Source organism: Paractinoplanes pyxinae, from assembly GCF_026626335.1.
In the GTDB taxonomy this organism is placed as follows: Bacteria; Actinomycetota; Actinomycetes; order Mycobacteriales; family Micromonosporaceae; genus Actinoplanes; species Actinoplanes pyxinae.
Window position 1 is genome coordinate 115,069 of record NZ_JAPNTZ010000013.1, and the last position, 55,182, is coordinate 170,250.

General features: G+C 69.4%; 62 protein-coding genes, 1 tRNA gene and 1 other RNA gene (1 of these 64 only partly in view). 28 read left to right on the plus strand and 36 right to left on the minus strand.

Annotated features, from left to right (window positions below):
• Positions 1-101 precede the first annotated feature (101 nt).
• The gene (locus OWR29_RS33000; RefSeq protein ID WP_267567298.1) at positions 102-1,910 is read left to right on the plus strand and encodes a SpoIIE family protein phosphatase; all 1,809 of its coding nucleotides are present in this window, start codon (positions 102-104) and stop codon (positions 1,908-1,910) included.
• On the opposite strand, the gene OWR29_RS33005 is transcribed toward OWR29_RS33000, so the two are convergent.
• The 3 genes from OWR29_RS33005 to OWR29_RS33015 are packed head-to-tail and all read right to left on the minus strand — an operon-like array spanning position 1,821 to position 4,890.
• Positions 1,821-3,305, minus strand: coding sequence for a hypothetical protein (locus OWR29_RS33005; RefSeq protein ID WP_267567299.1), 1,485 nt, complete (start codon positions 3,303-3,305; stop codon positions 1,821-1,823). The two genes, OWR29_RS33000 and OWR29_RS33005, sit on opposite strands and share 90 nt — an antisense overlap.
• The gene (locus tag OWR29_RS33010) at positions 3,302-4,327 is read right to left on the minus strand and encodes a hypothetical protein (protein WP_267567300.1); all 1,026 of its coding nucleotides are present in this window, start codon (positions 4,325-4,327) and stop codon (positions 3,302-3,304) included. The genes OWR29_RS33005 and OWR29_RS33010 overlap by 4 nt, the downstream gene beginning before the upstream one ends.
• Positions 4,324-4,890, minus strand: coding sequence for a hypothetical protein (locus tag OWR29_RS33015; protein ID WP_267567301.1), 567 nt, complete (start codon positions 4,888-4,890; stop codon positions 4,324-4,326). Before OWR29_RS33015 ends, OWR29_RS33010 begins: the two co-directional genes overlap by 4 nt.
• 153 nt (positions 4,891-5,043) lie before the next feature.
• Between OWR29_RS33015 and OWR29_RS33020 the strand changes: the two genes are divergently transcribed.
• The gene (locus OWR29_RS33020) at positions 5,044-5,328 is read left to right on the plus strand and encodes a DUF427 domain-containing protein (RefSeq protein ID WP_267567302.1); all 285 of its coding nucleotides are present in this window, start codon (positions 5,044-5,046) and stop codon (positions 5,326-5,328) included.
• Between the two features lie 38 nt (positions 5,329-5,366).
• On the opposite strand, the gene OWR29_RS33025 is transcribed toward OWR29_RS33020, so the two are convergent.
• The gene (locus OWR29_RS33025; protein ID WP_267567303.1) at positions 5,367-5,756 is read right to left on the minus strand and encodes a hypothetical protein; all 390 of its coding nucleotides are present in this window, start codon (positions 5,754-5,756) and stop codon (positions 5,367-5,369) included.
• Positions 5,746-6,171 (minus strand): YbaB/EbfC family nucleoid-associated protein, encoded by a 426-nt coding sequence (locus tag OWR29_RS33030; protein ID WP_267567304.1) that lies wholly within the window; start codon positions 6,169-6,171, stop codon positions 5,746-5,748. Before OWR29_RS33030 ends, OWR29_RS33025 begins: the two co-directional genes overlap by 11 nt.
• Positions 6,172-6,312: 141 nt before the next feature.
• On the opposite strand from OWR29_RS33030, the gene OWR29_RS33035 reads away from it, so the two are divergent.
• Entirely contained in the window at positions 6,313-7,995 is a 1,683-nt protein-coding gene (locus OWR29_RS33035; RefSeq protein ID WP_267567305.1) for a putative bifunctional diguanylate cyclase/phosphodiesterase, read from the plus strand.
• Positions 7,996-8,014: 19 nt separating this feature from the next.
• Here the strand turns inward: OWR29_RS33035 and OWR29_RS33040 are convergent, their stop codons facing one another.
• Both OWR29_RS33040 and OWR29_RS33045 read right to left on the minus strand, forming a co-directional pair.
• Positions 8,015-9,040 carry a hypothetical protein gene (locus tag OWR29_RS33040; protein WP_267567306.1) on the minus strand — a complete coding sequence of 342 codons (1,026 nt, stop codon included), beginning with the start codon at positions 9,038-9,040 and terminating at the stop codon, positions 8,015-8,017.
• Positions 9,041-9,148: 108 nt separating this feature from the next.
• Positions 9,149-10,492, minus strand: a complete 1,344-nt coding sequence (locus OWR29_RS33045; protein WP_267567465.1) for an MFS transporter — start codon at positions 10,490-10,492, stop codon at positions 9,149-9,151.
• Between the two features lie 19 nt (positions 10,493-10,511).
• On the opposite strand from OWR29_RS33045, the gene OWR29_RS33050 reads away from it, so the two are divergent.
• The 12 genes from OWR29_RS33050 to OWR29_RS33105 all read left to right on the plus strand — a co-directional run bounded on the left by OWR29_RS33050 (position 10,512) and on the right by OWR29_RS33105 (position 21,478).
• Positions 10,512-11,477 carry a GlxA family transcriptional regulator gene (locus tag OWR29_RS33050; RefSeq protein WP_267567307.1) on the plus strand — a complete coding sequence of 322 codons (966 nt, stop codon included), beginning with the start codon at positions 10,512-10,514 and terminating at the stop codon, positions 11,475-11,477.
• Between the two features lie 30 nt (positions 11,478-11,507).
• Complete coding sequence (locus OWR29_RS33055) at positions 11,508-13,175, plus strand: GspE/PulE family protein (RefSeq protein ID WP_267567308.1); 1,668 nt, start codon at positions 11,508-11,510, stop codon at positions 13,173-13,175.
• 130 nt (positions 13,176-13,305) lie between these two features.
• Positions 13,306-14,442, plus strand: a complete 1,137-nt coding sequence (locus tag OWR29_RS33060; RefSeq protein ID WP_267567466.1) for a type IV pilus twitching motility protein PilT — start codon at positions 13,306-13,308, stop codon at positions 14,440-14,442.
• 4 nt (positions 14,443-14,446) lie between these two features.
• Positions 14,447-15,679 carry a type II secretion system F family protein gene (locus OWR29_RS33065; RefSeq protein WP_267567309.1) on the plus strand — a complete coding sequence of 411 codons (1,233 nt, stop codon included), beginning with the start codon at positions 14,447-14,449 and terminating at the stop codon, positions 15,677-15,679.
• Positions 15,680-15,758: 79 nt separating this feature from the next.
• The gene (locus tag OWR29_RS33070; RefSeq protein WP_267567310.1) at positions 15,759-16,286 is read left to right on the plus strand and encodes a type II secretion system protein; all 528 of its coding nucleotides are present in this window, start codon (positions 15,759-15,761) and stop codon (positions 16,284-16,286) included.
• A 56-nt stretch (positions 16,287-16,342) separates the two neighbouring features.
• Positions 16,343-17,131, plus strand: a complete 789-nt coding sequence (locus OWR29_RS33075; RefSeq protein ID WP_267567311.1) for a prepilin peptidase — start codon at positions 16,343-16,345, stop codon at positions 17,129-17,131.
• 19 nt (positions 17,132-17,150) lie between these two features.
• Positions 17,151-18,176, plus strand: a complete 1,026-nt coding sequence (pilM, locus tag OWR29_RS33080) for a type IV pilus assembly protein PilM (RefSeq protein ID WP_267567312.1) — start codon at positions 17,151-17,153, stop codon at positions 18,174-18,176.
• Positions 18,176-18,901: a hypothetical protein gene (locus OWR29_RS33085; RefSeq protein WP_267567313.1), complete on the plus strand. Its 726-nt coding sequence runs from the start codon at positions 18,176-18,178 to the stop codon at positions 18,899-18,901. The genes pilM and OWR29_RS33085 overlap by 1 nt, the downstream gene beginning before the upstream one ends.
• Positions 18,902-18,954: 53 nt before the next feature.
• Entirely contained in the window at positions 18,955-19,494 is a 540-nt protein-coding gene (locus OWR29_RS33090; RefSeq protein WP_267567314.1) for a type IV pilus inner membrane component PilO, read from the plus strand.
• 51 nt (positions 19,495-19,545) lie between these two features.
• Positions 19,546-20,199: a GntR family transcriptional regulator gene (locus OWR29_RS33095; RefSeq protein WP_267567315.1), complete on the plus strand. Its 654-nt coding sequence runs from the start codon at positions 19,546-19,548 to the stop codon at positions 20,197-20,199.
• 363 nt (positions 20,200-20,562) lie between these two features.
• Complete coding sequence (locus OWR29_RS33100) at positions 20,563-20,937, plus strand: response regulator (RefSeq protein WP_267567316.1); 375 nt, start codon at positions 20,563-20,565, stop codon at positions 20,935-20,937.
• A gap of 85 nt (positions 20,938-21,022) precedes the next feature.
• Positions 21,023-21,478 (plus strand): response regulator, encoded by a 456-nt coding sequence (locus OWR29_RS33105; protein WP_267567317.1) that lies wholly within the window; start codon positions 21,023-21,025, stop codon positions 21,476-21,478.
• Positions 21,479-21,493: 15 nt separating this feature from the next.
• On the opposite strand, the gene OWR29_RS33110 is transcribed toward OWR29_RS33105, so the two are convergent.
• Entirely contained in the window at positions 21,494-22,069 is a 576-nt protein-coding gene (locus tag OWR29_RS33110; RefSeq protein WP_267567318.1) for a 3'-5' exonuclease, read from the minus strand.
• 20 nt (positions 22,070-22,089) lie between these two features.
• Positions 22,090-22,974, minus strand: a complete 885-nt coding sequence (locus OWR29_RS33115) for a fructose bisphosphate aldolase (RefSeq protein WP_267567319.1) — start codon at positions 22,972-22,974, stop codon at positions 22,090-22,092.
• Positions 22,975-23,128: 154 nt separating this feature from the next.
• On the opposite strand from OWR29_RS33115, the gene OWR29_RS33120 reads away from it, so the two are divergent.
• Positions 23,129-23,590 carry a hypothetical protein gene (locus OWR29_RS33120; protein ID WP_267567320.1) on the plus strand — a complete coding sequence of 154 codons (462 nt, stop codon included), beginning with the start codon at positions 23,129-23,131 and terminating at the stop codon, positions 23,588-23,590.
• Here the strand turns inward: OWR29_RS33120 and OWR29_RS33125 are convergent.
• Positions 23,587-24,273 (minus strand): aggregation-promoting factor C-terminal-like domain-containing protein, encoded by a 687-nt coding sequence (locus OWR29_RS33125; protein WP_267567321.1) that lies wholly within the window; start codon positions 24,271-24,273, stop codon positions 23,587-23,589. The two genes, OWR29_RS33120 and OWR29_RS33125, sit on opposite strands and share 4 nt — an antisense overlap.
• 111 nt (positions 24,274-24,384) lie before the next feature.
• Here OWR29_RS33125 and OWR29_RS33130 point away from each other — a divergent pair, with 111 nt between their 5' ends.
• Entirely contained in the window at positions 24,385-24,861 is a 477-nt protein-coding gene (locus OWR29_RS33130; protein ID WP_267567322.1) for a VOC family protein, read from the plus strand.
• On the opposite strand, the gene OWR29_RS33135 is transcribed toward OWR29_RS33130, so the two are convergent.
• The gene (locus OWR29_RS33135) at positions 24,819-25,343 is read right to left on the minus strand and encodes a 2TM domain-containing protein (RefSeq protein ID WP_267567323.1); all 525 of its coding nucleotides are present in this window, start codon (positions 25,341-25,343) and stop codon (positions 24,819-24,821) included. The two genes, OWR29_RS33130 and OWR29_RS33135, sit on opposite strands and share 43 nt — an antisense overlap.
• Before the next feature lie 65 nt (positions 25,344-25,408).
• Between OWR29_RS33135 and OWR29_RS33140 the strand changes: the two genes are divergently transcribed.
• The gene (locus OWR29_RS33140; RefSeq protein ID WP_267567324.1) at positions 25,409-25,993 is read left to right on the plus strand and encodes a TetR/AcrR family transcriptional regulator; all 585 of its coding nucleotides are present in this window, start codon (positions 25,409-25,411) and stop codon (positions 25,991-25,993) included.
• Here OWR29_RS33140 and OWR29_RS33145 read toward each other — a convergent pair.
• Both OWR29_RS33145 and OWR29_RS33150 read right to left on the minus strand, forming a co-directional pair.
• Complete coding sequence (locus OWR29_RS33145) at positions 25,968-26,705, minus strand: class I SAM-dependent DNA methyltransferase (RefSeq protein ID WP_267567325.1); 738 nt, start codon at positions 26,703-26,705, stop codon at positions 25,968-25,970. The two genes, OWR29_RS33140 and OWR29_RS33145, sit on opposite strands and share 26 nt — an antisense overlap.
• 4 nt (positions 26,706-26,709) lie before the next feature.
• The gene (locus tag OWR29_RS33150) at positions 26,710-27,507 is read right to left on the minus strand and encodes an S-methyl-5'-thioadenosine phosphorylase (RefSeq protein WP_267567326.1); all 798 of its coding nucleotides are present in this window, start codon (positions 27,505-27,507) and stop codon (positions 26,710-26,712) included.
• A 68-nt stretch (positions 27,508-27,575) separates the two neighbouring features.
• Here OWR29_RS33150 and OWR29_RS33155 point away from each other — a divergent pair, with 68 nt between their 5' ends.
• From OWR29_RS33155 to OWR29_RS33165, 3 genes are all read left to right on the plus strand, one after another.
• Positions 27,576-28,169, plus strand: coding sequence for a YqgE/AlgH family protein (locus tag OWR29_RS33155; RefSeq protein WP_267567327.1), 594 nt, complete (start codon positions 27,576-27,578; stop codon positions 28,167-28,169).
• Between the two features lie 70 nt (positions 28,170-28,239).
• Positions 28,240-28,312, plus strand: a tRNA-Ala gene (locus OWR29_RS33160).
• Between the two features lie 440 nt (positions 28,313-28,752).
• Complete coding sequence (locus OWR29_RS33165) at positions 28,753-29,445, plus strand: hypothetical protein (protein ID WP_267567328.1); 693 nt, start codon at positions 28,753-28,755, stop codon at positions 29,443-29,445.
• Here the strand turns inward: OWR29_RS33165 and OWR29_RS33170 are convergent.
• The 3 genes from OWR29_RS33170 to OWR29_RS33180 form a co-directional block, all read right to left on the minus strand.
• Positions 29,442-29,762, minus strand: coding sequence for a hypothetical protein (locus tag OWR29_RS33170; RefSeq protein WP_267567329.1), 321 nt, complete (start codon positions 29,760-29,762; stop codon positions 29,442-29,444). The genes OWR29_RS33165 and OWR29_RS33170 overlap by 4 nt on opposite strands.
• Before the next feature lie 153 nt (positions 29,763-29,915).
• Positions 29,916-30,407: a LytR C-terminal domain-containing protein gene (locus OWR29_RS33175; protein WP_267567330.1), complete on the minus strand. Its 492-nt coding sequence runs from the start codon at positions 30,405-30,407 to the stop codon at positions 29,916-29,918.
• A gap of 94 nt (positions 30,408-30,501) precedes the next feature.
• On the minus strand, positions 30,502-31,026 hold the full coding sequence (locus OWR29_RS33180) for a SigE family RNA polymerase sigma factor (protein ID WP_267567331.1): 525 nt from the start codon (positions 31,024-31,026) through the stop codon (positions 30,502-30,504).
• 134 nt (positions 31,027-31,160) lie between these two features.
• Here OWR29_RS33180 and OWR29_RS33185 point away from each other — a divergent pair, with 134 nt between their 5' ends.
• A complete protein-coding gene (locus OWR29_RS33185; RefSeq protein ID WP_267567332.1) occupies positions 31,161-31,622 on the plus strand; it encodes a DUF8821 family protein in 462 nt (153 codons plus the stop codon).
• Here OWR29_RS33185 and OWR29_RS33190 read toward each other — a convergent pair whose 3' ends face one another.
• Positions 31,623-32,204: a TetR/AcrR family transcriptional regulator gene (locus OWR29_RS33190; RefSeq protein WP_267567333.1), complete on the minus strand. Its 582-nt coding sequence runs from the start codon at positions 32,202-32,204 to the stop codon at positions 31,623-31,625.
• A gap of 82 nt (positions 32,205-32,286) precedes the next feature.
• Here OWR29_RS33190 and OWR29_RS33195 point away from each other — a divergent pair, with 82 nt between their 5' ends.
• Positions 32,287-33,180, plus strand: a complete 894-nt coding sequence (locus OWR29_RS33195; protein WP_267567334.1) for an alpha/beta fold hydrolase — start codon at positions 32,287-32,289, stop codon at positions 33,178-33,180.
• A 27-nt stretch (positions 33,181-33,207) separates the two neighbouring features.
• Here the strand turns inward: OWR29_RS33195 and OWR29_RS33200 are convergent, their stop codons facing one another.
• From OWR29_RS33200 to OWR29_RS33245, 10 genes are all read right to left on the minus strand, one after another.
• Positions 33,208-33,771 carry a dihydrofolate reductase family protein gene (locus OWR29_RS33200; RefSeq protein ID WP_267567335.1) on the minus strand — a complete coding sequence of 188 codons (564 nt, stop codon included), beginning with the start codon at positions 33,769-33,771 and terminating at the stop codon, positions 33,208-33,210.
• A gap of 113 nt (positions 33,772-33,884) precedes the next feature.
• On the minus strand, positions 33,885-34,310 hold the full coding sequence (locus OWR29_RS33205; protein WP_267567336.1) for an NUDIX domain-containing protein: 426 nt from the start codon (positions 34,308-34,310) through the stop codon (positions 33,885-33,887).
• Positions 34,311-34,443: 133 nt separating this feature from the next.
• Positions 34,444-34,819: a transfer-messenger RNA gene (ssrA, locus tag OWR29_RS33210) on the minus strand.
• A 36-nt stretch (positions 34,820-34,855) separates the two neighbouring features.
• The gene (locus tag OWR29_RS33215) at positions 34,856-35,506 is read right to left on the minus strand and encodes a cellulose binding domain-containing protein (protein ID WP_267567337.1); all 651 of its coding nucleotides are present in this window, start codon (positions 35,504-35,506) and stop codon (positions 34,856-34,858) included.
• A 65-nt stretch (positions 35,507-35,571) separates the two neighbouring features.
• Positions 35,572-36,048 (minus strand): SsrA-binding protein SmpB, encoded by a 477-nt coding sequence (gene smpB, locus OWR29_RS33220; RefSeq protein WP_267567338.1) that lies wholly within the window; start codon positions 36,046-36,048, stop codon positions 35,572-35,574.
• 53 nt (positions 36,049-36,101) lie between these two features.
• Complete coding sequence (locus tag OWR29_RS33225) at positions 36,102-37,343, minus strand: M23 family metallopeptidase (protein WP_267567339.1); 1,242 nt, start codon at positions 37,341-37,343, stop codon at positions 36,102-36,104.
• A 106-nt stretch (positions 37,344-37,449) separates the two neighbouring features.
• Positions 37,450-38,325 (minus strand): permease-like cell division protein FtsX, encoded by an 876-nt coding sequence (gene ftsX, locus OWR29_RS33230; protein ID WP_267567340.1) that lies wholly within the window; start codon positions 38,323-38,325, stop codon positions 37,450-37,452.
• Between the two features lie 59 nt (positions 38,326-38,384).
• Entirely contained in the window at positions 38,385-39,065 is a 681-nt protein-coding gene (gene ftsE / locus OWR29_RS33235; RefSeq protein ID WP_203378949.1) for a cell division ATP-binding protein FtsE, read from the minus strand.
• A gap of 154 nt (positions 39,066-39,219) precedes the next feature.
• Positions 39,220-40,332 carry a peptide chain release factor 2 gene (prfB, locus tag OWR29_RS33240; protein ID WP_267567341.1) on the minus strand — a complete coding sequence of 371 codons (1,113 nt, stop codon included), beginning with the start codon at positions 40,330-40,332 and terminating at the stop codon, positions 39,220-39,222.
• Between the two features lie 54 nt (positions 40,333-40,386).
• Positions 40,387-40,902 (minus strand): PadR family transcriptional regulator, encoded by a 516-nt coding sequence (locus OWR29_RS33245; RefSeq protein ID WP_267567342.1) that lies wholly within the window; start codon positions 40,900-40,902, stop codon positions 40,387-40,389.
• Between the two features lie 333 nt (positions 40,903-41,235).
• Between OWR29_RS33245 and OWR29_RS33250 the strand changes: the two genes are divergently transcribed.
• Positions 41,236-42,183 carry a hypothetical protein gene (locus tag OWR29_RS33250; protein WP_267567343.1) on the plus strand — a complete coding sequence of 316 codons (948 nt, stop codon included), beginning with the start codon at positions 41,236-41,238 and terminating at the stop codon, positions 42,181-42,183.
• Here the strand turns inward: OWR29_RS33250 and OWR29_RS33255 are convergent.
• The gene (locus tag OWR29_RS33255) at positions 42,180-42,641 is read right to left on the minus strand and encodes a DUF6912 family protein (RefSeq protein WP_267567467.1); all 462 of its coding nucleotides are present in this window, start codon (positions 42,639-42,641) and stop codon (positions 42,180-42,182) included. The genes OWR29_RS33250 and OWR29_RS33255 overlap by 4 nt on opposite strands.
• A 145-nt stretch (positions 42,642-42,786) precedes the next feature.
• Positions 42,787-43,248 (minus strand): rhodanese-like domain-containing protein, encoded by a 462-nt coding sequence (locus OWR29_RS33260; RefSeq protein WP_267567344.1) that lies wholly within the window; start codon positions 43,246-43,248, stop codon positions 42,787-42,789.
• Positions 43,249-43,342: 94 nt separating this feature from the next.
• Here OWR29_RS33260 and OWR29_RS33265 point away from each other — a divergent pair, with 94 nt between their 5' ends.
• From OWR29_RS33265 to OWR29_RS33275, 3 genes are all read left to right on the plus strand, one after another.
• Entirely contained in the window at positions 43,343-43,798 is a 456-nt protein-coding gene (locus OWR29_RS33265; RefSeq protein WP_267567345.1) for an Lrp/AsnC family transcriptional regulator, read from the plus strand.
• Between the two features lie 36 nt (positions 43,799-43,834).
• Positions 43,835-44,065, plus strand: a complete 231-nt coding sequence (locus tag OWR29_RS33270; RefSeq protein ID WP_267567346.1) for a helix-turn-helix transcriptional regulator — start codon at positions 43,835-43,837, stop codon at positions 44,063-44,065.
• A 155-nt stretch (positions 44,066-44,220) separates the two neighbouring features.
• Entirely contained in the window at positions 44,221-44,799 is a 579-nt protein-coding gene (locus OWR29_RS33275) for an Rv3235 family protein (RefSeq protein WP_267567347.1), read from the plus strand.
• 112 nt (positions 44,800-44,911) lie between these two features.
• Here OWR29_RS33275 and secA read toward each other — a convergent pair whose 3' ends face one another.
• A complete protein-coding gene (gene secA / locus OWR29_RS33280; RefSeq protein WP_267567348.1) occupies positions 44,912-47,833 on the minus strand; it encodes a preprotein translocase subunit SecA in 2,922 nt (973 codons plus the stop codon).
• Positions 47,834-48,001: 168 nt separating this feature from the next.
• Between secA and OWR29_RS33285 the strand changes: the two genes are divergently transcribed.
• Entirely contained in the window at positions 48,002-49,111 is a 1,110-nt protein-coding gene (locus tag OWR29_RS33285) for a GNAT family N-acetyltransferase (protein WP_438872697.1), read from the plus strand.
• 23 nt (positions 49,112-49,134) lie between these two features.
• On the opposite strand, the gene hpf is transcribed toward OWR29_RS33285, so the two are convergent.
• The 6 genes from hpf to OWR29_RS33315 form a co-directional block, all read right to left on the minus strand.
• Positions 49,135-49,755: a ribosome hibernation-promoting factor, HPF/YfiA family gene (gene hpf, locus OWR29_RS33290; RefSeq protein ID WP_267567350.1), complete on the minus strand. Its 621-nt coding sequence runs from the start codon at positions 49,753-49,755 to the stop codon at positions 49,135-49,137.
• Between the two features lie 243 nt (positions 49,756-49,998).
• Positions 49,999-50,808 carry a ComF family protein gene (locus tag OWR29_RS33295; RefSeq protein WP_267567351.1) on the minus strand — a complete coding sequence of 270 codons (810 nt, stop codon included), beginning with the start codon at positions 50,806-50,808 and terminating at the stop codon, positions 49,999-50,001.
• A gap of 13 nt (positions 50,809-50,821) precedes the next feature.
• Positions 50,822-52,636, minus strand: coding sequence for an LpqB family beta-propeller domain-containing protein (locus tag OWR29_RS33300; RefSeq protein WP_267567352.1), 1,815 nt, complete (start codon positions 52,634-52,636; stop codon positions 50,822-50,824).
• Entirely contained in the window at positions 52,636-54,276 is a 1,641-nt protein-coding gene (gene mtrB / locus OWR29_RS33305; protein ID WP_267567469.1) for an MtrAB system histidine kinase MtrB, read from the minus strand. Before mtrB ends, OWR29_RS33300 begins: the two co-directional genes overlap by 1 nt.
• Positions 54,277-54,350: 74 nt before the next feature.
• Positions 54,351-55,040 carry an MtrAB system response regulator MtrA gene (gene mtrA / locus OWR29_RS33310; RefSeq protein ID WP_014688036.1) on the minus strand — a complete coding sequence of 230 codons (690 nt, stop codon included), beginning with the start codon at positions 55,038-55,040 and terminating at the stop codon, positions 54,351-54,353.
• Between the two features lie 111 nt (positions 55,041-55,151).
• A protein-coding gene (locus tag OWR29_RS33315; protein WP_267567353.1) for a DUF397 domain-containing protein crosses the window boundary here: on the minus strand, positions 55,152-55,182 show its 3' portion. 173 nt of this gene lie beyond the right edge of the window; only the last 31 of its 204 coding nucleotides appear in the window; its start codon lies off the right edge, out of view; its stop codon occupies positions 55,152-55,154.

Here is a 55,182-nt window from a genome sequence, read left to right on the forward strand (position 1 = left end):
TGGCGAGGATTCCCGGCCGATGCGTCACACGGCGTCCGGGGGTCGATGCCGCAGCTGAAGCCCGGTAGCCTGGCAACCTCTGACCGGCCGGGGAGCGGACTTTGCTGCGGGGTGACTTGGCTTCGGAGGCGCCCGGGGGCGTTCTCGCCGATGCCGCACGCCTGCGGTCGGTGACCCGCCTCGGCCTGAAGGCCGGGGGTGACCCCGCGTTCGACCGCATCGTCGGCATCGTCGAGCGGCTCGTGGACGTGCCGGTCGCCGTGGTCACGGTGCTCTCCGAACAGCAGCAACACCTGCCGGGCCAGATCGGGCTGCCGCAGCCGATCGCCGCCGAGCGCCTGATGCCGCTCAGCCACTCGTTCAGCCGGCACGTCGTCGAATCGGGCGAGCCGATCGTCGTGACCGATGTGCGCAACGACCCGCGGCTGCGCGACAGCCCGGCCATCCGCGACCTCGGCGTCATCGCGTTCGCCGGGGTGCCGCTCACCGACTCCGACGGGCTGGTGCTCGGCACGCTGGCTGTGATGGACCGCGAGCCCCGGGTCTGGACGCGCAGCGAGATCGTCCTGCTCACCGAGCTGGGCGAGGTCTGCAGCTCCGAACTGCGCCTGCGGATCGCCCGCGAGGTGGCCGACGAGGAACGCCGCGCCGCCGAGTCGGCCCACGGCCAGCTCACGATGCTGGGCGAGCTGACCGACGCGCTGACCGCCACGATGGACATCGACGAGGCCCTGCACCGGCTGGGCGGGATGGTCGCCGGACGCCTGGCCGACTGGTGTTTCATCACGCTGGCCGGCCAGTCCGGCGAGCTCCGGCACGTGTCGGCCGCACATTCCGACCCGGCACACGCCGGCATCACCTCGCGCCTGGCCGAGCTGGCGCACGAGGCCCGGCTGGACGCCCGCTCGCTGATCCGGTCGGTGCCGAGCACGGGCCGCCCGGTCCGCCGGGACGAGGCCGGCGCCGAGCTGCTGCGTGAGCGGTTCACCGCCGCCGGGATGACCAGCCTGGCCGATCGGCTCGGCTTCGACTCGTTCATGATCGTGCCGATCTCGTCGCCAGTCACCTTCCGCGTGCTCGGCGCGGTGCTGCTGGTCAACGGGCCCGGCCGGGCCCCGTTCAGCGACGCCGAGCAGAGCACCGCGGCCGAGGTGGGCCGTCGCGCCGGCATGGCCGTCGACAACACCCGGGTCTACGGCCGGCAGCGCCACGTGGCCGAGGTGCTGCAGCACAGCATGCTGCCCGAACTGCCCGAGGTGGAGGGCGTCACCCTGTACGGCCGCTACCTGCCGGCCCAGGCGGGCGCCTCGGTCGGCGGCGACTGGTACGACGCCTTCGCCCAGCCCGACGGCGACCTCATGCTGGCCGTGGGCGACGTCTCCGGCCACGACATCGAGGCCGCCGCCACCATGGGCCAGGTGCGCAACCTGGTCCGCGGTGACGCGTACGGCCGTGACGACGCCCCCGGCCCGCTGCTGGCCCAGCTCGACCGGGCGCTGCACGGCCTGCGGGTGCCCGCCGCGGCCACCGCCGTACTGGCCCGGCTGCACCGCGACCAGGACGACTATCTGGTCTCGTTCGCCAACGCCGGCCACCCGCCACCGGTGCTGCTGTGCCCCGACGGCCAGGTCGAGGTCTGGTGGGAAGACCCGGAACCGCTGCTGGGCCTGCTCCCCCGCGCGCAGCGCACCACCCACCACCGCCGCGTCCCGCCCGGCAGCACGCTCTTGCTCTACACCGACGGCCTGGTCGAGCACCCGGCCCGCCTGATCGACGACGGCATCGCCCGCATCCGGTCGGTCCTGCGCGGCAACGCCGCCCTACCCCCGGAAGAGTTGTGCAGCCGCCTGGTCGACGCCGCCCCGCGCCGCGCCGACGACATCGCCCTCCTGCTCGTCGGCCTCGGCTGAACTTCCCGGCGGGCCGCCGTGGGTCCACGGGGTGTCGGCCGGGTCGGGGAAGGCCGCGCCGGGGCGGTAGGCCTCGCTGAGCGTCGTCAGCAGCAGTTGCTCGCCGACCTCGGGGACGCTGCCGGGCTCGGCCACCAGTTTGCGGCCCATCCCGCCGGAGAGTTCGAGCACCACGTCCGTACCGGCGGGACCGGGGGTCACGGAGATGACCTTCGCCTTCTGCGACGGGCGGGCGGGCGAAGTGAGATTGGCGCCGGGTTCCACGCGTACGGTCTCGGTCGTGGCCACCATGATCCGGGGGCGCAGCACCGGCCGCTTCCCGCTGTCGTCGATCCGGTCCGCCTTGGCCAGCGTCACCACCGCACCGAAGGCCGCCCCGGTCAGCCGGTGCTCGGCCATCACCAGCGGGTCGTCGAAGGCTCGTTGTACCGCGTAGCGGGCCGCCGCGTTCTCGAGGCGCTGCAGCCGGGCCGCCGCGGCCACGGCGCCGTCCCGGCGGGGCTGCGGCGAGCCGTCCTCGATCAGGTGCTCGACATAGGCCGAGTAGGCGTCGCGGTCACTGTCCCAGCGCGCCCCCACCCGGGCCCCGGCCGGCCGGCCGCGGAGCAGCTCGATCGACTTCCACATCCGCTCCCAGGTCGGCGTCAGCAGGTCGCTCAGCACGCCGGTCAGCGCGGGATCGGCCGCGGTGATCAGCGGAGCCAAGACCTCGTTGTCGAACGATGGGTCGGTGGCCGGCCCGGCGACCGGACCGTTCTCGGCCTCGCGGGCCGCCGCCGCGCCCTCGGTGATCCAGGCGAAGAGCGACCCCAGGTGCGCGTCCTCGGCCGCGCTCTGCCCGGTGGCCCAGTGCCCGCCCAGGGCCTGTACGGCGTTGACCAGCAGCGACGAGCCGGGCACCTCGGCCGTGGAGGCCAGGAACGTGAGCCACTGACCGAGGCGGGGCACCGACGCCGGTACGGGAAAATCGCCGTCGGTGCGGCGGAACCGGGTCGACCGGCCGAGCAGCCGCAGGAAGTCGACGCCACCGGGGTTGGGCACCCACACCTGGGGCGCGTCGACGAACCGGTGCCGCACGTCGCGACCGCGGTCGACCGGCACGGCCTCGGTCACGCCGGCGAACGAGTCCAGGTAGGGCACGACCGCCTCGGCCAGCGCGGCGAAGAACGCGAACCGCTCGTCCCGGTTGCGCGGCTGGCTCACCACGAGCAGGCGCGGCTGATCCGGGGCCGAGCCGGCCATCGCGGCCAGCGGCGCGTTCGCCTCGCCGGCCATCGCGAGCGGGATCAGCACCAGCGGCCGGTCGTGCACATGAAGGTGACGCACGGTCGTGATCGGCTGAGCCCGGCCGGCCGCGAGGGCCTGGGCCCGGGCGAGCGCGACGAGCGTACTCACAAAGCCTCATCCCGCAGGCGCTGAGCCGCCCGCAAAAGAGCGGCCGCCTCGGCCTGGTCCGGCTTCGGCTCGCGGACGCCCGAGGCCAGCGCCAGCACCTCGTCCACGGTCTCGATGCCGCCCAGCGCCTCACGCACCGGCCGCCCCAGCACCTCGGTGCGCCCGGCTGCCTCGTCCCGGCAGAAGACCGACATCTCGCACGCCGACAGGCATTCCGGAGCGTAACGCGCGGTCAACGCGTCGAGCGAGGTCACCAGGGCGTCGACGGGCTGCGCGAGGTCGAACGACAGCGAGGCGGGCAGCGACTCGATCAGCGACGACACGGACTCCAGCCGCGACAGCTGCCGCTTCAAGGTCGACAACTGCTTGCGTACGTCGAGAACCACCGCCACCGGCTGGAGCGAGAAGTTCTCGGGGCACACCAGGACCACGTCGTGGCTGACCCGTTCGTCACCCAGCAGCCGCCGCAGCGCGAGCACGTACACGGCGGCCTGCACCGCCGCCGCCGACACGGCCGTCCCGTCGGCCTGCCCGTCGATGATCGCGAACGACTTGATCTCGACGACCTGCAGCTGCGAGCCGTTCTGATAGGCGATCAGGTCGGGCTCCAGGAACACCGTCTGGCCGGCGACGTCGAGCGTCAGCAACGGATGGTCGAGCAGCCCTTCGGCGCCACTGCGCAACAACGCCCGCGTACGCGTGTGCCGAGCCGAGAGCGTGTCGTCCTCATCCGCGCCCAGGTCCTCGTAGCCGCCGACGTACGCGCCCAGCGTCGAGCGCAGCAGCGCGCAGTCGTCCGCCTTGAGCATGGCCTCGAACGCGTTGCCGCGGGCCAGCGCGAACCGGGACTGCCCGAAGGCGCCCGGAAAGCCGATCCGCTCGGCCAGCCGCACCTTGTCGACGCCCGCCGCGTCCAGGACGGCCCGGCGGGTGCAGCCCGGGTTGGCGGTGAGGGCGGCCACCGTACGGGCGTTGTGCCTTTTGCCCGGGGCGGAGCCGCGCAGCCGGTCGACCTGGCTCACTCGCCGCCCCGCTGATGAGGGACGGCCGGAAGCCCGTACAGCTGCTGTTCCTGCGAAAGATGCTGGGCCCGTTCGACCGCCACCGCACGCATCGGCTCCTCAGCCTCGACGGCGGCGACAAGCTCGGGCGCCTCCAGAGCGGCCCGCGTCGCCGCCACCAGATCAAGAGCTTCCGGCCCGTGCGGTACGTCTTCGGCCAGCGCGCGCAGCAGCCGGTGCGCCGCCCGGCCGGACCCGGGACGCATCGCCACGAACTCGGCCACCCGGATCACGGCGGTCAGCTCGGCGGCCCGCTGCCCGGCCGGCGTCACGACGCGGCGCTCGAGCGGCCACTCGGCCAGCGCGACCAGGCCGCGGGCCGGGGTGAGATCGAGGTTGAGCGCCGCGCACAGCCCGGAGGCGGGATCACGACGCAGGCTCGCGAGCGCCGGCATCGACAGGTCGCCGTCGAACAGCGCGCTGTGCACGTCGACCAGCAGGCGGGGTGAGGCAGGGGCGCCGAGCAGCAGCAGCGCGTGGCGTGCCTGCTCAGCCGTGGTGGGCATCGTGCTCAGACCGTTCACCGGCCGCTCTCCGTGGGGGGTCTCCGCAAGAACAAGACTCTAGATCTTCTTACACCGGCGCGGCAATGTGCGGACGAGTCACAACTTTCACTCCCCATAGCGATTAACACTCGCATATCGGACGGCCCGCGTTCCGCGCGCTACGTTCGGACTATGCCGAAGGCCATCTGGAACGACGAAGTGATCGCCGAGAGCGACGACACCGTGGTTGTCGAGGGAATTCAGTACTTCCCGCGCGAGTCGCTGCGCGAGGACGTGCTGGCCCCCAGCGACACCCACACCGTCTGCCCCTGGAAGGGCAGGGCCTCGTACTACACGCTGACCGCGGACGGGCACACGACGCCCGACGCCGTCTGGTTCTATCCCGAACCGAAGCCGGACGCCAAGGTGGTGCGCGACCGCGTCGCCTTCTGGAAGGACGTCCGCGTCGAAGCGTGACCCCGTCGAGTGACACCGGGCCCGCTCACGCTCACTTCTCAAGCGATGCGCGGGTGGGCCTGCTCGATCGACGTGACCTCGAGGTAATCCAGCATGTCACGCTGCTCCGCGGCGTCGAGCGCCCCGAACGCCTCGTAGGCGCTCGCCCGCGAGTGCTCCGTCTCGCCCGCCAGCAGCGCGATGATCCCCGACCAGGCCAGCGAGACCCGGTCGAACAGGCGCGCGCGCCGCAGCGAGGTCAGCCGGCTCAGCATCGCCACCTTGGTCGCCGCGTCGTCGTCGTGCGGGATCCGGTCGGACAGCTCGAACAGCGCCTTGCCCCGGTACGGGTGCTCGGACTCGACCATGCGCGCCAGCTCGGCGTTCGACATCTGGTCGACGGCCGGCGCCGGCCCGCGCCGGGGCAGCGACGGCTTCTCAGCGGGCACGGCTGTCCCGCCCGCTCTCGTAGCCGTTGCCGGGCGACTGGTGCGGCAGCGTCGGCGTGTTCTCGAACGTGGGGAACGGTCGCGCCGACGGCATGACCGGGGCCGGCGGTTCCTCCGGATCACCCAGGAATCGTTCGGTGTAGCTGTCGAGCACGGCCTTGCCGTCCTCGGTCTCGGCGCCCACGGTCTCGTCGACGGCCACCGCGACCTGCTCGGCCAGCGCGGCCTGGGCCCGGCGCATGGTCCGCAGGATCTCGGCCGAGAGCGTCGCCCCGCCGAGCCGCTGCACGCGGTCGTCGAGCCGCAGCCCGGTGACCACACCGGAGCTGCCCACGGTCACCGTGACCACGCCGTCCTCGTCGGTCGCGGTCGCGCTGAGCGCCGCGAGCCGGTCCTCGAGATTTCCACCCGGCACAGCTTTGTCCTCCGTTGCCGACTTTTGTGCTGTTGGCGTCCTATGAGATCACGATCAGCGGCCGGGCCGCCGCACACCCCGTCCCCATCATTCGCTCAACTACCCCCGAACGCGACCGATCAGGCGCGCCGGAGGTGCTTCATGGGGCGTTTCGGCAAGGTCCTGGACCGCGTACGGCGCGGCGTCGACATCACGATGATCTTCGCGTCGCTCCTGGCGCTGGCCTGGACGCCGCTGGTCGGTCGCGGGGACAGCGTGCTGCGCTGGAGTCTCGCGCTCGCCGCGGCGGCGGCCGTCAGCGCCGGGGTGGCCCGGCTGAGCAAACGCTGGCCGCTGGCCCAGTACGCCCCGGTGTCGGCGGCGGTCGTCGCGGCGGCCGTGCAGACCTCCCTGGGCGACCCTGCGACCGTGATGATCTGGCTGATCCTGATCGTCACGGCCGTCATCCTGATCCGGCAGTTCCTCGGTTCGCACACCAACGAGGGACTGATGCGCGACCTCACCCGGCAGCGCGCGATCCTGGCCCGCCAGGCGTTCCGCGATCCGCTGACCGGGCTCGGCAACCGCGCCATGTTCATGGACCACGCGCGCGACGCCCTGGAGGACGCGGACGACACCAAGACCGCGGTGATCCTGTTCGACCTCGACGGCTTCAAGGGCGTGAACGACACGTACGGGCATGCCGCCGGCGACGAACTGCTGAAGGCCACGGCCGAGCGGCTCAATGCCAACGTACGGGCCAACGACACGGTCTCCCGGCTCGGCGGCGACGAGTTCGTCGTGCTGCTGCCCCGGCTGGCCGACGAGCAGATGGCCGACACGGTGGCCGACCGGATCCTGCACGACCTGCAGAAGCCGCTCACCGTGGACGACCTGGTCCTGTCCGTCCGGGCCAGCGCCGGCATCTCGATCACCGAGGGCGGCACGCTCGACGTGGACACCCTGCTGCGCGAGGCCGACGAGGCGCTGTACCACGCCAAGGACGACGGCAAGGGCGTCGTGCGCCGCTTCGACCCCGTACGGTTCGCCGAGGCCGCCCAGCGCCGGCGCGACGAGTCCGACCTGCGCCGGGCCCTGGCCGAGATGCAGTTCGAGGTGCACTACCAGCCGATCGTCGACCTCAACGGCGAGATGGCGGTGGGCGTCGAGGCGCTGGTGCGCTGGCGGCACCCGGTCCGCGGCCTGCTCGGGCCGGGCGACTTCATCGAGCTGGCCGAGACGCTCGGCCTCATGCCCGGGCTCGGCCTGTGGGTGCTGCGCGAGGCGTGCGCCCAGGCCGTCGAGTGGCAGCGGGACAACCCCGGCTTCAAGGTCAACGTCAACCTGTCGGCCACCCAGCTGTCCAGCCCCGAACTGACCGACGAGGTCGGCGCCGTGCTGGCCGACACCGGCCTGCCGCCCAACTCGCTGGTGCTCGAGCTGACCGAGTCGATGGCGCTGACCGACCTCACCGAGTCGGCCCGGGTGCTGGGCGCGCTGAAGACCTTGGGCGTACGCATCGCCCTCGACGACTTCGGCACGGGCTTCTCGTCGCTGAGCCACCTGGGCGCCCTGCCGGTCGACGTGGTGAAGATCGACAAGTCGTTCGTGGCGGCCATGCGCGAGACGACGGCCAACGGCTCGGTCGCGGAGGCCGTCCTACACATCGCCCGTACATTCAACCTGGCCCCCGTGGCCGAGGGCGTCGAGGACGAGGTGCAGGCCACCCTCCTGCGCGAACTGGCCTGCGCCGAGGCCCAGGGCTACCACTTCGCCCGCCCGATGCCGGCCGCCGAACTCACCGGTCTGCTGACCCGCCAGTCGGCCGGCCTCCAGATCCGCTGATCTGTCGGCACTTTCTGGCTCAGGCCGTGCCTAAGTCGCTTCTGCGTCTGCGCCAAGCGGTCGGCGCTATGCCGAACATCGCCCCAGCCATGAGCAACAGACCATCAAGGGTTGGCTGCACCCATGTGCGGGCACCTGGGCGCTCTATTATGTAGTCGAGGTCACCGCCATTGTCGTATTGCCAGGATCTCTCGTTATGACTTCCACCGCTGGGCTCCGGAAAAGATTCAGCCAACCGCTCTTCCGTGTCCAGAAGCAACCTGAGATCAACCTTGTCGACAAGGGTGAGCTCGGATGGCTGCTCGACGTCGGAGGGACTTCTGATGTGATCGGCCAACCGAATGGAACTGGATACCCGATCGAATCCAGCGGAGCGGCGCAAGTCGTCGCCCCACGCGAACTGCAGATCAATACGGAGGTCCGAAACGTCGCCGACCTTGGGGATCCGGCAAGTCACCTGCGTTATGCCGAGGCCACTTCGCTGCAATGTGGCCGGCGCCTCCCCGCGATCCTTCCCATCCCACCACGAAGCGCAGGGATGCTCCATCGGCGGCTCGACCACCACACCACGATTCTGCCATTCTGTTAGATCAGCGCCCTCAGGTAGCTCGAAAAAGAGGGTGAGTGGCCGATCTACCGACAGCTTCCACAGCGTCGGTCCTCCGTCCAGCAGAACGAGTCCGATCCGACCGTACGCCCGCGGGCCCGGCTTGACGTTGACAAAGAAGCGATACGGCTGCACCTGAACACCGGCCGCGGCGCCCTTCACGGTCGGCGTCATGCCGAATACCACGCGAGAGTCGACGTTTGTGAAGACGCCGATCTGAGCTCGATCGAGCGCCGTGCTGACGGGGAGCGCCTCGCCGGCATCGAGGTTCCGGAGGGCAACAGTGGTTACGGCGCAAGCCACACCGACAACGAGGAATAGCGTCATTCGCCATTGACGAAAAGTTTCTTCGATCAGGCGCCCACACCAAACAGCAACTGCTTGACCGAAGCCCAAAAGCGCCGAGGCCGCAGCAGCAATGTAAGGATTATTCAGCACACGCCTTTATAGCAGACAGCCGAATCGGCCTCCTGGCGGACCGGAATGGTTGCGTCCGCTCGACCGCACATGGTGATTCAGCCGAATTCGCGGTAAGTTCAGCCGTTTCTAGGCTTTGGCGGGCTGGACGGCGAGGCCGATACCGGGGGCGATCGGCTTGAGCTTCTTGCCGGCGAAAAGCATCAGGCTCAGCACGCTGGCGAAGATTGCGAGCGCCCCCGCGCCGTACCAGGCCCAGGTGTACGCGCCGAGTTGGTCGCGGACCAGGCCGGCTGCGGTGGCGGCGGCTGCGGCGCCGAACTGGTGGGAGGCGAAGACCCAGCCGAAGACCACGGCGCCGCTTTCGCCGAAGTATTCGCGGCACAGGGTGACCGTGGGCGGGACCGTGGCCACCCAGTCGAGGCCGTAGAACAGGATGAACACCAGCATGCTGGGGTGGGCCGTGGCCGCGAACAGTGACGGCAGCACCAGCAGCGACAGCCCGCGCAGGAAGTAGTACGCCCCGAGCAGGATGCGGCTGTCGACCCGGTCGGTCAGCCAGCCCGAGGCGATGGTGCCGGCGATGTCGAACAGGCCGACCAGCGCCAGCAGCGAGGCGGCGGTGGTCTCGGTCATGCCGTGGTCGTGCGCGGCCGGGATGAAGTGGGTGCCGACCAGGCCGTTGGTCGTCGCTCCGCAGATCGCGAATCCGCCCGCCAGCAGCCAGAACGGCCGCGTCTTGGCGGCCTGGCCGAGGGCGCGCAGGGCGGTCCGGGCGGCGCCGGCCGGGGCGATCGGTTTCGGCTCCTCGTAGACGCCGCCGTACGCGCCCAGGCCCAACTCGGACGGGTGGTCACGCAGCCGCCACCACACCAGCGGCACCACCAGCAGCGCAGCCCCGGTGACGGTGAGCGCGGCGAGCCGCCAGCCCGAGTGTTCGGTGAGCGTGGCCAGCACCGGCAAAAAGATCAGGTTGCCGGCCGCGCCGCCCGCCGTGAGCACGCCCGTGACCAGGCCGCGGTGTTTGACGAACCAGCGGCCGGTGATGGTGGCGACGAAGCCGAGCGCCATCGACCCCGTGCCCAGGCCGACCAGCACGCCCCAGAGCAGGATCAGCTGCCAGCTGGAGCGCATGAAGACGGTCAGGCCGGAGCCGGCCGCGACCAGCAGCAGCGCGCCCATGATGACGCGGCGGATGCCGAAGCGTTCCATCAGGGCGGCCGCGAACGGCGCGGTGAGGCCGTAGAGCAGCAGGTTGACCGAGACCGCGGCCGAGATCGTGCCCAACGACCAGCCGAACTCGTCGTGCAGCGGCCGGATCATGACGGACGGGGTGGCGCGGAATCCGGCCGCCCCGACCAGGGCGACGAAGGCGACGACGGCGACGAGCCAGGCCGGATGGATGCGGCGGAGTGTGGTCACGTACAGATTCTGCGAAGTCCGGGACGATCCGGCGAGTGGCCCGAAGGCCATCATGCGCAAGAATTGGGCCATGCCTCATGTGATCGCCGTCGTCGCCCTCGACGGTGTCGTCCCGTTCGACCTCGGCACGGCCACCCAGGTCTTCGGGGCCGCCCGCGATGCCGGCCGGAACCGCCTGTACGACGTCCGCGTGTGCGGCACCGGTCCGGTGCGCACCAGCGCCGGCTTCACGATCGTCCCCGACCACGACCTGAGCGCTCTGGAGGTGGCGGACACGGTTGTCGTTCCGGGCGTCGACGCCGGGTCCACCGTCACGGACGGGACGCTCCGGGACGACGTACGGGAAGCTCTTCGAAAAGCCGCCGCGGACGGCAGGAGGATCGTGTCGATCTGCACCGGCGCCTCGGTGCTGGCCGCCGCGGGGCTTCTCGACGGCCGGCCCGCCGCCACCCACTGGCTCTGGGGCAAGCGGATCGGCGGCCTCTATCCGCAGGTGCGGTGGAACCTCGACGTGCTGTTCGTCGACGACGGCGACATCCTCACCTCGGCCGGGGTGGGCGCCGGGGCCGACCTCTGCCTGCACATCGTGCGTAACGACCACGGCGCCGAGGTGGCCAACCGGGCGGCCCGCCGCTGTGTGCTGCCGCCCTGGCGGGACGGCGGGCAGGCGCAGTTCATCGAGCGGCCGGTGCCGCACTCGGACGGCACGGGCACCGCGCCCACCCGGGCCTGGACGCTCGACCGGCTGGCCGAGCCGGTGACCCTGGAGGCGATGGCCGAGCACGCTCGCATGAGTGTGCGCACCTTCACCCGGCGCTTCCGCGAGGAAACCGGCACCAGTCCCCGGCAGTGGCTGCTGCGGCAGCGCATCGCGCACGCTCAACTTCTGCTCGAGTCGACCGATCTGGGAGTCGAGACGGTGGCCCGCCGTTCGGGGCTGGGCAGCGCGACCGCCCTGCGGCAACACCTGCAGACCGCCATCGGCGTGGCGCCCACGGCGTACCGGCGAACCTTCCGGCAACCGGCAAGATCTTAGGTATAACCCAAATTGTCCGATAAGTAGGGCGTGGACCAGACCTTCCGCCCGCTGCTGGACGCGCTCAAGCAGATCGGGATCGACCCGCTGGCCGTGGACTCGGCCGCGGAGGAAGCGCAGCGCAGCGGCCGGTCCGTGCGCGCGGTCCTCATCAACGACCAGGTCGTCACCGAGGAGCAGCTGACCGCGGCGGCCGCCCGCGCCTTCGGCATCAACACGGTCGACCTGGTCAGCTTCCAGCCCGACCCGGCCGCCCTGAAGAAGATCCCGCTGCCGGTGGTGCTGCGGCACCGCGTGCTCGGCCTCTCGATGGCCGACGGTGAGCTGGTCGTCGGCGTCACCGACCCCGGCGACGTGGTCGCGCTGGACGACGTCCGCGCGGCCACCGGCATGATCGTGCGCCCGGTGGTGGTGGCCCGCAGCGAGGTCCGCCGGATCATCGAACGGCTGCAGCGTGAGTCCAGCGACCTGGGCGACCTGGCCGACGACGACACCGAGTCGCAGACCGGGATGGCCGCCCAGGCCACCAGCAACGACGACGCCCCGATCGTGCGCTACGTGAACAGCCTGATCGAGCAGGCCGTCATGAACCGCGCCTCCGACCTGCACCTCGAGCCGACCGAGGACGACATGCGGGTGCGCTACCGCATCGACGGCGTGCTGCACGAGGTCGACCTGGTGCCGCGGGGTGTCATGGCCGCGCTGACCTCACGCATCAAGATCATGTCGGGCGTCGACATCACCGAGAAGCGGGTGCCGCAGAACGGCCGCATCACTGCCCTCATCCGCGACCGGACGGTCGACCTGCGTACCGCCACGCTGCCCACCGTGTGGGGCGAGAAGATCGTCCTCCGCGTGCTCGACACCGGCGGCATCGACCTCGACATGGAGAAGCTGGGCTTCACGCAGCACAACCTGGAACGGTTCGCCGCGTCGTTCACCAAGCCGCACGGCATGGTGCTGGTGACCGGCCCGACCGGTTCCGGCAAGTCGACCACCCTGTACGCCACGCTGGGCCGGATCAGCAAGCCCGAGGTCAACGTGATCACCGTCGAGGACCCGGTCGAGTACCGGCTCCGCGGCGTCAACCAGGTGCAGGTCAACGCGAAGGCCGGCCTGACGTTCGCGGCGGTGCTGCCGGCCATCCTGCGCTCCGACCCGGACGTCGTGCTGATCGGTGAGATCCGGGACGGCAACACGGCCCAGATCGCCGTCGAGGCCTCGCTGACCGGTCACCTCGTGCTGTCGACGCTGCACACCAACGACGCCCCGGGCGCGGTCACCCGCCTCACCGAGATGGGCATCGAGCCGTTCCTGGTCGGGTCGTCGCTCGACTGCGTGCTGGCCCAGCGGCTGGCCCGGCGGCTCTGCGACTGGTGCAAGGAGGCCTACAAGCCGACCGAGGAGGAGCTCATCGGCGCGCGCTGGCCCTTCGAGGACCTGGCCGTGCCGGAGGCGCTCTACCGCCCGGTGGGCTGCCGGAACTGCGCCAACACGGGCTACCGGGGCCGGATCGCGCTGCACGAGGTCATGCCGATCAGCCCCGAGATCGAGGCGCTGACCATCCGCCGGGCCTCGTCCAACGAGATCCTCGAGGTCGCGCTCTACCAGGGGATGTACGAGCTGCGGGCGGACGGCCTGGCCAAGGCGGCCGGCGGGCTGACCTCGGTGCGCGAGGTCTCTCGCGTCGCCATCTAGCCGTTCAAAGGCCGAAAACCTTATCCCGTACGCCTGAGCACCGCCCGAAAACGCCAGAACTCACCCTAAACCGGCCCGTCGAAGTGCCGAATAAAAGTGGCGTCCGATACCGACGAGAGAGCCGGTGGAGATGTACCAGACCGACACGATGGTGCCCCAGCAGGCGGCGCCCCAGCAGCCCGACGCCCCGGCGCCGGGCGATCTCGCCGTGCTCAACCAGATGCTCGTCACGCTGGTCGAGTCGCGCGGCTCCGACCTGCACCTGACCGTCGGCACGCCACCGATGATGCGGGTCAACGGCTCGCTGCGGCCGCTCGAGGGCTACGGCAACCTCAACTCGGCCGACACCGCGCTGCTGTGCCGGGCCGCGATCTCGGCCGACCAGTGGGCGACCTTCCAGCGCGTGCAGGAGCTCGACTTCGCGCACAGCATCGTCGGCGTCTCCCGCTTCCGCGGCAACCTCTACGTGCAGCGCAACTCGTGCGGCGCGGTCTTCCGGGCCATCCCGCACGAGATCAAGCCGCTGGACGAGCTGGGCATGCCCGACTCGGTGGCCCGCTTCGCCCACCTGCCCCGCGGCCTCGTACTGGTGACCGGCCCGACCGGTTCCGGCAAGACCACCACCCTGGCCTCGATCCTCGACCTGGCCAACCGCAGCCGGGCCGACCACATCGTGACCATCGAGGACCCGATCGAGTTCCTGCACCCGCACAAGCGCAGCGTGGTCAACCAGCGCGAGGTCGGCGCCGACACCGAGACGTTCGCGTCGGCGCTCAAGCACGCGCTGCGCCAGGACCCGGACATCATCCTGGTCGGCGAGCTGCGTGACCTCGAGACCACGGCCACCGCGCTGACCGCGGCCGAGACCGGCCACCTGGTGCTGGCGACCCTGCACACGCAGAGCGCCACCCAGACCATCGACCGCGTCATCGACATCTTCCCGCCCCACCAGCAGCTGCAGATCCGGGCCCAGCTGGCCGCCTCGCTGCAGGGCGTGGTCACGCAGGCCCTGGCCCCGCGGGCGGACAACAAGGGCCGCGTCGTGATCGCCGAGATCCTGACCGCGACCCCGGCCATCCGCAGCCTGATCCGCGAGGGCAAGTCGCACCAGATCCCCTCGTTCATGCAGGCCGGCGCGGGTGACGGCATGCTCGCGTTCGACCAGCACCTGGCCGAGAAGGTGCGCGAGCAGGTCGTGACGTTGCCGGCCGCCCTCGAGCTGTGCCACTCGCGCGAGGAACTCATGCGACTCGTCGGACGGAGCTGACCTCATGCCGGCCACCAAGGTCTTTCGCTACAGCAGCATCGACGCCGCCGGCCACCGGGCCAAGGGCACTGTCGAGGCGCCGAACGAGGCCGCGGCCGGCAACCTGCTCAAACAGCGGGGCGAGACCCCGCTGGAGCTGATCGAGACCGGCAAGGGTCTCGACATGGAGATCAAGATTCCGGGCCTGGGCAACCGGGTCAAGCTGAAGGATCTCGCCGTCTTCTCCCGCCAGTTCGCCACGATGACCGCGTCCGGCATGTCGCTGCTGCGGTCGCTGGCGATCCTGGAGGAGCAGAGCAGTTCACCCCCGCTGAAAAAGGCGCTGGGCGACCTGCGTACGGATGTGGCCGCCGGCGCCTCGCTGTCGTCGTCCATGGCCAAGCACGACCGGATCTTCCCGCGCCTCATGATCGCCATGGTCCGGGCCGGGGAGACCGGCGGTATGATCGACCGCGCTCTGGAGCAGATCGCGGACAGCCTGGAGAAGGACACCGCGCTCCGCGGCAAGATCAAGAGCGCGATGACCTATCCGGCGATCGTGCTGGCGTTCACCTTCGTCCTGATCGCCGCGGTGCTCATCTTCATCGTGCCGATCTTCGAGGCGATGTTCGCCAACCTCGGCGGCGAGCTGCCGGCGATCACCCAGTTCCTGGTCGACGCCAGCCACAACATGTGGTGGATCGGCCCGCTGGTGATCACCGTCGGCGTCACCGGATCGGTCTTCTACAAGCGGCAGATGCGCGCCAGCGACGACTTCCGCCTCAAGGTCGACCGGGTCAAGGTCAAGATGCCGGTGTTCGGCTCCCTGTTCCGCAAGCTCGCGATGAGCCGGTTCGCCCGCAACCTGGGCCTGCTGCTCAACGTCGGCGTGCCGGTGATGCAGGCGCTCACCGTGGTCGGCGAGACCACGGGCAACGAGATCATCAATGTCGCGATGAAGGACGTGCAGGCCGCCGTCCGCGACGGCCACACGATGTCCTCGGCCCTGCGCAACCACCCCATCTTCCCGGCCATGGTCACGCAGATGATCGAAGTCGGCGAAGAAAGCGGCCAAATCAGTCAGATGCTGGACAAGGTTGCCGATTTCTATGACAGGGAAGTCGACAGCGCTGCCGAATCTCTCACCGCCTCGATCGAACCGATCATGGTGCTCGTCATGGGCGCCGTCGTGGGCGGAATGGTGATCTGTCTCTACCTACCGATGTTCACGATCTACCAGAACATTCAGAGCAACTGACTGCGCACGACCAGGCCGGACTCCCGCCGGCCGAACGGGCCCCCCGCCCGGCACCACCCGCCCGCCCCACCCTGACGCCATGGAGGCACCCCCAATGCACGACATCATCACCCGGCTCCGCAACAAGAAGGACGACGAAGGCTTCACGCTCATCGAGCTCCTTGTCGTGGTGGTCATCATCGGCGTCCTCGTCGCGATCGCCGTGCCGGTCTACCTGAACTACCGCAAGGGCGCGGCCGACAAGTCGGCCCAGTCCGACGTGCGCGGCGCGGTCAGCACGATCGAGCAGTACTACACCGACAACGGCAACTCGTACCCGCTGGCGGACCGCAAGAGCATCGCCGCGAGCTTCAACGTCAAGGACGGCTCGACGACCGCCCCCGCCGCCGGCACCGCCGCGTCGGCCGGCTGGATCACGCTGTCGGACAAGACCACGATGACCTACCTCATCGGCACGTCGACCGGCACCCCGCCCACCAGCGTCTCGACCTACAAGGTGTGCGCGGTCAACGGCAACGGCAGCGGCAAGCTGTACGTCTACGACAGCTCCGTCGGTGGCTCGGTCAAGACGATCGACGGCGGCAAGATCGACACCTGCGCCGCCTGATGATCTGACGACGGCCTGACGAAGATCCCACCGCCGGCGCCAAGGAGGTAGTCCCGATGCCGCAGCTCCCGCTGCTCGTCGTGGTCGCCCTGCTCGGCCTGGCGGTGGGCTCTTTCCTCAACGTCGTGATCTACCGGGTGCCGCGCGACGAGTCGCTTATCCACCCGCGGTCGCACTGCCCGGCCTGCAACACCGAGGTGCACAACCGGCACAACGTCCCGGTCTTCGGGTGGCTCCTGCTGCGGGGCCGGTGCGCCGCCTGCGAGTCGCCGATCAGCCCGCGTTACCCGCTCGTCGAGGCCGGCACCGCGGTGCTGTTCGTGGCAGTGGCGGCCCGGTTCGGGTTCTCGTGGGAACTGCCCGCCTACCTCTACCTGGCGGCGATCTCGGTGGCGCTGGCGGCGATCGACCTCGACGTGATGCGCCTGCCCGACAAGATCGTCCTTCCCTCGTACGCGGTCTCGCTGCTTCTCATCGCCCCGGCCGTGATCGCCGAACGCAGCTGGTCGACCGCCGGCCGGGCCCTGCTGGCGGCGGTCGTGCTCTACGTCGTGTACTTCGTGCTGGCGATGATGCCGCGCGGCATGGGCGGCGGCGACCTCAAGCTCGCCCCGCTGCTCGGCTTCTATCTGGGCTGGCTCGGCTGGAGCTCGGTGGCGATCGGCGCGTTCGCCGCGTTCATGCTCGGCGGGCTGGTCGCGGCCGTGCTGATGGTGCTGCGCCGGGCCAACCGCAAGAGCCGGATCCCCTTCGGGCCGTACATGCTGGCCGGCGCTTTCCTGGCGGTCTTCGCCGGAGCGCCCATCGCGCAGTGGTACGCCTCCCTGCTCGTACCCACCGTCTGAAGTTCAAGGAAGGAGACCGATGGCTGGCGTCATCCCGATCGGGCTGGACATCGGCACGTCCTCCATCCGGGCCGTCGAGGTCCGCCGGGGCAAGGACGACTACACGTTGTCCAACTTCGGCCAGGTGCCGCTGCCGCCCGGCGCGGTCGCCGGGGGCGTGGTGCAGGACCCGGTCATGGTCACCTCGGCCCTCAAGCAGCTCTGGGCGGCCTGCAAGTTCGGCACCAAGAACGTCAACCTCGGCGTGACCAACCCGCAGCTGGTGGTGCGCGAGATGGCCGTGTCCAACCTGCCCGCCAAAGAGATGCGCCAGGCCCTGCCGTTCCAGGTGAAGGACGCGCTGCCGTTGGCCGTCGAGCGTTCGCTGCTCGACTTCTACCCGCTCGAGGAGCCGGGCGACAACCCGACCGTGCGCGGCCTGCTCATCGCGATGCCCAAGGAGGCCGTGATGAGCGCGGTCGAGGCCGTCGAGAAGGCCGGCCTGCACGTCAAGGGGGTCGACCTGGCCTCGTTCGCCCTGCTGCGCGCGGCCTCCCGGCTCGACACCCAGATCGAGGCGATCGTCGACATCGGCCTCGACGTGACCAGCCTGGTCGTGCACGCCGACGGCGAGCCGCTGATCGTCCGGACCGTCCCCCGCGGCGGTCAGGAGATCACCGACAGCATCGCCACCCGCCTCGGCATCCCCCAGCCCGAGGCGGAAGAGCTCAAATGCCGCTACGGGCTGCACGGCGACGGCCGGCCGGACGGCGTGGAGGCCGCCGAGGAGGCGGTCCGCCCGCTGGTCAGCGAACTGCGCAGCTCGTTCACCTACCTCGCCTCGAGCGAGCGGCACCTGCAGGTCACCCGGCTGGCCCTGTGCGGGGGCAGCGCCCTCATGCCCGGCCTGGCCGAGCACCTGCAGAACCAACTGCGGATCACCGTCATGTACGCCGACAGCGCCAGCCGCCTGCGGGACACGCGCAAGGGCCGCGAACGCGGCTTCGACAGCTTCGTGCCCTCGGCCGCCGTGTCGATCGGCCTGACCTTGGGAGCGGCAGCCTGATGACCACCACCCAAACCGCGCTGATGCCGGTCGACCCGGCCATCTCCCCCGCCCAGGCGTCGCGCATCCTCGGCATCCGAGCCAACCTGCTGCCCGACGAGATCCGGGCCGGCCGCAGCGCCCGCCGCACCCGCTTCGTGCTGATCGGCGCCGTGCTGGCCGTGCTGCTCGGGCTCGGCGGCTGGTACATGGTCGCGGTGCACCAGCTGAACACCGCCACCGACAACCTGACGATGGCCACCGACCAGGTCGCCCGGGCGCAGGCCGAGAAGAAGAAGAACTCCGCGGTCACCGACACCATGAACGACCTGAAGAGCATGCAGGACGAGCTCAAGACGCTGCTCGGCACCGACCTGCCGTGGGCCACGACCATGGACTCGCTGCGGGCCGACGCCAAGGAGGCCGGGGTCACCATCGGCACGCTGTCCGGAACCGTGACCGAGGGCGCCGCGCCGGCCGCTACCACCGGCGGCACCGCGGCCGCGGCCGCCACGAATCCGGTCGTCGCGACGATCTCGATCAACGGCACCGCGCCCGACAAGAAGCACGCCGCCGCGTTCCTCGACCTGCTCGCCAGCCACAAGGGCGTCACCGACCCGTACCTGACGACGGCGTCCGAGGCGGAGGACTCGACCCAGGTCACCTACGCCCTGCGGGCCAAGCTCACGTCGGCTGCCCTGTGCGGCCGGTTCACCACAGCTTGCGCCTCGACCGGAGGCAATTGATGGATGCCCGGCGTACGAACCGAATTTGGCTCATCGGCGGCATGGTGTCAGTGGTGATCCTCGTTGCCGCGGGCTGGCTGCTGCTCATCTCGCCCAAGTTCACTGAGGCGTCCGAGGTGCAGGCCGAGGCCGACGACACGAGCATCCAGCTGACCCAGCTGCGCAAGGAGGTGGCCGCGCTCAAGGAGCAGAACGCGAAGAAGGCCACCTACCAGGCCCAGCTCGACACCCTGGTGACGCACCTGCCCGAGACCTACGGCATCCCGGCCTTCCTGCGCGCCCTGCAGGACGCCGGCGCCGCCACCAACGTCAAGGTCAGCGACCTCAGCGTGGGCAGCTCCGTCGCCTCCGACGAGGTCCAGACGGCCGTCGAGCTGCCGCTCTCGCTCGCCGCCACAGGCACCGTGCCCAACCTGAGCAAGTTCATCACCCAGCTGCAGCAGGCGCAGAGCCGCGCCGTGCTCATCGACACGGTCACCATGTCGAGCGGCGACGAAGCCACCGCCAACCTCACGCTCAAGGCCTTCTGCACCACGACCGACGTCTCCGACAGCGCCAAGCGCGACCGCACCGACCTCTGCGCCGTGGGGTGAACCGGGTGGGCGGACGCCACGGTCCATTGTCACCCTGAGTACTCTGCCCATATGTCTTACGCGGTCCCACCGACCCGTACCGCAGCGGTCGTCCGCCAGTTGCGCAACGAGATCGTCACCGGCGAGCTGTCACCCGGCACGCTCATCAAGGATGCCGAGCTCGCGGCCCGCCTCGGTGTCAGCATCACGCCCGTACGCGAAGCGATCGCTCAGCTCAGCGTCGAGGGCCTGATCGACATCGCGCCCAACCGCACCCGGCACGTCACCAAGGTCACCCAGAAGAACGCCCTCGAGCTGATCGACGTGATGAGCGTGCTGGCCTGCGCCGGCTTCGAGTGGGGGGTCGACAACCTCACCGACACGCACATCGAGCTGCTGCGCCAGCGCCAGGCCGAGTTCGTCGAGGCGCTGGCCGCCCGCAACGTGCTGGCGGCCGGGGCGGCCGGCGCCGACTTCAGCTCGATCATCATCCTGGCCAGCGGCAACCGTGAGCTGCAGTCCATGGTGGACCTGGTGGTGGCGCGGACCATGCGCATACTGGCCATGACCGCCGAGAGCGACCTGTGGAACACGTGGATCGAGGGCCACGACGCGATCCTGCGGCTGCTCGAGAGCGGTGACCGCAAGGGCGCGCTCGACCGGTACCGCCAGATCTACGTCGACTACCGCTCCCAGGTCGAGGGCGAGCTCTTCGTCGATCAGTAGTCGCCGTTCAGCGGCGAGGTCGCCGTCGTCGGCGCCGGCTCCTTTCCCGTACGCGGAGTAGCCGGCGCCGCCGTCGTCGGTGATCTCGAACCGCTGCACCAGCGCCTCGACCGGCTTGCCGCCGCACAACGCGACCTGAGCATCGATCTGCTCGGGCCGCCATCGCGTCTTGTGCCGGTGCCCGTCGGGCCAGCGTGCGCCCCAGCCCCGACAACCCGATCAGGTCGGCATGTCCGGGTGCCCCACCGGCGTACGACAGGAAATTTCGCGACCGGCGAATCGCAACCGGTCCGCAACCGTGATCTTTCTCGCGGGCGACCCGGCGCGGCCGATGGGCGAGGTGTCCGACGGAAGGGACACCGAATGACCAGCGACCTGATCCTCGTGGCCGAGGACGACAGCGACATCCGCGAACTGCTCACCGTGACCCTGGAGTCGGCCGGCTACCGCGCCGTCGGCGCCAAGGACGGGCACACCGCCGCCCGCATCCTCGAGGTGGCCAGGCCGGCCGGCCTCATCACCGACATCCAGATGCCCGCGGTCAACGGCCTCGACCTGTGCCGGATGGCCCGCCTCAACCCGGCCAACCGCGACATGGCGATCGTGGTGATGTCGGCCAACACGCACGCCTACGACGCCGACGCCGGCCTCGACGCGGGGGCCGACCGCTACCTGGCGAAGCCCCTTTCTCCCCGCCGCCTGATCGCCGAGATGCGCGATCTGCTGGCCGCCCGCTGAACCACTTCGCAGCCGCTAGCACTTCGTCACCCGCTGAACCACCGGCCGTCCCGCAGCCGTTTCCCGAATCAGGAGGTAGACAGAAATGACCACGCTCTACGCACCGCCCCTGGAAGCCGACGCTTTCACCCGAGCGATGTCCTCGGCCCCGATCACGGCGCCGCTGTCCCCCAGCATCCTCATCGCGGACGACGACGACGAGGTGCGCGACGTGATCGAGTACCGCCTGCAGGTGGCCGGCTACCGCACCCTGACCGCGGACAACGGCCAGTCGGCGCTGAGCCTGGCCATCGAGCGCCGCCCCCGCGTGATCATCCTCGACGTCACGATGCCCCAGATCGACGGCCTGACGGTCTGCGACCGCCTGCACGCCACCGCCTGCACGGCCGAGATCCCGGTCCTGATGATCAGCAGCAACCACGCCGACCAGGACCGCGAACGAGGCCTGGCCGCCGGCGCCGACGACTACCTGCCCAAGCCCTTCACCTCGCACGAGATGATGCGCCGGGTCAACTGGCTGCTGCTCTCCGCGGGCCGGTAGCACCGCGGCGGCCGGCTAGACCGAGATCAGCGGGTGGCCCAGCTCGCGCAGGTGGCGCAGCGTCTCGAGGATCGAGTAGCAGTCGGCGAGGGCGTCGTGTTCGCGATCGATGCGGGCGGCCAGGCCCAGCTCGTACGCGAGGCGCCCCGACGACAGTCCGGCGGTCGCCGGCAGGACGGCGTTGAAGTAGTTGCGGATGTTGACGAAGGGCGGCATTCCCCGCTTGAGGGTGCGACCCTCCGGCACCTGCAGGATAAGGTTCTCGCCGAGGATCACCATGTCGTTGCCGTACGAGAGAACGTAGTGGCCGTCGCAGAAGTCGAGGAAGGCGTCGAGCGCGTCGGCGAACGGCCGCCCGTGCTCGTCGACGGCGGCCTGGCTGATGCCGGTGAGCTGCTGGAAGTAGTCCGACAGGGCCGGGTTGCGCACCGGCCGCACGAGCTCGTTGAACTCGCCCGTGACCTGGAGACTCACCGAGTCGGCCCGCAGCGCGCCGATCTGCACGACCTCACGGAACTCGCCGGGCCGCGACCAGCCGCGCTCCTGCGAGCCCTCCCACGCCGTGAATTCCAGGTCCAGGATGACGATCACGACCTGAACTTACTTGATCTTCACGGTCCGACCGAGGCCCGATAGATGGCGTCGACGGCAACTTCCAGCGTCCGGTTGAATTCGGCGTCGGTCTGCTGATGGCGTAGGTCCTGCACGAGGGCCCGGGAGAAGCTGGCGATCAGCCCGCGGTTGCGCGCCAGCCGCTCGTCGGCCTCGGCCTGGCTGTAGCCGCCGGACAGGGCCACCACCCGCAGCACCTTCGGGTGAGCGATCAGGTCGGCGTAGAAGTTGTCGGCGCTGGGGATCGACAGCTTGAGCATGATCGGCTCGTCCACGTCGGCCAGCCGCTCGAGAATGCCGGCCTTGAGCATGTCCTCGGCCTGCCGCTTCTCGTCGCTGTGGATGTCGACCTCGGGTTCGAGAATCGGCACCAGCCCCGCAGCCAGGATCTGCCGCGCGTACCCGAATTGCTGATCGAGATTGGCGCCGATGCCGCCGGCGTCGGCCCGGCTGATGAACGACCGCATCTTGGTGCCGAAGACCCGCCGCTCGACCGCGCGGGCCAGCAGCCCGTCGATTTTCGTGAACGGCTTCATCAGCCGCACACCGTCCCGCTCGTTGGCCAGCCCCTCGTCGACCTTGACGAATGGCACGATTCCCTTGCGCTGCCACAGGTAATCGGGCGCCGCAACACCTTCAACGTCGCGGTCCATCGTCTGCTCGAACAGAATCGCGCCGAGCACCCGTTCGCCGGTGAACGCCGGCGACGACATGATCCGCGCCCGGAACTCGTGCATGAGGTCGAACATCTCGTCGTCGTTCGAGTACGCCGACTCCGGCACCCCGTACAGCGCCAGCGCCCTCGGCGTGCTTCCACCACTTTGGTCCAGCGCCGCGAAGAATCCGGCGCCCTCGGCCACCCTTGTCCGCTGTTCCTCCCGCATGTGTCCTGACTACCCCCGTCCGGGCCGCCCCGCACAGTGACGGGCGCGATACCGGGTGGCCGGTATCCCGGTTTTGCGGCTGGCAGGAATGCCGCACCCGCCCGGAAGGACGACCGTGAGCGGTGAGGAAACAATCCGGAGAGGAGCAGGACCGATGACCGATCATGTGATGCGGACGGGTTCGCACGTGGCGTTGCGCGACGTCTCCCTGACCCAGCGGGTGCTGGCCGTGGTGACGGCGGCGCTGCTGGGCGTCGACGCTTACGTCCATCTGCACGATGCCGCGCAATACGACCAGTTCCGCTCGTCCGTGATGAGCGAGGGCACCCTTTTCCGTATCCAGGGCATTGTCGCGATCGTGGTCGCGCTCGCGCTGATCATCTGGCCCCGCGTGCTCACCTGGATCGTGGCTCTGCTGGTGGCGGGCAGCGCCGCCGTGGCGGTGACCCTTTACACGTACGTCGATGTGGGTCAGATCGGCCCGGTGCCCAACCTTTACGAGAACACGTGGAGCGCTCCCGGCAAGGCCTTCTCAGCCGTCGCCGAAACATTGGCCGCCCTGGTCGCCATCGCCGGCCTGATCCTGGCTGTCCGGGCTCGCCGGCAAGCGCGCTAGTAGTGCCCGTTGTTCTGGAAGAAGCTCCAGGCGCCGCACGGCGTGTCGTAACGGCCCTTCACATAGCCCAGGCCCCATTTGATCTGGGTGGCCGGGTTGGTCTTCCAGTCGGCGCCGGCCGAGGCCATCTTCTTGCCCGGCAGGGCCTGCGGAATTCCGTACGCGCCGGAGCTTCGATTTTCCGCCTTGTAGTTCCAGCCGCTCTCGTGCTTCCACAACTTGTCGAGGCAGGGGAACTCGGCGATCGGGAAACCCTTGTCGAGCATCAGGGCGCAGCCGATCTCGCGGCTGCCCGAGTATTCGTTGCAGGACGCGGGCACCGGGCCGGTGTAGGGAACGGGGCCGGAGGCTTCCTGCTTCTTGCGCTCCTTTTCCGCCTTTTTCTGTTCGGCGACCTTCGTCTCGAGCTTGTGCGCGCGTCCGGCCGCGGCCTTGGCGGCTGTCGCGGCCTTCGCGGCGGCGGCCCCCTCGGCCTCGCGCTTCCAGGCCCGGGCGGCCGCGTGCTGGGCCTCGTGCTGCTTGAGCAACTGAATGTCCAAGTTGGCCTGAGTGGCGTTGGCCAGTGCGACACCCGCGGGCTCGACCGGCTCGTCCTGGCCGAGATAGATCCCGGCGACCAGTCCCGCGACCAGCACGCCGACGGACACGACGCGCACACCCACGCGGCTCCAGAGCCGATTCACGAGCATCCCTTTCGTCAGCTGCTCGGAACACCCTGGCCTACCCGGACCGCGAAGGCAACAGCGAGCGTCAAGAGGTCAGGAAATGGCCGCTATGACGACGACAATGGTCGTATGACAAATCCGAACGGTAAGCACTCGGTCACTCCCTATGTGGCGGCCAAGGGCGCCGAACGCTTCCTCGCTTTTGTCGAGGCGACGTTCGCCACGGAGCCCGCTCAGAAGGTTTTCAATCCGGACGGCACGATCGGTCACTCCGAGGTGCGGATCGGCGACTCGGTCGTGATGGCGTTCGACGCCGATCCGCAGTGGCCCGACATGCCGGCATTACTGAGCGTCTATGTCGATGACGTCGACGCCGTGTTCGCCCGTGCGGTCGAGGCCGGCGCCACGGTGGTCACCGAATTGTTCGCCTCACGGATCGTGGGCGATCGCGGCGGACGCCTGCGCGATCCGGTCGGCAACGTCTGGTGGGTTCAGACGCACGTCAGCGCACCGGACGTAAGCGCCTTCGAAGACCCGGAAGAGCTGGCGATCATGCGTACGGCTCAACGCTCCTTCGCCGACGAGATGGGCCGCCGCACGGTGTAACTGAACGACACGATGCCGTCGATCACCAGGATGATCGTCCACAGGCGGAACAGCGCCCACTGCGACGCGTCGCCGCCGAGCTTCGAGAAAAGCAGGAAGATCAAACCCGCGATCACGTACGCGATGACGTGCCGCACCCACATGCGGCGCTCGTGAGCAGCGCGTTCCCGTCCGGTGAGCCGCACGGGCGGCGGCCCGCCGGCGAACCGGTGGGCGAACCGCCGGTCGGCCCAGCTCAGCATCTGATGCCCGAAGGCCACCGACACGCCCAGATAGACGGCCGCGAGCCCGTGCCCGACCGATGACTCGCCGCCCGAGCGCAGATCGATGATCGAGAAGACGAGCAGCGCCACGTCGACCAGCGGCACCGACAACAGCAGCGCCGTGCTGAGCCTGCGGGCTTTGAGCAGGTAGCGCGCCGCGAGCCCGGCGATCAGCAACACCCAGAACCCGATCTCGCAGGCGACGATTGCAACGATCATGAGAACTCCCCGTTTTCGCACGGTCGTGTCAGAACCTTTGTAACACAGTCGTGCGACAATGAGGTGTGCCCAAAATCGTTGACCATGACGAGCGTCGCCGAGAGCTGGCCGCCGCCGTCGGCCGCGTCATCGCCCGGGCCGGGGTGGCCGAGGTGTCGATCCGCTCGGTGGCGGCCGAGTCGGGCTGGTCGTCGGGCGCGCTCCGGCACTACTTCGCCACCCGCGGCGAACTGCTGGCCTTCGCCTGCGAGCAGGTCATCGACCAGGTTACCGAGCGCATCACGACCATGCGCGTGCCCGAAGGCGTACGGGAGGGAATTCGGGCCGTCCTGCTCGAGACCATGCCGGTCGACGAGCGCCGCCGGGCCGAAGCCGAGATCGCGTTCTCGTTCCTCGCCCTCGGCCTGGGCGACCCCGCGCTGGCCCAGGTGCAACGGCATCACTTCGCCCGCATGTACGAGTTGTGCCTGAGCCTGGCCGCCTACGTGACCCCCGGGGACGGCGATGCCGAAACCATCGCCCGCCGCCTGCACGCGGTGGTCGACGGCCTGACCGTGCACGTGCTGGCCGGCCACCTCACCCCGGACGAGATGACCGCCCGCCTCGACGACTATCTGGGCGAGCTCACCGCTTCACCCACGTCGCGATGATCTTGCTGCTGTCGCTGGTGAACGGCGAACCCGTCCACGAATCCCAGCGGTGCTCCGGCTCCAGCCCCGCGATCCGGGCCATCAGGTCCATCTCGGCCGGCCACACATAGCGGAACGGCACCGCCCAGAACTCGCCCCGGCCGTCGTCGTGCAGCGTCACGTAGTTCGAGGCCATGGCCTGCGTCGCCACGTCGTAGCTGTCGAACCCCCAGCGCCGCGGCGTCACCGTGAACGGCACGATCGTCTGCCCGGCCGGAAGCTTGCGCAGCTCGGGCACCATCACCTCGATCAGGAAGCGGCCGCCCGGACGCAGATGGGCGGCGGCGTTCCGGAAGCACTCGACCTGCGCGTCCTGCGTGGTCAGGTTCATCACGGTGTTGAAAACCAGGAACACCAGGTCAAAATCGAGGTCCCCGGCCCGTACGGTGGAAAAGTCGCCTATCGTCACGGCGATCGAAGGATTCTTGTCCCGAAGCCGGGCCACCATGGCCTTCGACATGTCGATGCCGTGCACCGTCACGCCGCGCTCGGCCAGCGGCACGGCGATGCGGCCGGTGCCGATGGCGAACTCGAGCGCGCGACCACCCGAACCAGCCAGGCCGGCCAACACGTCCACGGTTTCGGCGATGACTGCCGGGTCGAACTCGCCGCCGGTCGCGTCGTCGTAGGTGCTTGCAACCCGCTCCGAGAAGTAGCCGTCCGGATCATTCATGGCTCTACGGCAACTCGATCGGCAGCTTGAGACCGTCCAGCGCCGCCGCGCACGGGCAGGTGCGCTCGGCCGGGAGCCTGGTTACGGCGTCCAGCAGTACGGCCCTCAGGCGCTCGGTGTTGTCGGCGAACACCCGGAACACCTCCTCCTGAGTGACGCCGTGCTCCCCCTCGACGCCGGCGTCCAGGTCGGTCACCAGGGCGATCGACGTGTAACAGAGGCCCAGCTCACGAGCCAGCACCGCCTCGGGATGACCGGTCATGTTGATGACCGCGCCGCCGATCGAGGTGAACCAGCGCGACTCGGCGCGCGTCGAGAAACGCGGGCCCTCGACCACCACCATCGTGCCGCCGTCGACCGCCTTAACCGGCTCGGCCGCGGCCAGCACCGCGCGGCGGCCGTCCGGGCAGTACGGGTCGGCGAAGTTCACGTGGATCGCGCCGGTGTCGTAGTACGTCTGGGTGCGCCCGCTCGTCCGGTCGATCAACTGGTCGGGCACCACGAACGTGCCCGGGCCCAGCTCAGGACGCAGACCACCGACCGCACAGGGAGCCACGATCTGCCGTACACCCAAAGCGCGAAGCGCCCACAAGTTGGCCCGGTACGGAATCTTGTGCGGCGGGAAGCGGTGATCGCGCCCGTGCCGAGGCAGGAAGGCAACCCGCCGTTCACCCACCTGGGCGACCGTGATCGGGTCGGACGGCGCACCGTAGGGCGTGGACACCTCGTGCTCGACCGCGCCGTCCAGGAGCTTGTAGAGCCCCGATCCGCCGATGACGCCGATCTCCGCCGCTGGGTTCATGGGCAGACCTTATCGGTGGCCGGAATCTCGGGCTAATGTGCGATGCATGGCGTTGGTAGGGACGGCTTATGTATAGCGAGGGCCAGCGGATCGGAGGCCGGTCGATGGAATCCATGACCGGCCGGTTGCTGGTGGCGACGCCGACCCTCAAAGACCCGAACTTCGACCGTACGGTCGTGCTGCTCGTCGCCCACGAGACCGGCGGCGCCCTGGGCGTCGTGCTCAACCGGGCGACCGAGGTCCCCGTCGCCGACGTGCTGGGCGGCTGGGGCGAACTGGCGGGCGACCCCGCGGTGCTCTTCGAAGGCGGCCCCGTGCAGCCCGAATCGGCCATCTGCCTGGCCCGCACCCGCCCCGACGTGAAAAAGCGGATCTCCGGCTTCCACCAGGTCTCCGGCGCCGTCGGCACGGTCGACCTGTCGGCCGACCCGGAACGCCTGCGCGAAAGCCTGGCCGGCATCAGGGTCTTCGCCGGCTACTCCGGCTGGTCGGCGGGCCAACTGGAAGAAGAAATCGCCGCCGGCTCCTGGTTCCTGCTCGAAGCCCTCCCCGGCGACCCCTTCATGACCCGCCCCGACGACCTGTGGGCCATGGTCCTGCGTCGCCAGGGCGACATCCTGGCCGCGGTGGCCCACTTCCCACCCGACCCGGCCCTCAACTGAGGGGGTCCCGACAACCACCGTTCGCGGCCATGTAGTATTTCCTCCGTGCCCGGGCAACCGGGGATGGCAAGGGGCTGTGGCGCAGCTGGTAGCGCACCACACTGGCAGTGTGGGGGTCAGGGGTTCGAGTCCCCTCAGCTCCACGTCTAGGGGCCCCCTGTCCGCGGAGAGCGCGGACGGGGGGCCGTTTCGCATTTCTGCTCAGGGGGCCGAGCCCCCTGAAACCCCACGGTGTCTGTTGGTTGCGCTCGGTGGGTGGTTGCGCTGAGGCTTCGCCCAGCGAAAACCGGTGCGAGCCGTTGCGCTCGGTGGGTTGTTGGGCTGGGGCTTGGGCCCGCGAAACCGCCACATTGCGAATCGTTGCGCTCGGCGGGTGGTGGCGCTGGGGCTTCGCCCACCGAAACCGCCATAGTGCGAATCGTTGCGCTCGGCGGGTAGTTGGGCTGGGGCTTCGGCCCGCGAAACCGCCACGTTGCGAGCCGTGCGCTCGGTGGTGGTTGTTCTGGGGCGGGCCGTCTGAAGCTTGGGCTTGGGGTGGGGTGTTGCTCTCAAGTCGGGTTATTGAGCGTCGACAAGTACGGGCGTGCGTAGACAACTGCTGATCGGGATTGTGGCCGTTCTGTCGATTCTTGGGGTGCCGGCGCCGGCGCTTGCGGGCTCGGGGGCGGGTGCCTTCACCTTTGACGCCTCGCCGGAGCCGGTGAAGAAGGGTGGCTACGTCACTCTGTCCGGCCGGAACACGACGCTCTACTTCAGCTCCGGCGTCTCCTTCTACTTCAAGGCGGACGGCTCGTCGAAGTGGGTCTACCAAAACTCGACGACGGTGAAGAACGGGAAGTATTCACGCCGCCAAGCCCAGAACCATTCCGGCACGTGGAAGGCGGTTGCCTTCTGTGAATGCGACAGCGTCGGCGCGCCCAGTCGCACCGATCGCGTCGCCGTGCGAGGCGTTCAGTTGCCCGGCGTCGTCAACGGGTGCTCGTACGGCGATCCGTATTACGTCGACTTCAAGCCTTCGACTATCGACATCAGCTGCACCACCTACTGGGGCTACACATCTGTGAAGTGGCAGCGGGTGACCTCCACCTCGGCCAAGGCCACCGCCGTCGCCCACTTCAACGACTGCGAGCCCAGCTGCGGGAACGGTCACTACCGCACTAAGAAGGTCACCCTGACCTTCAGCCGGGTTCGGCTTCACCACGGTGTGCCCACCTTCACCGAGATGACTGAGCACCCGTCGGGGTACTCGTACGGCCTCTACCCCGCCGAGTTCTAGGCACTCCGCAGCGCCCGGCCGGCCAGGGTGATCAAAACCAAACTGGCCAGGACGGCTGCGGCCGCTGCGCCGGCCAGCAGGAGTGAGCCGGTGGCCAGGAAGGTGGCGAAGGCGCCGATCGTCAGGAGGGAGCCGAAGGCGCCGATCGACAGAACGGAGCCGACCGACGCTATCGACAGGACTGAGAGGAATGAGCCTACCGAGAAGACCGAGAGGATCGAGCCGTAGGAGCCTACGGACAGGATCGAGTCTTTCGAGTAGATGCTCAGAATGGAATTGGTGGAACGGAACGACAGAATGTTCTTGATGCGTGGCATTTACTCATCATGATTTCCGGCGTCCGTTTCGTAAAGCAGATGAAACGGCGGCGCGGCGGTGGGATGAGCGCGAATTGCCAGGTCAGCGGGGTGGTGGCGGGAAAGTGCTGAATGCAGGATCCACCAAGTGGTTGATGCGAGTTCAGCCGGGGCTCAGCATTGCGGGGGTGCTGTCGGTTCGCCGGCCGTTACCAGGTTCTGGTTGATTTCGGTGGGGGTGGCCAGGCGGTCGAAGGACGGGGCCAGGATGACGTCGACGGCCTTGTCGCGGTGGGCGGGGTCGAAGCGCATGGTGACGTCGCCGTGCAGTTCGGCTCGCATGAGGTGGGCGGCGCCGATCGCGGCCGGGCCGTAGCGCAGCACGGTCGTGGTTTCCGGGTCGGCGGCGGTCTGGGTGAACCGCAGGGAGAAGCCGCGTTCGCGCAGTGCGACGGCGGTCGACTGGAGGCGGGCGGCCGGCACGCCGCCATTGAGCACGCGGAGCTCCACGTCGGCCGGCTCGCTGGGCAGGGTGAGAACGCAGTTGAGCGGGGTGGGTGCGGCGGCCGCCGGGGGCGGTGGCGTCGGAGCGTCCGGGCGCGGCCACGTCAACGCGACCCCCGCCGTGACCGCCACGACGGCGCCGGCGGTTGCTACAGCGGCCATCTGGCGCCGGGCTCGCGTGCGGCCCCGAGCTCGGATGTCGGCTGCCGGTCGTACGCGAAGGTCTTGAACGTCGTTTTCGAGCTCTCGCAGCCGCTCAGGCATGGTGGGTGACATCGCTGATCTCCTGATCGTGTTCGTCGAGCAGCCGGGCCAGGGCGGTTCGCGCCCTCGACAACCGCGCCTTGACCGTGCCCTCGGGGGCGCCGATGCCGGCGGCGATGTCCTGGACCGGCATGTCCAGCAGATAGTGCAAGGCGATGACTTGCCGCTGAGCCTTCGGCAACTGCTGCAGCGCGGCCACGACGGCCACCCGGTCGGGCGACGGGCTGCCGGCCACCTCGTCCGGCACCCCCATCCGCGCCCGCGCTCCGAGCCAGCGCTTGAGGCCGCGCCACCGATTCACCATCAGCCGCCACGCGACCGTCCGCACCCAGGCCTCGGGTTCGTCGTACGTCGAAACCCGTCCCCAGTGCTGCCAGGCGCGCGCGAACGCCTCCTGGGCCAGGTCCTGTGCTTCGGCCCGATCGCCGCAGGCGGCATAGAGGTAGAGCACGACGCGCCGGACCGTGGCGCTGTAGAAGGCGTCGAAGTCGGCGCTGTCACCGGTCTGTGCTTGCACACCTGGAAACACACCGCACCCGCCGATCCGGTTACATCCGGCGGCCAGAAAATCCGGCGAGCCCTCGGAAGCGCACTCTACGAGCTTGTAACGTGCTGCCTGGAACTTTCGGCCGTGCCCGCGGAGGAACTGTCGTGACCTATGTCGTGGACTTCGAAACCGTGTCGACCGTCGGCCTGGAGTCGTCGCCGGTGGCGGCCGCACTCGCGGGCTTGAGGGCGAACGAGGCCCGCTACTTCAAGAACAAGTACGACCACGTCTTCACGGTCGAGCCGGCGAGCAGCGCCGAGCCCACCGTCGACTGGGTGCACCGCATCCTCAAGGACGAACGCGGCATCGTCATCGCGTCCCGCCCGCTGGAGGCGACCGAGTTCCAGGTCGAGAACATCCGGATGGCCTACGTGTTCTACGAAAGCGGCCTCTCGATCAACGTGATGTACACCCTCGACGACGGCGGCAAACGAGCGGTCGGCTTCAAACTCTCCGACGGCATGGACGTCCCGGCCGAACTCGACGCGTTCAAGTTCGCCCGCCAGAAGTCCAAGCTGGCCGGCACGATCCGCGGCTCCTACTTCGTCATCAAGAACGAGTACTGACTACTCGGATCCTCGCTTCTCGGGAATCCGGGCGGCAGTCGCGGCGACAGTGGCCAGGTCTTCGTTCGAGAAGCCGGCGCGGCTCAGCACCGCCAGGGATTTGTTCACCGCCAGCGTGCACAACGCCAGCTCGGCCGCCTCGTGCTCATCGGCCCCGGCCGCCCGCAGCGCCTGCTCGAGCATCGCCCGCAGACCGTCGATCATCGCGTGGACCATGGCCTGGCCCGGCACGTCGAGAGCCGGGAGCTGCGCCGCCGACATGGTGAGCAGGCACCCGTCCGGAACCGTCGGGTCGGCGATGCGGTTCAGGGTTACCTGCAGGTAGGCGGCCATCACGCCGCTCGGGCTCGCGTGGCCGGACAATGCCTGCTCGTACAGCGGATGGTAGGTCTGCGCGTACCGTTCAAGGCTTTTCTGGAAGAGGACGCTCTTGTCGCCGAAGGTGGCGTAGAGCGAGCTGCGGCCCAGACCCGTGCCCTCGGCCAGGCGGTCGATCGAGGCCTCGGAATAGCCCCAGCGCCAGAACACATGCATCGCGCGTCGTAGCGCCTCATCGACATCGAACTGCTTGCGACCGGCCATAGTGTCACCCTACCCATCTTGTACCGATCGTTTCAACATGTGTAAAGTCGCCGGCATGAAAAGTTGGATCGATCGTTCCAAGATGAGTTCGCTGCGGTTGCCCACCGGGTTCACCGACGTCTTCGCCAGCCGACGCGTGGAGCTGGACGGGCTGGGGCTGCACGTCGTCACCGGCGGGGAGGGCCCGCCGCTGTTGCTGGTGGGCGGATGGCCGCAAACCTGGTACGCCTGGCGTGAGGTGATGCCCGCGCTCGCCCGCCGGCACACTGTCGTTGCCGTCGACTCGCGCGGGGCCGGGCTCTCCGACAAGCCCGACGAGGGTTACGACGCGGGCACGCTGGCCGCCGATCTGGTCGCGCTGATGGCCGCCCTGGGGCACGACCGATTCGATGTGGTCGGCCACGACATAGGCACCTGGACCGCGTACGCCCTGGCCGCCGACCACCCCGAGCGGGTGGGCCGGCTGGCCGTCGTCGAAGCCATGATCCCCGGCCTCACGCCGTCCCCGCCGCTCTTCGGCACGGCCGCGGCCAACCAGAAGCTCTGGCAGTTCGGTTTCAACCGGCTCACCGACCTCAACGAGGACCTGGTCCGGGGACGGGAACGGCTCTTCTTCGGCTGGCAGTTCGCCACCAAGGCCGCCACCCCCGTGACGATTCCCGCGTACGCCGTAGATGTCTATGTCGACGCGATCGCCGCGGATCCGCGCGCCCTCCACTCGAGCTTCGCCTACTACCGAGCGCTGGAGGAGACGATCCCGCAGAACGAGCGGCGCAGCAAGACCCGGCTGACGCTGCCCGTCCTCGCCGTCGGCGGCGCGCTGTGGAGCGGCCCGATCGCCGCCCAGACCATGCGCCTGGCCGCCGACGACGTCACCGAGGTGGTCCTCGACGGCTGCGGCCACTATCCGGCCGAGGAGCAGCCGGCCCGGTTCACCGAGATCTTGGAGGCTTTCCTCGCCGCTCCGCACAGCTGAGGTGGCGGAGCGGCCCGGCCACCCTGCTCAGTTGCCGACGGGCCGATAGCGAAGGAGAACGACCCCGTTGCCGAAGCGGCGCTCGCCGAGGGGTTCGAAATTGGTGCGTACGCCGGTCGGCAGCGCCGGTTTGCCGCCTCCCACGGCCAGCGGCCAGACAAGCAGCTGGCACTCGTCGACCAGGCCGGCTCGAATGGCTTGGCCCGCCAGGTCGGCACCCCCGATGGTGATGTCCCGGTCGGCCGTGGCCTTCAACTTCTCCACGGCGGCGGGGTCGAACCGGCTCTCCAAGCTGGTGCGGGCCGTGGACACCCCGCCGAGCGTCGTGGAGTAAACGATTTTGTCCGCCGCCTGCCAGGCGCCGGCGAACTCCGCCATCAGCCCGGACCGTGCCGCCAGCGACGGGTCGGTTTCCCAGACAGCCATCGCCTCGTACAGCCGCCGCCCGTAAAGAAACGTCCCCGCCGACTGCAAAGCTTCGGTGCAGAAGACGAACACCTCATCATCCGGCGGAAACCAGGCGAAGTCCCCGCCCTCGTCCTCGATGAACCCGTCGACCGACACATTGGTCAGATAAATCAGCTTCGCCACGCCGCACCCTTCCACCGCACATGGGCAGACCGCTCCACCCTCACCCACCCCACGAACGCCGCACTCCAGATCCGACACAACGGCGCGAGAAAGTTCGACAGCGCGCGTGGCGCTCAGTCGATGAATGGTGCGGCTTCGAACAGTGTCACATGGTGCAGGACTGGGACGTCGGGAGCGAAAAGAGGTTCGGGGAGCTGATCCAGCGGGAACCAGCCGAGCTCCGTGGCTTCGCCGTCCGGGGATCCGGTGCGGCTCAGTGGCGAACCGAGGAAGACGACACCGACGCAATGGACCACCCGACCGTCCGGATAGCGGTGCACCTGTGTCGACGGGTCGCTGTAAATGCCCAGGAGCCCGTGCAGGTCGACGTCCCAGCCGGTCTCCTCCCGGCATTCACGCTTAGCCGCGTGCTCCCAGGTCTCACCGACCTCCACTCCGCCGCCTGGCAGCCCCCACGTGCCTTCACCGTTGCGGCGCATCAGAAGCACACGGCCTTGCTCATCCTGGACGACGACGCCGCAACACGGTCGCAGCTCCACGTGGCCACCTTCCTTCGAGCTGTCCATCGCTGACCAAGGCGAAGCGAAGACAACAGACTGCGATGAACGTGCCGTGACAGGGAAACCGAAACGGCCCCCGGCTCGCGAAAAGCGCGAGCCGGGGGCCGCCATGCAGTGGAGGTGCCGGGAATCGAACCCGGGTCCTTCGTCGCTTCGTCAGGGCTTCTCCGAGCGCAGCTCACTGTGCCTCTACTTGGCCCCCGAAATCATGTGAGCGAGTTTCGGTGACGGGCCCAGTCGCTGATTAGTCTCGCCGCAAGGTCCCCGCGACCGGGACCTGTTGGCCAACCTCCTAGCTGATGCCGGAAATCCGGGACGGAGGTGCTCCCGGTCCGACAGACTCACTACTCGCCTCAGGCGGCGAGAGCGAAGTCAGCGCGATTGTTATCGGCGCTTATAATTTTCCGACGACCGATTCTCGAGACGACGTCGGCTTCCTCGGCTCGCTTCCCCTGTCTCCACATTCGAAGTCGAAACCAGTCACCCCCTGGACAAAAACCACTGCTCGGTACAGCTGTGCAATCCTACCTGATCCGGCACGTGCCGCCCACCGCATTGCAGCCCGCCGGCCGGGCGTCGCCCCGGCCGTCTTTCGAGGTCTGGTAGCCGAAGTTCGCGCTGTCACCCGGCTTCAGCGTGCCGCCGGTGAAAACGATGCTGTCGCCGTCCTGATTCCCGGTGGCGTTCCAGACCCCGCGCAGCCGCAGGTCGCGCAGGTCGGCGTGGTTGACGGTCACCTTCCAGCGCACCGGCCGGTCGCCCTCGTTGGTCACCTTGGCCATCGCCACGTAGCCGGATTCCCAGCTCGCCGTCACCGCCAGCGTCGCTTCGACTTCGTCTTGCGGCGCGGGCGTGGTCGGTCTGGGCGTGGGCTTGCGCGTTTCCTCCGGTACGGCGGTGGTGGTGCGCGCCTTCGTCGGGCGCTGCGCCGGGGTGGGCGGCTTGGACGCCGTACGGGAAACGGAGGGTTTGACCTTGGCACTGGGAACGGGGGACGGTGGGTCGATCGTCACGCGCGCCACGGACGGCAGCACCACCGTGGGCGGCTTCGACGCCTCGGCCGGCCCGACCGCCCGCACCGCGATCCAGACGACCAGCAGGACCAGAATCGCCACCGCGAAACTCAGGATGAACCGGGCTGTTCCGAACACGCGCACGGAGTGCTTGGCAGCCACCCTGCGACCCTCCCCCACGACCGGCGCCGGCGATGATCAAAAGTGCCGGCGGGGAAGGGTACCTGCTACGACATGCCTTTGGCACGCCTGCCCATCGCGCGATCGATCTCTTTCTTGGCGTCCCGGCTGGCCATGTCCTGCCGCTTGTCGTAGCTCTTCTTGCCCCGGGCCAGAGCGATTTCGACCTTGGCGTACCCGTTCTGGAAGTAGACCTGCAGCGGCACCAGGGTGACACCGTCGTCGCGCAGCTTGTTGCGCATCTTCAGAATCTCGTCGTGGCGCAGGAGCAGCTTGCGGACCCGCCGCGGCTCGTGGTTGGTCCAGGTGCCCTGGGTGTATTCCGGGATGTGCATCCCGTGCAGGAAGATCTCGCCGTCGTTCTCGTGGCCGAACGCGTCGGTCAGCGAGGCCCGCCCGGCCCGCAGCGACTTGACCTCAGTACCGGTGAGCACCATGCCCGCTTCGTACGTGTCGGTGATCGCGTAGTCGTGGAGGGCCTTGCGATTCGAGGCGACGACCTTGCGACCTTGTTCGCGTGGCATGCCGCCGAACCCCCTGTGGATGAGTGATGGAACTTCACAATGCTACTGAAGTCTCAACACAGACAGGGCGGCAGATAGTTCACCGGGTCGCGCGGCTCCCCGTCGAAGCGGGTCTCGAAGTGCAGGTGGTTGCCGGTCGAGGCGCCGGTCGTGCCGACCCGGCCGATCACTTCGCCCCGGCGTACGTACTCGCCGACGTGCACGAGGATCGCCGACTGATGCCCGTAGCAGGTCTGCAGACCGACGCCGTTTATCCGGCCGTGGCTGATGCAGGTGTAGTTGCCGTAGCCGCCGGCCCATCCGGCCCGGATCACCCGCCCGAACGCGGCGGCCCGGATGGGACTGCCCCCGCCGGCCGCGATGTCCATGCCGGCGTGCAGCTGCCAGACGCGGTAGTACGGGTCGTAGCGCTCGCCGAAATCGCTGGACTTCCACCCGGTGACCGGCATGAGGAGCCGGCCGCCGCCGTACTTCACGTCCCCGGACTTGAGCGAGTAGCCGCGCAGGGCGGCCTCGATCCGCGCCTCTTCGGCCTTGGCTGCCTCGTAGCGGGCAAGGACGACTGACCGCTGGGCGTTGGCCACTTTGAGCGCGGCGAAACGGGTCTGGGTGAGCTTTTGGAGCGCCAGCCGGGCTCGTTCGGCCGCGGCCTGGGCCGATCGCGCGGCGGTGAGCCGGTCGCGGGCCTCGGTCTCGGCCTGTTCGGCGGCGCGTTTGGCCAGGCCGGCCCGGTCTTGTTCCGTACGGGCCTGGCGCCGCGCCACGAGCAGGGTGTCCACGTCCTGCTGCTGGCTGTGCATGATCTGCTCGACGATGCCGAGCCGATCCATCATGTCGGCCGGCCCGCTGGCGTCGACGAGCACGTTGAGCCGGGCGAAATTGCTGCCCATGTAGCTGGCCGTGGCGATCTCGTCGACCCGCTCGCGGGCGTCGTCGACGCGCACCTGAGCCTGGTCGAAGCGGGCGGCGACCTGGTCGTAGGCGGCCCGGGCGGTGGTGGCCCGGCGGCTCGCGGACTTGGCCGCGGCGAGGGCGGCGGCGACGGCGCCGCGGGAGGTGGCCACCTTTTTCTGGGCGGCGGGCATCGCGGCGGTCGCGGCCTCGAGGCGGCGGGCGGCGGCGCGGGCCAGGTCGGTGGCGTGTTCCAGGACAGCCTCGGCGCGCTGCACGGCCTGGCCGGCGCGGTCGGAGTCATTGCCCGGATCGGCCTGGGCGGGGTGCGGTGCGATCAGCAGCAGACCCGCGAGAAACGCTGTAAGCGCATATTTCCGGCGATGTCGACGTTTGGGGCACACGAAGAGCACCGTAACCCCAGCTTCGGGGTCTTACCTCCTAAAACGCCCAACGGCTGCGTCCCTGGATCAGGGAGCGCAGCCGTTGTGTGAGTCAGCGTCGAGAGGGTCAGACCTTCAGGTAGAAGCGGAGCGTGATCCACGCCGTGGCCGCGCTGACCAGGGCGCCGACGCCGGCCAGCAGCGGCAGCATGAGCCACACGTTGCCGTTGTCGATCGGCGTCAGGATGTTCGTGAGCGCCTGCAGCTTCGTGTCCAGGAGCACGACCTTGCTCACGAACAGGAAGATGAAGCCCAGGACGGCGCCGATGATGCCGGCCACCACCGCCTCGAGCACGAACGGGGCCTGGATGAACCAGTTCGACGCGCCCACCAGCTTCATCACCGCGACCTCGCGGCGCTTGCTGTAGGCGGCGACCTGGATGGTGTTTCCGACGAGGAGCAGCGCGGCCAACGCCATCACCCCCGCGACCACAAGCGCCCCCACCTGGATGGCGTTGAAGATGTTGAACACCTTGTCGAGCAGCGCGCGCTGGTCGATGATGTCCTGAATGCCCTGCATCCCGGTCATCTGGTCGGTGAACGTCTTGTAGGTCTCCGGGTCCTTCAGCTTGACCCGGAAAGACTCCGGCAGGCTGTTCGGGCCGACCGACTTGACGAACTCTGGCGAGTCTTTCCAGAGCTGCTGGAAGCGCTCGAGGGCCTCTTCACGGGTCTCGTAGGTCTTGTTGGCGACCAGAGGGTTGGCCGAGATGGCGGAGTCGATCGCCGAGCGCTGGGCGTCGGTGACGTCCGAGCGCAGGAAGATCGAGACCTCGATCTCGCCGTAGTAGAAGTTCTTCATCTGGTCGACCTGCATGTAGAGCAGCACACTCGCGCCCAGCATGGTCAGCGAGACCGCCATGGTGATGATCATGGCGACCGTCATGGTGACGTTCCGCCACAGGCCCACCAGGACCTCGTTGAGGACGTACTTCAAGCGCATCGGGGGGTTCCTTCCGGGACTCCGCGCATTACTTCTTCAGTGGGGGAAACGGGCGGAGCTCAGCCGTAGACGCCGCGAGCCTGGTCGCGGACGATCCGGCCGCTTTCGATCTCGATGACCCGGCGGCGCATCTGGTTGACGATGTTGCTGTCGTGGGTGACCATCACGACCGTCGTGCCGGTCCGGTTGATCCGGTCCAGCAGTCGCATGATCTCGATGGAGGTGTCGGGGTCGAGGTTTCCCGTGGGCTCGTCGGCCAGCAGGATGAGCGGGCGGTTCACGAACGCCCGGGCGACCGCGACACGCTGCTGCTCACCACCGGAGAGCTCATGGGGGTAGCGGTGTTCCTTGCCGCCGAGGCCGACCAGCTCGAGAACCTCGGGCACGACCCGCCGGGACACGGCCTTGGTCTTGCCGATGACCTCCAGGGCGAAGGCCACGTTCTCGTACGCGGTGCGGTTGGGCAGCAGTCGGAAATCCTGGAACACGCAGCCGATGGAGCGACGGAAGTGGGGGATCTTCCACGACCGGATCGAGGTCACGTCCTTGGCGTTCACCATGACCTTGCCCTGGGTCGGGGAGACCTCGTGCAGCAGAAGCTTGATGATCGTGGACTTGCCGGAACCGGAGGGGCCGATGAAGAAGACGAACTCACCCTTCTCGATACCGACGCTGACATCGTCCAGCGACGGCCGAGACGCCTTGGGGTACGTCTTCGTCACGTTCTCGAGCTGAATCACGGGAAGGCAGTCTACGCGGTGTAACGAAATCGCCAAGCCCGCCGGGTCGCTCATTCCGCACCAGCGGTGAAGAAAGCCTCGGCCGTACGGGTGGCGCCTGACCGAACGTTCAGGCGCCGTCGCCGTCCGTGCCGAACCGGTCGCGGCGCGCGGATCAGCTCGCCTTCTCGGTCTGCTTGCGCCAGCGGATGCCGGCCTCGATGAACTCGTCGATCTCGCCGTCGAAGACCGAGCTCGGGTTGCCCGTCTCCTGCTCAGTGCGCAGATCCTTGACCATTTGATAGGGGTGCAGGACGTACGAGCGCATCTGGTCGCCCCAGGAACCGGTGGTGTCCTGCTTGAGGCCGGCGAGCTTCGCCTCCTCCTCCTGGCGCTTGCGCTCGAGCAGCCGCGCCTGGAGCACGCGCATGGCCGAGGCCTTGTTCTGCAGCTGTGATTTTTCGTTCTGACACGTCACGACGATGCCGGTCGGAATGTGCGTGAGGCGCACAGCGGAGTCGGTGGTGTTAACGCTCTGTCCACCCGGACCCGACGAACGGTAGACGTCGACGCGCAGCTCGTTCTCGGGGATCTCGATGTGGTCGGTCTGCTCGACCACCGGCATCACCTCGACGCTGGCGAAGCTGGTCTGCCGGCGGCCCTGGTTGTCGAACGGGCTGATGCGCACCAGGCGGTGGGTGCCCGACTCGACGCTGAGCGTGCCGAAGGCGTACGGGACCTTGACGGCGAAGGTGGCCGACTTGAGCCCCGCCTCTTCGGCGTAGGAGGTGTCGTAGACCTCGGTGGGATAACCGTGCCGCTCGGCCCAGCGCAGATACATGCGCATGAGCGTCTCGGCGAAGTCGGCGGCGTCGACACCACCGGCGCCGGCCCGGATCGCGACCACCGCCTCACGGGCGTCGTACTCGCCGGAGAGAAGGGTGCGGACCTCCATCTCCTCGACCGCCTTGGACAGGGCGACGAGTTCGTCGCCGACCTCGCCGATCGAGGCCTGGTCGCCCTCGGCCTCGGCCATCTCGAGCAGGAGGCCGGCGTCGTCGAGCCGGGAGCGCAGTCGCTCGATGCGGTCGATGTCACCGGAGATGTAGGAGAGGCGGCTGTTGACCTCTTGGGCGCGGGCCTGGTCGTCCCACAGATCGGGCGCGGAGGCCTGCTCCTCGAGGTCGGCCTTGTCCCGGCGGAGCTTGTCGACGTCCAGGACGTTCTCGATATTGCGCAGGGTGGCGTCGAGGGCCTTGAGTTGCTCGGGATAGTCGGCAGCGGTCACGACAGTCAAGACTACGCCGCCCCGGCCGGGCCGGGCCGGGGCGGGCGCACGTCGTCAGGCCGTCGGGGCGACCTTGAGCCAGCTCAGAGCGGCCTTGTGATAGGCGACGGCGAACTCGAGGGCCGCGGCGCCGTACTGGTCGCCCGCCTTCTTCGCCTCCTTCGCCTGCTCCTTGGCCATCGCCATGGCCTCGGAGTGGTACTCGCTGGCACCGGTGTAGAGGGTTTGCAGCTGATTGCCGCTGTGCTGGTCACCGAAGGCGACCCGCAGCGCGACCGGGTTGCGCAAGGCGTCCCGGCCCGGGGCCTCGGCAAGCCACCGGCTGAAGGCTCGCTTGCCGGCGGCGGTGATGGCGTAGGGCTGGCTGGATCTCGGGCCGGGTTTGCCGAGACGGACGTAGCCCATTTCGGCGAGAACCGGCAATTCGCGGTAGACCTGGCTCCGCGTCATCGACCAGTATGGCCCGAGGCGGCGTTCGGCAGCCGCCATAAGCTGACCGCCGGTCATCGGCCCCTCGTGTAGCAGGCCGAGCAGTGCGGCAGCCGTGGGATTGATTTGAGAGTCGGGCATGCCTTCTAAGCTGCCACTTTGTCGCGCTGACGTCCAGGATTTCGCCCGATCCGTCCAGTTTGCGTCTCCACAAGCGACTGTCCCGCACAGACTGTCCGACCACGAGGGTCGCGACGGCGCGTTCTGCCGGAAAACTGCGCGCTGAGCAGCTAAAATGGCCCTAGCCAAACGGTCAGACGGCGATGCCGGGCATCAACCCCCCGAAAACCGGACAGAGCCACCGACGGAAACGCCGCCGTTCCCCTTAATTCCGACAATCGACTCCGTTTCGCCGCGCCGAGGCCCGGCGGACGGGCGTCCGGCCTCACGGGAACGCCGCGTACCCTGAGCTCCATGACAGAGCAGGAGGTCGCACCGGCCCCACAACCGGCCGCTGCCGCCCCGTCGAACGGTCTCGTGCTGGCCGGCGTCACGCTTGTCTGGATGGCCGCCATGCTGTGGTCGGCCCGCGCCACCATCACCGGCCGGGTCGAGGTCGAGATGGAGGTCACCTCCACCGCCTACGCGTTGCCCGGCGCCATCTCGTCCAGCTTGGTCACCGGGTCCACGGTGGCGCTCGCGGTGCTGGCCCTGCTGAGCCGCCGGCGCGAGTTCGGGGCGAGCACCCGCTTCGCGATCGCCACCGGCAGCGGTCTGCTCGTCGGCGTGCTGGGCGCTCTGGTCATCGTCACCATCAACACCGAGGGCTGGCTGTACGCGGTGGTCGGCGGCACGGTCGCGGCCGCGGCCACCATCGGCGGCGCGCTGGCCGGCTTCCGCATCCCGCGCGTGACCACCGCCGTCGGCTGGGCGTCGGTGGCGGTCTTCCTGGTCGGCCTGGTGCTCAATCTGTTCCAGGGCCCGCTGCTCGACGCGTTCAGCTCGGACCAGGCGCAGTCCCGGGCCGACGCGTCCCAGTGGCTCTCGTACGGCCAGGGATTCCTCAGTGGCCTCGCGGCCGGTCTGGTCGCCTATCTCGTGCTGCGCCGCGCCCGCCGCCGTTCCGGCGGCCTCGACATCCCGTGGCCGCTGTACGGTCTGGCCGGCGCCGGCGCGGGCCTGCTGCTCGTGATTGCGGAAATTCTGGCCCGTACGGCGGGCAGCCGCGTGCTCGACCTGGCCGGCAAGGTGAGCGAGCTGGAACTGGTGGTGCAGCAGATGCTGAGCGGCGCCCGCCTCAACAGCGCGCTGATCGTCCTGTTCGTCGGCGCGCTCACGGCCACGATCGCCGTGGGGCGCACGATCACGCCGGCCGAAGAGGAAGAAGAAGAGGAGGAGACGCCCGCTCCGAAGGCGAGCTAGACGAGCTCGTCCAGCTCGGAGACGGCGTACCACTCGAGTTCGTGGTCCTCGGCCCCGTCGACGGTGAACTGGGCGTCCGGGTCACCGGCGGCCGCCTCGTCGACCACCTCGGCCGCCGCGGCCACCGCCTCGGCCGCGTCCGCACTGTCCACGTGGATCGCCGCGACCTCTTTCAGCGACACCGGCTGCGGCAGCCGCACGGTGCTCGATCCGAGTTCGACGTCCTCCCGCACGATCGCCGTGGACGGCACGTCGGCCGAGATCACCACCCGCCGGCGGGGCGCCGCGTGGTCGAGGCGCAGCAGGTGCAGCGCGCCCTGGGCGGCCCGGGTGAACGCGACATACTCGAGCTCTTCCTCGTCACCCTCGGCGTACCACTCGCGCAGCGCCGGCGTCACGGCGTGCGCCTCCAACGGCCCGGAGCCCAGCCGGCCGTCGGCCCGCAGGGCCGTGAGCATCGGCACGGTGGCCGGCACGTAGACCCGGACCAGCTCGGTGATCGGCACGTCTCCTCCAGCGGTAGGACCGTCCCCGTAGTACACCGTCGCCGCGGCGCGGGGAAGGCCCATTCCACCAGTCGTGCCCGGATCGTGGCTCGGCGGGTCAGCAGCCGCAGGCCTCGGCCACCGGCGCGGTGCGGGGGTCGGCCGGGGCCGTGACGTCGCCGGCCGCGGTGCGCAGGGGGAAGCCCTCGCGGATCCAGTACTCGACGCCCCCCAGCATCTCTTTGACCGAGTAGCCGGCCTCGGCCAGGGCCAGGGCGGCCCGGGTCGCGCCGTCGCAGCCGGGACCCCAGCAGTACGTCACCACGGGCACCTCGGGGTCGAGCAGATCGGCGGCCCGGGCCGGGATCTCGGCGGTGGGCAGGTGGATCGCGCCGGGGATGTGGCCCTGCTCCCAGGAGGCCGCCGAGCGGGAGTCGACGAGGATGAAGCCGGGAGCGGCGGCCGCCATGGCCGCGTGGACGTCGGCGACGTCGGTCTGGAAGGCGAGCCGGGCCGAGAAGAAGGCGGCGGCGGCCCGGAAGTCGTTCCGGGTGGCCGGGCCCACAGGGGTGATCGTCATGACACACCACGCTAGGTGGGAAGACGTGGCCGTTACATGGTCGTTCCCCGGCGCATCTGGCGCACGGCCGGGGAAACGCGTTTAGATGGCCGCCATGACCACGGATATCGCGCTGGACCGCACGGACTGGCGGTTGCTGACCGAGCTGCAGAAGGACGGCCGGTCGCCGTACGCCGAGCTGGCCCGCGCCGTCGCGATGTCCCCCAGCGCCGTGGCCGAACGCATCCGCCGGCTCGAGGAGGCGGGCGTGATCGCCGGCTACCGCGCCAGCCTCGACCCGGAACGCCTGGGCCTGCACGTGATGGCCTTCGTCCGGCTGCGCTACCCGACGGGCAATTACCGGCCGTTCCACGCGCTGCTCGACAGCACGCCTGAAATCGTCGAGGCGCATCACGTGACCGGCGAGGACTGTTTCGTGCTGAAGGTGCTCGCCCGCTCGATGCGGCATCTGGAAGAGGTCACCGGCCGCATCGCCGGGCTGGGCGCGGTCACCACCAGCGTGGTCTATTCGAGCCCGCTGACCGGGCGCGCCATATCCGCTCCGGAGTGAAGCCATCGAGGCCGATCGGTGGCAAACTGAAGCATTATGGCGGAACCGCGTTTCATGTCACTGCCTGACGTGGCTCTTGAGCTCAGCGTCACCGAGTCGCAGGTCTATCACATGGTCCGCAGCGGTGAGCTGCCCGCGATCAAGATCGGTGGTCGGGGCCAGTGGCGGGTCGAGCGCGTCCGTCTCGAGCAATACATCGAGCAGAAGTACGCCGAGACGGCGGCCTGGGTGGCCGAGAACCCGCTCGTCCAGCACGACCCTGAATAAGACGGCCCGCCCCTCTTCGCGTCCGATTTGTTCGTCCTCTCGCCTGACCCAGTTCGATCTTCGCCCGCGTTGACGGGTCAAATTGCCGCGCGCAAAACTGGCTGTCACAGGCAAACGAAGGCAAACGCAAGATCGACGAAAGAGGTGGTGCCGCGATGCGAACGACGCTGGAGGCGACCCGGGCCGGGCCGGAGCCCGCGATCAGCCTGCGTCCCACGCCACGTTGCGAGCCACCCTTCGACGACGAGCTCGAGCCGTCCTTCTGGGCCACCGCTCATCAGCTCTCCCTGAACTGGTCGCCACGGCGTCCCCCGGCGCCCGGCGAGCCGGCATCGGAATTGCCTCAGCACTCCCCCGTGGCCGGCGCTTCGGCCGAGGCGAAGCTGGCCGTGCGCCGCTTCGTCCGCACGTGCGTCGAAGTCCTCGACGGTCACCGCCCGGCGGCCCACCTGCGCCGCCTCTCGCGGCCCATGGAGGCGTCAGCGGTCGTGGCCCAGGGCGTGGCCGCGGCCCACCGCGTCCGAGAGCTCCGTGAGGCCGGGAGGACTCCCGGCCGCCGGGCCCCGAGCCGCCCCTCCCCCGTGGCGGTCATGCACGTCCGGTTGTGCGAGCCCCGCCCGGGCGCTGTGGAGGCCGCTGTGGCGCTGCTGACCGCCGGCCGCACCTGGGCCCTGGCCCTGCGGCTCGAGGTCCACGAGGCGGACTGGCGAGCCACCACGCTGCACCTGGTCTGACCGGACCCCCGGGGCGCCGCCACCACGTTCGGCGGCAGGCGTCCCGGGTCTCAACGACGGCGGCCCGCCGGCGGACCTTTGTCCACCGGCGGGCCGTTGTCGTCCGGTTCGCTCAGACAGCGCCGGGAGCGCCGTGGCAGCGCTTGTACTTCTTGCCGGAACCGCAGTAGCACGGGGCGTTGCGGGACGGGCCGTTCGATTCCGACGCCGACGGGGACTGGCGGCGGCCGGTGGTGTGGGCCGGGCCGGCCGGAACCGGGGCACCGCCGGCGCCGATGCCCAGCGCGGGCGCCTGCTGCTGCTGTTGCGCCGGCTGGATGACCGGCGAGCCCTCGCCGGCCTCGCCGTCGATGGCGGGCGCCGTGTACTGCAGGTTCTGCGGGCGGCGGCTGCCGCCCAGACCCTTGGCCCGTACCTCGACCCGGTCGGAGTCCGTCGTGTTGCCGTCGGCCTCGTCGGTCATGACGCCACCGGCGGGCAGGGGCACCGCCTTGCTGGGGTCGACGGTCACCGTGGGCTGCTCCTCGACCTGGACCTCCAGGTTGAACAGGAACCCGACCGCCTCCTCCTTGATGCCCTCCATCATCTGGTTGAACATGTCGAAGCCCTCGCGCTGGTACTCGACCACCGGGTCGCGCTGGGCGTACGCCCGCAGGTTGATGCCTTCCTGCAGGTAGTCCATCTCGTAGAGGTGCTCGCGCCACTTGCGGTCGATGACGCTGAGCAGCACCTGACGCTCGAGCTCGCGCAGGGCCTCGGCCCCGAGCTCTTCCTCGCGCGTCTGGTAGGCCGCCTGCGCGTCCTCTTTCAGCTGCGCCGCCAGGAATTCCTGGTCGATCGTCTGGCGCTCGCCGCCGGACTCCTCCACCAGGTCGTCGACGGTCACCGAGACGGGGTAGAGCCGCCGCAGGTTGGTCCACAGCTGCTCGAGGTCCCAGTCCTCGGCATAGCCCTCGCTGGTCGCCGCCATCACGTAGTCGTTGACCACGTCGTCGATCATGTGCTCGACCTGGTCGTGCATGTCCTCGCCGTCGAGCACGCGCTTGCGCTCGGCGTAGATGACCTGGCGCTGCTTGTTCAGCACCTCGTCGTACTTGAGGACGTTCTTGCGGATCTCGGCGTTCTGGCCCTCGATCTGGGTCTGGGCCGACCGGATCTGCCGGGTCACCATCTTGGACTCGATCGGCACGTCGTCGGGGATGTTGAACCGCTCCATGACGGCCTCGACCGCGCCCGCGCGGAACCGCTTCATCAGGTCGTCCTGCAGCGACAGGTAGAACCGGGACTCGCCCGGGTCGCCCTGCCGGCCGGAGCGGCCGCGCAGCTGGTTGTCGATGCGCCGCGAGTCGTGCCGCTCGGTGCCGAGCACGTAGAGGCCGCCGGCCGCCTGGACCTCGGCCGCCTCTTCCTCGCAGGCCTCCTTCCAGACCGGCAGGACCTCTTCGAGCGCCTTCGCGTACTCGTCGGGATTCTCGACCGGGTCGAGGCCGCGCTGGTGCAGCTCGTTGGCCGCCAGGAAGTCGGGGTTGCCGCCGAGCAGGATGTCGGTGCCGCGACCGGCCATGTTGGTGGCCACCGTGACGCCGCCCTTGCGGCCGGCCTGCGCAATGATCGTGGCTTCCTGCGCGTGGAACTTGGCGTTCAGCACGCTGTGCGGGATGCCGCGGCGGCGCAGCAGCTGCGAGAGGATCTCGGAGTTCTCGACCGAGACGGTGCCGACGAGGACGGGCTGGCCGGTGGCGTGCCGCTCGGCGATGTCCTCGATGACGGCCTCGAACTTGGCCTTCTCGGTCTTGTAGATGACGTCGGGGTGGTCGATGCGGATCATCGGCCGGTGGGTCGGGATCGACACGACGCCGACCTTGTAGACGCTGTTGAACTCGCCGGCCTCGGTCTGCGCGGTACCGGTCATGCCGCCGAGCTTGTCGTAGAGCCGGAAGTAGTTCTGCAGCGTGATGGTCGCCAAAGTCTGGTTCTCCTGCTTGACCTCGACGCCCTCCTTGGCCTCGATGGCCTGGTGCATGCCCTCGTTGTAGCGGCGGCCGTGCAGGATGCGACCGGTGAACTCGTCGACGATGAGGACCTCGCCGCCCTCGTCGACGATGTAGTCCTTGTCGCGCTTGTAGAGCTCTTTGGCCTTGATGGCGTTGTTCAGGTAACCGACGAGCGGGGTGTTCACCGACTCGTAGAGGTTGTCGATGCCGAGCCTGTCCTCGACCTTGGCCACGCCGCGCTCGGTGATCGCGATGGTGCGCTTGGCCTCGTCGACGTCGTAGTCGGCCTCGCCCTCCTTGCCGCGCTGGAGGCGGCTCACGAGCGCCGCGAACTCGCCGTACCACCGGGCCGAGTGCTCGGCCGGGCCCGAGATGATCAGCGGCGTGCGCGCCTCGTCGATGAGGATCGAGTCGACCTCGTCGACGATCGCGAAGTTGTGGCCGCGCTGCACCAGCTCGTCCTTCGACCACGCCATGTTGTCGCGCAGGTAGTCGAAGCCGAACTCGTTGTTGGTGCCGTACGTGATGTCGCACAGGTACGCGTCACGGTGCTCGGTGGCGGGCCGGTTGGGCAGGATCACCCCGACGGTGAGACCGAGGAACACGTGCACCCGGCCGACCCACTCGGCGTCGCGCTGGGCGAGGTAGTCGTTGACCGTGATGATGTGCACGCCCTTGCCGCTCAACGCGTTGAGGTAGGCCGGGAACACACCGGTCAGGGTCTTGCCCTCACCGGTCTTCATCTCGGGGATGTTGCCGAAGTGCAGGGCGGCCCCGCCCATCAGCTGGACGTTGTAGGCCCGCTGGCCGAGAACGCGCTTGGCGCCCTCGCGGGCGACGGCGAACGCCTCCGGCAGCAGCGAGTCCAGCGATTCGCCGTCGGCGACCCTCTCCTGGAACTGCCGGGTGCACTCGCGCAACTCGTCATCGGTGAGGTCGACGTAGTCGTCCTCGATCGAGTTGACCGCGTCAGCGATCGCCTTGAGCCGGCGCACCATGCGGCCTTCGCCGGCGCGTAGGACCTTTTCCAAAATCGACACGGGTCAGCGCTCCCCTAGACAGTCTGCCGAACCATCGTAGGCACCCCTCGGCCGGAGCTGTGACCCGAGCCTCCGGTTAACCGCACAAACGGTGTGAAACTTCGTATCAAGTTCGCTCAGAGCGGAGCCGTTCCGGCAGGATGGGCCGGGAGAACGAGAGAGGGCGAGATCATCGCGAAGATCAACGGCACCGGGGTACGCCTTCGGGCGTTTCGCGCCGACGACGCCGACGCCCTCGCCGCCGGATTCGACGATCCGCTGTCGCGCCGCTTCCTGCCGCCGCTGCCCTCCCCGTACACCGTGGCCCACGCCGAGCGTTACATCGCCGAGCACGTCGTGGCCACCTCGGGTGAGGGCGGAGCCCTGTACGCCATCGCCGACCCGCAGACCGACGAGCTGCTCGGCGGCATCGGCATCGACAAGGTCGTGCCCGTCCGCCGGCAGGCCGAGGTCGGCTACTGGGTCGGTCCGTGGGCCCGGCGGCGCGGCGTGGCCACGGCGGCGCTGCGAGCCCTGACGACGCATGCCCTCGGCCACGGGCTGGACCGCTTGGAACTGCTCACCCACCTCGACAACCCGGCCAGCCAGCGGGTCGCGATGGCCGCCGCCTTCCAGCGTGAGGGTCTGCGCCGGGGCGCCCAGCCCGGCCGCGGCGGCGCCCGCGACGACATGGTGGTCTTCACCCGCCTGGCCGGCGACCCGGACGAGCCCCTGCCGCGGCTGCTGCCGGACCTGCCCGGCGGTGAGCTCTCCGACGGCGTGGTGCGCCTGCGGCCGCTCGGGCCGGGTGACTACGACTTCCTGACCGAGCTGCTCGCCCTGCCTGAAGTGATCGCCACGAGCGTGCCGCCGGAGCCGCCGAGCGCCGAACGGATCCGCCGGCGTTGCGACCGCGCCGAGACCCAGTGGCTGGGCGGCACCCGGGCCGACCTGGTGATCGAGGACGCGGTCACCGGCGCCCCGGCCGGCGACATCGGGCTGTTCTACGACGACCCGTTCACCCAGCAGGCCATGATCGGCTACAGCATGCTGCCGGCGTACCGGGGACGGGGTTTTCCCACCCGGGCCGCCCAGCTGCTGTCGTTGTGGGTCTTCGCCGAGACCGACGTGGTACGGCTGATCGCCGGCGCGGCGCCGGGCAACCGGGGCTCGCGCCGGGTGCTCGAGAAGGCGGGCTTCCACGAGGAGGCCTACCTGCGCGCACGGCTGCCCGGCCCGGACGGGACACGGGTCGACGACGTGCAGTACGTCCTCCTCGCCGAGGACCTCCTGAACTGAAGGCCCCCGGCTGATTCGGGTGACTAGCCCGTGGTTCCGAGCGACAGGATGCCGTAGTCGTAGCCGCGCCGGCGGTAGACGACGCTGGGACGGCCGCTGTCCTTGTCGAGGAACAGATAGAAGTCGTGGCCGACGAGCTCCATCTGGAAGAGAGCGTCGTCGACGGTCATCGGGTCAGCGGGATGTTCTTTCTCCCGCACGATGCGCCACGGCAGGTCCTCGTCGTGTTCCGCGAGGGCGGTGGCGACCGTTGAGGTCTGCTCGGCCGATTGGGCCAGGCTGAGGTCGGTGGGCAGGCCGGCGGTGGCCGCCGCCACCGAGAGAGGCGCGTGGCGCCCTCGGTGCACCCGGCGGCGGTCGGCGGAACGCCGCAGCCGGCCGTCGAGTTTGGTGATGGCGCAGTCCAGGGCTGCGTAGAAGTCCTTGGCGCAGGCCTCGGCTCGGATGACCGGGCCCTTCGTCACGACAGTGATCTCGACACGCTGACAGTTGTCGGACTGGCGTGGATTGCGTTCGTGGAACAGTTCGACGTCGGCCCGGATGAGCTTCTGGTCGTAGCGTTCGACCTTGCTCAGCTTGTCGGCGACGTGTTCCCGATAGTGGTCGGGAACCTCTACGTTGCGGCCCTTGACGACAATGTCCACTCGTGACCTCCCCCAACGTTTTTCTGCACTGCGGGCGCCGAACGACGGGGTGCCGAGGCGCCTGATACTGCGACGCGGTTGGTGATGAATCGCGGTGACGCCGTGATCGACCTGCGGGTCAACTCACCGAGCGTGACCGATCGCGAATGAGACGACTCCTTTCCGGTGCGGCGGATCGCGGACGCGCTGCGCCTGAAGGATGGAGCGGGTCGAGTCGGAACTCATACCCTCGTCACAAAGACGCTAACGTGCCGATGCTCCCGCGTCACCCCTCGTTCGGGATACCGGATGCCCGGCGTTCACCTTTTCTGTGCCGCCAGGCGGGAAACCGGCGAAACCGGAAGTAGATGATCTGCGCAGCTGTGTCGCGGCCAACACCGCGGCCCCATCGACCTGCATCTTCGCCTCCTCGAGCCGGCGCGTCACCGCCGCCAGCGTGGCTCCGGTGGTGACGATGTCGTCGACTACCACCAGCGTGCCTTCCGGCGGCGTGGCGCGCCGCCGAACGCCGATTCGCGCCCGCCGAATTCGCAGCGAATCCTCAGCTGCGGCGCGCCGACCGGCCACGCTCAGTGACGTAGAGTCAGGGCGAGGTAACGCTTCGAGCTGAGGGCTGACATCAGCCTGCCAACCGGCGGCCCGCAACCGGCGCACGGTGTGTGCGGCCAGGCGCAGCATGTGATCGCCGTGCCGCTCGCGCGCGGCCGCGGCCGTCGACGGCACGGGCACCAGCGTCACCGGCGTGCCCCTCGGGGCGAGCCGGGCCACCGCCGTGGCCAGCAGGCTGCCCAGCGGCTGGGCGAGCCGGTGCCGGCCCTTTTCCTTGTACGCCAGCAGAACGCCCCGCAGTGCGCCTTCGTACGCCCCGACGGCCACACACGGGGGCAGGCCGGACGAGAGCGACCCGGACGGCCGCCGGAACGGCCGAAGCGCCTCCAGCCCGGCGGCACAGCCCGCGCAGACGCCGTACCGCAGCGGAACCCGCTCGGCCTCGCAGCCGGCGCACGGCGCCGGCAGCACCAGATCGGCGAGATCGCCCAGCAGGCCGGCCACGGGCACGTCCGGCTCAGTCGAGGAAGAACGGGGCGGTCGGGTTGACCTCGGTCCCTGGCGGCACGGCCGGGCCGGCCAGGTGTTTGTCCTCGATCTTGTTCGGCGCGCTGAGCACGTCGAACGCCTGGCCACCGGCCACGTACGACTCCGACGACGACCGCTCGGTGCCGTTGATCGGGTTGGCCGGGTAGGCCGCCAGGTAGGTCACCTGTTCGCTGCCGATGTCGTCGAGCCGGATCGTGGAGAGCGCGCCGTCGATCGTCACGTCGAGCACGGCGTACCGGTCGTCGCGGCGGGCGCCCGCCACCACCAGGTAGTCCTCGCTGCTCCAGGCGACCGCGGTCACGGTCTCGAGGGTGGGCGGCACCACCTGTTCGGGCAGGCCCAGCGTGATGCCGTCGCCGCTGGTGTTGAGCGCGGCCCGGTAGAGCCGGCCGCCGCTGATCACCGCGACCCGGTGCCCGTCGGGGGCCACCGAGAGCGCGGTGACCGGCCCCGGGTTGCCCTGCCACTCGACCCGCTGGGCCCGCGAGCCGGCGCCGCCGAACGAGTAGATCTGGCCGTTCATGCTGATCAACCCGATGGCCCGGGAGTCCTCGCCGCCGGACGGCAGCTGGGCCCAGGCCGGCACGCTGAGCCGCCCGTACAGGCCGACCACCTCGGTGATGTCGGCCTTCTGGCCGAGCGGGGCGTCGGCCACCCGCAGGCGGCGCTGGCCCTCGGGGCCGGTCACCACGGCGATGTAGGCCCGGGTCGGCGACGCGCTGATCGCGGCCGAATTGATGTTCCGGTTGGCCGCCGGCTTGATCACCGGCACGTCCTCGTCGGCGTGCGGCGAACCCTTGAGCCGGCGGATGCCGCCGCCCAGGATCGCGAACCGGTCCGGGTCGTCGGAGAGGTCGTACGCCGGGTTGCTGCTGTAGAACTCACCGCCCTCGATGCGCACCGGCTCGTTGTGACCGACGGCGATGGAGATGTTGCGCGGCACCGGCTGCATCGACCACTGCAGCTGGCGGCGCAGCCGGTCGAGGACGTCCGGGTCGGCGCCCTGCGGGACGGCCTTGTCGTTGAGCCTGATCTCGAGCGTGTCGTTCGTGATGGCCGGGACGTTGTCGGCCGCCTGGGTGCCGGTGGGAAGGCTGTTGACCGCGTCGCCCAGCCACGGGGCGGGCGACCCGGTGAGCCAGCCGAGGATGGTGGTGGGCTGCTGCACGGTGGGCACGCTGCGCGGCATGTACCGCAGGTCGGGGACGAGAGCCGTGTTCTCGTTGTTCCACCAGTAGATGGTGCGGCGCTGATAGAACGCGTTGAGGGTCTGATCGGTGATCAGCATCGCTTGCGGGGCGTCCAGCACGAACAGCCCGTCCTCGCCGTTGACCTTGCCGATGCGCAGCTTGTACGGGACCTCGGCGGACGAGTTGTCGGCCGGCAGGAGCACGCCGTTGGCCCGCAACGTGCCGACCACCTGGACGATGAGGGTGATCTCGGATTCGCCGGGCGAGTAGAGCGGGCGTTGCGTCTCGCGGATGACCTTGATGTCGTTGCTGGTGGGGAAGCGACGGGCCAGTTCGGGCGACTGGTACGCCTTGACCCGCTCGAGCGCCGTGTCGGCGTCGCCGGCCGCCGCCTCCAGGTAGTTGTCGGCGAACTCCTCCAGGTCGTTCGTGTCCTGGCGGGCGTACTGCACGGGCGGGCTGCCGTCGTCGTCGACCGACACGCCCTTGGGCGGGCCGTCGCCCAGGACCGTCACGTCGCTCTCGGCGGGGATGCCGCAGCCGCCGGCCAGCAGCGTGGCCGCCACCGTCACGGCGCAGAGCAGGCGCCTCATCAGACCACCTCCGCCTTCACTTCCTCGGGCGCGGCCTCGCTGGGGGCGGGCAGCGCCGGGCGGTCGCGCGGGATCAGCGGCAGGGGCGCCGCCAGCAACCGGTCGCCCGAGCGCACCGGCAGGGTGAGCCGGAACTGGGCCCCCTCGCCGGGTGCGCCCCACGCCTCGAGCCAGCCGCCGTGCAGCCGCGCGTCCTCCGCGCTGATCGACAGGCCGAGGCCGGTGCCGCCGGTCTGCCGGGCGCGCGACGGGTCGGCCCGCCAGAACCGGTTGAAGACCAGGCGTTCCTCGCCCGGCTTGAGGCCGATGCCGTGGTCCCGCACGGTGATCGCGACCGCGGAGTCGTCGCTGGCCAGGGTGACCTGCACCGGCTTGGCCTCGCCGTGCTCGACCGCGTTGCCGACCAGGTTGCGCAGCACCCGCTCGACCCGGCGGGGATCGACCTCGGCGATCACCGGCGTCTCGGGCAGGCGGAGCTGGATCTCGACCCCCACCCGCTCGGCCAGGCCGGTCAGCCGGTCGGCGACCCGCTCGACGATCGGCACCAGGTCGGTGTGCTCGGCGTCGAGGGCGGCGAACCCGGCGTCGAACCGGCTGATCTCGAGCAGGTCGGTCAGCAGGCTCTCGAACCGGTCGAGCTCGGCCTGCAGCAGCTCGGCGCTGCGGGCCACCGCGGGATCGAACTCGTCGCGCTCGGCGAAGATGAGGTCGGCCGCCATGCGGACCGTGGTCAGCGGCGTGCGCAGCTCGTGCGAGACGTCGGAGGTGAACCGGCGCTGCAGGCGGGACAGCTCTTCGAGCCGGACGATCTGGCGCTGCAGGTTGGCCGCCATCTGGTTGAACGAGGCCGCCAGCAGGGCCAGGTCGTCCTCGCCGTCGACCTTCATGCGCTGGTCGAGCAGGCCGGCGCTCAGCCGCTGGGCGGTGCGGGCGGCGACCCGGACCGGGGTCACGACGAGCCGGGTGACCAGGCCCGCGATCACGCCGAGCATGATGACCAGGGCCAGGCCGGTGGCCAGCACCGTCGTACGGATCTGGTTGGCCGCGCTGTCCTCGGTGGTCAGCGGCACCATGTAGTAGAGCTCGACGTGGCCGAAGCTGGTGGGCACGGGCGAACCGGTGACCAGGTATTTCGTGGTGTGGTCGTAGACGCGGGCGGTGACGATCTGGTTGGCCACCTTGCCGTCGTCGGAGACCCGGTGGACCAGGTCGGGGGTGATCAGCTCGTCCGTGGGGACGTTGGGCGAGGTGATCGGGGGCAGCTCGAGGTGCTGCCCGGCCCGGATCGACACCACCGAGCCGCCCGACTCGGCCGGGTCGCCGTCGGCCAGCTGGTTGACGATCGTGGTGAAGGTGGTCGGCAGGCGGGGGTCACGCGCCTGCGGGTGGACGGTGAGCTGCTGTTCCGCGTAGCCCACCTTGTTCCGCATCGAGACCTGCACCTCGTCCTGGGCCCGGCTCAGCAGGATCTTGGCGCTGCGGTCGGCGATGAACCAGCCGAACGCGCCGACCAGCAGGCTGGACGCGACGAGGGTGAGGGTGACGACCCGCAGCTGCAGCGAGCGCCGCCAGGCCCGGTGGGCCGGGGACGCCCAGACCGAGAACCGGCGCGCCAGGACACGCCAGTAGCGCCGCACCACCCGAAGGATGCGGCGGACCGGAAGGGGCAGCCAGGCCGGAGCGCGCACGCGGCAAGGTTAGCCGCTCATGCCGCCTATCCGGTGCCTGCCTTGTAGCCGACCCCCCGGACGGTCAGGATGATCTCGGGCCGTTCCGGATCGGGCTCGATCTTGGCGCGCAGCCGCTGCACGTGGACGTTGACCAGCCGGGTGTCGGCCGCGTGGCGGTAGCCCCAGACCTGTTCGAGCAGCACCTCGCGGGTGAAGACCTGGCGCGGCTTGCGGGCCAGGGCCACCAGCAGGTCGAACTCGAGCGGGGTGAGCTTGACCTCTTCGCCGTCGCGGGAGACGGTGTGGGCCGGCACGTCGATGGTGATCTGGTTGCCGGGCGGGCCGATGGTCAGCATCTCGGGTGCGGCGTCCTCGCCCCGGCGCAGGCGAGCCCGCATGCGGGCCACCAGCTCCTTCGGCTTGAACGGCTTGACCACGTAGTCGTCGGCGCCGGACTCGAGGCCGAGCACCACGTCGACCGTGTCGCTCTTGGCCGTCAGCATGACGATCGGGATGCCGGACTCGGCGCGGATCGCCCGGGCCACGTCGATCCCGCTCATGCCGGGCAGCATCAGGTCGAGCAGGACGATGTCGGGCCGATTCTCCCGGAAGGCGGCCAGAGCGCGTTCCCCGTCGGCCACGAAGGAAGGCAGGAATCCTTCGCTCCGCAGGACGATGCCGAGCATCTCGGCCAGCGCTGGATCGTCATCGACGACGAGTACCCGGGCTCTCATGCGGTCCAATATTGCACTGTCCCGAACAACCCCACGCACCCCGGGGCCGATCTTGCGTCAAACAAGGGACGAAAAGGGCGGCCCCCCGGAGGCAGGACCGCCCTTCGCGGGTCAGGCGCGCGGGCGGTCGAATTCCCCGTCC

Bases quoted from the DNA above. Each gene is read 5' to 3' on its own strand.
- OWR29_RS33020 (WP_267567302.1), top strand. From the start codon at position 5,044: ATGCCGAAGGCCATCTGGAACGACGAAGTGATCGCCGAGAGCGACGAC.
- OWR29_RS33035 (WP_267567305.1), top strand. From the start codon at position 6,313: ATGGGGCGTTTCGGCAAGGTCCTGGACCGCGTACGGCGCGGCGTCGAC.
- OWR29_RS33045 (WP_267567465.1), bottom strand. From the start codon at position 10,492: ATGGCCTTCGGGCCACTCGCCGGATCGTCCCGGACTTCGCAGAATCTG.
- OWR29_RS33050 (WP_267567307.1), top strand. From the start codon at position 10,512: ATGCCTCATGTGATCGCCGTCGTCGCCCTCGACGGTGTCGTCCCGTTC.
- OWR29_RS33060 (WP_267567466.1), top strand. From the start codon at position 13,306: ATGTACCAGACCGACACGATGGTGCCCCAGCAGGCGGCGCCCCAGCAG.
- OWR29_RS33065 (WP_267567309.1), top strand. From the start codon at position 14,447: ATGCCGGCCACCAAGGTCTTTCGCTACAGCAGCATCGACGCCGCCGGC.
- OWR29_RS33070 (WP_267567310.1), top strand. From the start codon at position 15,759: ATGGAGGCACCCCCAATGCACGACATCATCACCCGGCTCCGCAACAAG.
- OWR29_RS33075 (WP_267567311.1), top strand. From the start codon at position 16,343: ATGCCGCAGCTCCCGCTGCTCGTCGTGGTCGCCCTGCTCGGCCTGGCG.
- pilM (WP_267567312.1), top strand. From the start codon at position 17,151: ATGGCTGGCGTCATCCCGATCGGGCTGGACATCGGCACGTCCTCCATC.
- OWR29_RS33085 (WP_267567313.1), top strand. From the start codon at position 18,176: ATGACCACCACCCAAACCGCGCTGATGCCGGTCGACCCGGCCATCTCC.
- OWR29_RS33095 (WP_267567315.1), top strand. From the start codon at position 19,546: ATGTCTTACGCGGTCCCACCGACCCGTACCGCAGCGGTCGTCCGCCAG.
- OWR29_RS33100 (WP_267567316.1), top strand. From the start codon at position 20,563: ATGACCAGCGACCTGATCCTCGTGGCCGAGGACGACAGCGACATCCGC.
- OWR29_RS33105 (WP_267567317.1), top strand. From the start codon at position 21,023: ATGACCACGCTCTACGCACCGCCCCTGGAAGCCGACGCTTTCACCCGA.
- OWR29_RS33115 (WP_267567319.1), bottom strand. From the start codon at position 22,974: ATGCGGGAGGAACAGCGGACAAGGGTGGCCGAGGGCGCCGGATTCTTC.
- OWR29_RS33120 (WP_267567320.1), top strand. From the start codon at position 23,129: ATGACCGATCATGTGATGCGGACGGGTTCGCACGTGGCGTTGCGCGAC.
- OWR29_RS33130 (WP_267567322.1), top strand. From the start codon at position 24,385: ATGACAAATCCGAACGGTAAGCACTCGGTCACTCCCTATGTGGCGGCC.
- OWR29_RS33135 (WP_267567323.1), bottom strand. From the start codon at position 25,343: ATGATCGTTGCAATCGTCGCCTGCGAGATCGGGTTCTGGGTGTTGCTG.
- OWR29_RS33145 (WP_267567325.1), bottom strand. From the start codon at position 26,705: ATGAATGATCCGGACGGCTACTTCTCGGAGCGGGTTGCAAGCACCTAC.
- OWR29_RS33150 (WP_267567326.1), bottom strand. From the start codon at position 27,507: ATGAACCCAGCGGCGGAGATCGGCGTCATCGGCGGATCGGGGCTCTAC.
- OWR29_RS33155 (WP_267567327.1), top strand. From the start codon at position 27,576: ATGTATAGCGAGGGCCAGCGGATCGGAGGCCGGTCGATGGAATCCATG.
- OWR29_RS33170 (WP_267567329.1), bottom strand. From the start codon at position 29,762: ATGCCACGCATCAAGAACATTCTGTCGTTCCGTTCCACCAATTCCATT.
- OWR29_RS33175 (WP_267567330.1), bottom strand. From the start codon at position 30,407: ATGGCCGCTGTAGCAACCGCCGGCGCCGTCGTGGCGGTCACGGCGGGG.
- OWR29_RS33190 (WP_267567333.1), bottom strand. From the start codon at position 32,204: ATGGCCGGTCGCAAGCAGTTCGATGTCGATGAGGCGCTACGACGCGCG.
- OWR29_RS33195 (WP_267567334.1), top strand. From the start codon at position 32,287: ATGAGTTCGCTGCGGTTGCCCACCGGGTTCACCGACGTCTTCGCCAGC.
- smpB (WP_267567338.1), bottom strand. From the start codon at position 36,048: ATGCCACGCGAACAAGGTCGCAAGGTCGTCGCCTCGAATCGCAAGGCC.
- ftsX (WP_267567340.1), bottom strand. From the start codon at position 38,325: ATGCGCTTGAAGTACGTCCTCAACGAGGTCCTGGTGGGCCTGTGGCGG.
- OWR29_RS33245 (WP_267567342.1), bottom strand. From the start codon at position 40,902: ATGCCCGACTCTCAAATCAATCCCACGGCTGCCGCACTGCTCGGCCTG.
- OWR29_RS33250 (WP_267567343.1), top strand. From the start codon at position 41,236: ATGACAGAGCAGGAGGTCGCACCGGCCCCACAACCGGCCGCTGCCGCC.
- OWR29_RS33255 (WP_267567467.1), bottom strand. From the start codon at position 42,641: ATGCTCACGGCCCTGCGGGCCGACGGCCGGCTGGGCTCCGGGCCGTTG.
- OWR29_RS33260 (WP_267567344.1), bottom strand. From the start codon at position 43,248: ATGACGATCACCCCTGTGGGCCCGGCCACCCGGAACGACTTCCGGGCC.
- OWR29_RS33265 (WP_267567345.1), top strand. From the start codon at position 43,343: ATGACCACGGATATCGCGCTGGACCGCACGGACTGGCGGTTGCTGACC.
- OWR29_RS33270 (WP_267567346.1), top strand. From the start codon at position 43,835: ATGGCGGAACCGCGTTTCATGTCACTGCCTGACGTGGCTCTTGAGCTC.
- OWR29_RS33275 (WP_267567347.1), top strand. From the start codon at position 44,221: ATGCGAACGACGCTGGAGGCGACCCGGGCCGGGCCGGAGCCCGCGATC.
- OWR29_RS33300 (WP_267567352.1), bottom strand. From the start codon at position 52,636: ATGAGGCGCCTGCTCTGCGCCGTGACGGTGGCGGCCACGCTGCTGGCC.
- mtrA (WP_014688036.1), bottom strand. From the start codon at position 55,040: ATGAGAGCCCGGGTACTCGTCGTCGATGACGATCCAGCGCTGGCCGAG.